Source organism: Bacillus sp. CH140a_4T (assembly GCF_008923725.1).
Classification (GTDB): Bacteria; Bacillota; Bacilli; order Bacillales; family Bacillaceae_G; genus Bacillus_A.
On record NZ_WBPF01000013.1, the window covers coordinates 690,100 to 747,770 of the forward strand.

The window sequence follows — 57,671 nt, forward strand, 5'->3', positions numbered from 1 at the left end:
TTGGCGCGCTGTTTTCTTTCCGACGCCCGGGAACTTTACTAAAAACTTCTCGTCTTCATGTTCAATCGCTTGAACGACCTGTCCTGTTTGACCAGAAGCTAAAATTGCAAGAGCGCCTTTTGGTCCAATACCAGACACACCTAACAACTTTGTAAATAATAAACGCTCTTCACGGGTTTTAAACCCGTAAAGTGCCATAATATCTTCTCTCACATAATGATATGTATAGACACGGATTTCTTGCTTACTTCTTTGAAATACATACGGATTTGGTGTGAAAATTTGATAACCAATTCCATTATGGTCAATTACGACATATTCCGGCCCTACATACTCCACGTAACCTGTAACATATTCAAACAAAATACGATCTCTCCCTCTTAAATCATGTATTCCATTTTAACATATTTAATGATAGAAAAGCGAGACTACCCCAACAAATGTTCTCCGTTTAAAACTTCTGTTATTTTCCATTGACAGAAAGTATAAAGCACCTTAATATACAGAAGTCGATAATGATTATCAATACTAATTAAAGGGGTTACATCAGGATGAAACAGAAGCTATTTATCTTATTTACTATTATGCTAGTTGTTCTTTCTATCGTTGGCTGCTCTTCTCAAAAAGAAGAATCAAAAGCGAAAGAACAACCGAAAACAAAAGTTGTAAAACATGCTAAAGGGGAAGCTACAATTCCAGTAAATCCGAAGAGAATTGTTGACTTATCTGGATCAACAGAAGAGTTATTACTTCTTGGACACAAACCTGTTGGTACAGCAAACACATATAAAGATAAAATCCAAAATCACTTAACAGAAAAATTAGATGGGGTAAAAGCAGTAGGTTGGTACTGGGCACCTAAAGTTGATTTAGAAGCTGTTACTGCTTTAAAACCAGACTTAATTATTTTAAATAATCGTCAATTGAAGATTTATGATCAGTTAGAAAAGGTTGCACCGACAGTTGTTTTAGAAACAAACTTAGAAGACTGGCGCGGTAAGTTTAAAGAAGTAGGTAAACTATTTGACGAAGAGAAGAAAGCAGACAAATGGATTGCAGACTACGATAAAAAGGCAGACTCTTTATCTAAAAAGATAAAAGAGAAAACAAAAGATGAGAACTTTATGTTCGTCGCAGTTACACCACAAAACTTCCGTGTATACGGTAGCTTCGGATACGGTGACATCATCTTTAACGACTTAAAACTCCCTGCAACAAAAGGGACAGATTTAAAACAAACGATGGCGCAGGTATCACTAGAAGGTCTTGTTGCATTCCAGCCGGATCAAATGTTTATTGTAAACTTCGGCGGCGAAGCTGATAAAGTGTACGAAGACTATAAAAATAGTGCCGTTTGGAAAGACAATAAAGCGGTAAAAAATAATCACGTATATGAAGTGTCAAATGAAGTCTTCAATACGAAAGCATTCAATCCAATCGGAAAAGACATGCTAATTGATGAAATCGCAAAACAAATTTTGGAAAAGAATAAGTAATAAAAAAGCAGCTCACCATGAGCTGCTTTTTTTCTTATTTTGCACTGCGTATTGCTTCATTTTTTCAATTGTCTTCACGAATCCTTCTTTTGACTTAATACGGATACCACGCTTCAACTTCGCCCGTTCATAACTCTCTAGCTTTTTCATATCAATTTGAAAGAAGGAATGAATCGCATTATCACTTTTCGGTACACCTTTAAAAATTTGTAATATCCCTTCCTCTGACACACCAAAATAGCCGCTTGTCTTTAATAACGGAGAAATATCATCAACTTTCTTTTGTAATACGATTTGTACATCATCACGATCAACAAGCTGCCATTCTTTATATTGCTGTAAAAACTTTTCTAAGTCCGCCACTTTTTCTGTAAATATTTCCTCGCTTACTTCTCCATCAACATACATTCGCTCTAATAAAATTGTAACTTCCGGCTCTTTTTCTGTTACTTCTGGTACTGGTCCTTCCGCCTTCACATTCGTTTCATAAACGAAACAAAACATCATAACGAAAGCTTGCATCGCAATCAGTATCCATTTCATTTCCGTTCACCTCTTTTAGGCAAAATCAAACTTTCATTAGTAGCTTTTCCGGAAATGGGGGTTTTATCCATATAAATGACCATATTACATTTCTCTCGAAAATAAAAAAATGCAGATAAAGTTTTATACTTATCTGCATTAGCATTTGTTTTTATATAAAATGAAAGACGCCTGCAAAGCAGGCGTCTTGATGCGTTTACGGCGAGAGACCAGGCGACCACATTCGCGTGTTTAGCACTTAAGCATATCTCTCGTCTTACGTAAATTAGCTCATCGCTTTTCTAATATAACATTAATAAAGTATAAGTGCAACATGTTTATAAAAATAATTCATTTCCTCTTTCATCCAAATGAACCGTATGTAAATTATAAATTGATAAATGCAATATATATGTTACAATTGATGTAACAGCGAAATCATAATAAACAGGAGATGGATATTATGAAAAAAATAAAGGATGAACGCCTCATTCTGCAAACGTTAAAAAACGTACGTATTGCCTTTCTTTTTCAATCACTTGGTATAATTGGAATTTTAGGCTATATCGGATTCACTGAAGGAATGGATCAAATTACGAAATCTCCATTGTGGCTATTATTTATTCTTACGAGTATCGTACTTAGTTATTTACAGTTAAGTGTTTCAATTGATGTAGAAGAAAGTGAAAAGGAAATAAAATTAACTCCTTATTACAAAATTGTTTTACGTTCTCTTATTGTAGGAATCGTTATGGCTATTATTTATATTATTTTCAGTCCAGAAAGACCTCTCTTTGAAGCTATTTTAACAGGTGGTATTCTCTTCATATGCTTTTTAGGTTCTTATTCCGTTAGTTATTTCATTAAAAAACGTCGTTTACAAGATGACGATGAATAAAGAGAAAGGGCTAGCCCTTCCTCTTTTGTTTTACTATCGCATAGTACCAGTTAAACCGTAACGGATGTCTCGGAACATATTTGTTATGTCACGGTTGAAATCGTTTGTAACTGTACCGTTACGCAGTCGTGTACTCATTGCATCGACACGTGTAAACATGTCATTTCTTACAGAAACATATACGTTTCTGTTTCCAACTTCATTTGCAACAGCTTGACGAACTTCATTTGCCATCGCTGTTTCATTTGTTACTGGATTACGCGGTTTTACCGCAATCGCTACATCGTTTCCATATACAACTGTAGACACACGGTCTACGTTATTCATACGTTTCACACGATTTGTAATTTTTTCTGCTGTTTTACCATCATTGTTAATGTATGAATTGTTCATTGTAATATTACGAGTTGGATGCGGATTCGCAATTTGCCCGTTGTAATTTACATCACGGTAATAATTGTTATATCCTGTACCGTTACGACCATTTCTATATGTTACATAATCTGTATAACGATCATTACGCGTTACATTATCACGATACTGGTGTGTATCATTATAAGATGTACGGTCGTAATTGTAGTTACGTCCATCCATTGCATTGTTATCTTTCGGTGTACCACATGCAGCTAATGCACTGGTAACTAACAAAGAAGCAGCAATCACTTTTACTTTCGTATTCAATACAAAAACCCCCTCTGTTAGAATGAGCTTCTCCTCTGAAAAGCTCCCTCTTATGATGAGTAACAGAGAAGGTTTTTACACTGTTAATATTTCACTGGGGATTTTCTAACATTTGATGTAAATCTTCCGTTTCCAGAACGACTCTACATACAAAAAAGGCGGGAATACTCCCACCTTTTTTAAACTTCCTCTTCGTCCTCTTCTTCTGAAACTGGATCTCCAAATACATTTGCTGGATCTGGTTGGTAATACATCGTTCCTGGCTGCGGTGCATATGCCGATTGAGTTGGTTGATAATATAAAGGATTTGCATATTGCGGACCGCCTGGTTGTGGACTATATAGTCTACTTTCTCCTCCGCATCCACAATCTTCCTCACCTTGTACGAGCGGCGGCATATTATTATCCATTGGCATCATATTTGGATTTGGCATAGATGTATATTGCGGTCCAAACGGCGCTCCTTGCTGATACGGCATTTGATATGGATTTTGTTGTTGATAATACGGATTTGGCGGCATCATAGGTTGGTGGTATGGCATTTGATATGGCAGCATATTCGGTGGTTGATTGTTATCCATGATTGGCATCATATTTGGCATTTGATTGTTATCCATGATTGGCATCATATTTGGTATTTGATTATTATCCATGATTGGCATTATATTCGGTGGTTGATTGTTATCCATGATTGGCATTATATTTGGCATTTGGTTATTATCCATTATCGGCATGATGTTTGGTATTGGGTTATTATCCATGATTGGCATTATGTTTGGTGGTTGATTGTTATCCATGATTGGCATTATATTCGGTGGTTGATTGTTATCCATGATTGGCATTATATTCGGTGGTTGATTGTTATCCATTATCGGCATGATGTTTGGTGGTTGATTGTTATCCATGATTGGCATTATATTCGGTGGTTGATTGTTATCCATGATTGGCATTATGTTTGGTGGTTGATTGTTATCCATGATTGGCATTATATTCGGTGGTTGATTGTTATCCATTATCGGCATTATGTTTGGTGGTTGATTGTTATCCATGATTGGCATGATGTTTGGTACTTGAATATTTGGCGGTATAACTTGTGGAATCACTACATTTTCTTTCGATACATTTGGTGACACAATATTTCCTACATTTTCTTTCTTCACTTGCGGTGACACGATGTTTCCTACATTTTCTTTCTTCACTTGCGGTGATACGATGTTTCCTACATTTTCTTTCTTTACTTGCGGTGATACGATGTTTCCTACATTTTCTTTCTTTACTTGCGGTGATACGATGTTATTTTTTTTCGTTTGCGGAGAAATGACGTTATTAGGTTTCATCTTATTAATTTGAGGAGCAATTAACTCGCTTCCTTTTTTAATTACATCTGAAATTTTATATTCTTTTTTCGCTTTTATTGGTGGTTGCGGCGGCTGTGGTAAAACATTTACTGAGAACTTCGTGTTTTCTTTCTCTGCTGGTTTTTGTTTTTCTATAACAGGCGGTTTTTGAATAACAGACGGTTTTTCAACTGGTTTTTCTATTTGAATTGGCTTTTCTTTTTGCACTTCTTTTTGCGGCTTCACTTGCATTTCCTTTTGTGGTTTTACCTGTACTTCTTTTTGCGGTTTTACTTGCACTTCTTTTTGTGTTTGTTGCATAGCAGGCTGTTGTGTAATTGGTGCTGATTGATACGTAACTTCTTCTTCATCTTCTATTCCAAGCGGAGTTGGCGTTGCTGCAAATTCTTTTTGTTGCACTTCTTTTACATATTGTTTTGGAGGTGCTGAACCTGCTCCAGCCTGCTGTTTTACATGAACACTGTTTGATGGCACTTTAATTTTCATACCTGGCATAATTAAATCTGGATTACTAAGTTGTGTATTTGTTTTTTTCAACGTATCAAAATCCACTCCGTACTTTTTCGCAATTTTCCAAAGGGTATCCCCTTTTTGCACGATATGAATTTTCAAATTTTCCCCCTCCTGTATAACTTATCTATAAGTAACAAACCTCATGAAGTAACACCTTCTAAATAACATGAACTTCTTTTCACTTTTAACACTTCTTCTATTTCCAATTTAGTTCGAAGTGAAATAAGCATCAAAAAAATCGCAATGATTTCTTCAAAACAATGTATGCCCATTTCGTTCTCGTTATGATTATATGTATGAAAAAAGCAACGGGAATCCCGCTGCTTTACACACGCTCTAACATACGATTTAATGCAAGAACCGCTTCTTCGGTCACTTGTTTATCAACGCTAATAACGTTAATTTCTTCTCCTCTTTCTACCGTTTCAAGCGCCCATAATAAGTGCGGCAGATCAATTCGGTTCATCGTTAAACACGGACACATAAATGGATTAAGTGAAACAATTTCTTTATCTGGATGTTGCTGAATAATTCGGTTCACTAAATTCATCTCTGTACCAATTGCCCATTTACTTCCAGGTAGCGCCGCTTCAATCATATCAATAATATATTTCGTTGATCCTGCGTAATCCGAAGCAGCTACAACTTCATAGCAACATTCCGGATGTACGATAATATTCATATCTGGATGATTTTTCCTTACATTCTCAATATTTTTCACTGTAAAGTTTTGATGTACTGAACAATGCCCTTTCCATAAAATGACTTGAATTTCTTCTATGTCTCCATCGTACTCTAATGAATCTATATGCGGGTCCCATACTGCCATTTTATCTAACGGGATACCTAAATCGTAAGCTGTATTTCTTCCTAAATGTTGGTCCGGTAAAAAGACAAGGCGCTCTTTTTGTGTAAATGCCCAAGATACCATTTGTTTTGCATTAGAGGAAGTTACTGTCGCTCCGCCATTACGACCGCAAAACGCTTTAATTGCAGCTGTAGAGTTAACATACGTTAACGGAATCATCGTATCTCCAAATAATTTTGTGAGCTCTTTCCACGCTCTTTCTGTTTGTTCGATATCTGCCATATCTGCCATCGAACAACCTGCACGCATATCTGGCAAAATAACGATTTGATCATCTGTCGTTAACATATCTGCTGTTTCTGCCATAAAGTGTACACCGCAAAATACAATATATTTTGCTTCTTTATTACTCGCTGCAACTTGTGCAAGCTGAAGTGAATCTCCTGTGGCATCAGAAAATTGTACCACTTCATCTTTTTGGTAATGATGTCCTGGAATAAATAGTGTTTTCCCCATTTTTTCTTTAATTTCACGAACGCGCTTTTCCATATCTTCTATTGTCATCGTGTAATAACGCTCTGGTAACATCGTTTCAATCGGTTGAACTTTTTCTAAAATACTCATATCCCTTTCTCCCCCTCTAAGCCACTTTCCTTACACCTCTATGTTGAAACTAATATCAAGTGCTTTCACTGAATGTGTTAACGCTCCAAGTGAAATATAATCTACCCCTGTTTTTCCGTATTTCGATAAATCTTCAATTGTAATGCCTCCTGATGCTTCCGTAACGATGGCACTTGGTACAAGTTTTGAAAACTCTCGAATCTCATCTGGTGTACGGTTATCAAACATAATAATATCTGCACCAGCAGCTACAGCTTCTCTCACTTGCTCCTCTGTTTCTGTTTCCACTTCCACTTTCACCATATGCCCTAATTTTTCTTTCACCGATGTAACAGCTTTCGTAATAGAACCAGCAAAAGCAATATGATTGTCTTTAATCATGACACCGTCATATAAACCGAAACGGTGATTAAATCCGCCTCCGCACACGACTGCATACTTATCAAACATACGTAGACCCGGCATTGTTTTTCGCGTATCGCAAATACGTGTATGGCTGCTATTTAAAGCAAGAACAACTTTATGTGTCATCGTAGCTATCCCGCTCATACGCTGGATAACGTTTAATATAACGCGCTCTGCCGTTAATAACGAAGCAATTGGCCCTTGCGCAGTTGCTATTATTTCGCCCTTTTCTACAAGATCTCCATCTTTTTTATGGAGCTCTACTTCAATTCTTTCATCAATCAATTTAAATCCTTCTTCAATTACTAAACGCCCCACAAAGACACCTGTATCCTTCGCAAGAAACGTTCCTTTTGAAAGTAAATTGTCTGGAAAAATAAGCTGAGATGTTACATCTCTTTCTCCTATATCTTCTAGAAAAAATCGATTTAATGCTTCTTTAACTTTAATCGTGTTCATAAAGCCCCTCTTCCCTTCATCACACAAGTTGTAGTTTTCTTTTCATTCGAACGATCTCTTTTTTCACGCTATTTCTATCTGGATAATCACTTCGGTAATGACCACCAATACTCTCTTCTCTTTGCAAAGCTGATACGACTATAAGCTCACAGACTGTTACCATATTAATAAGCGTTATCTCTTCATTTGTAAGAGCATCATGTTGTAATATCATATTTCGAACACCGTACTTACTAAGCCATCTCTTTGCATAAGATAAACTTTGCTCTGTTCGCACAATCCCAACATATTTCATCATGCATTCTTGTATTTCTTCTTTCGCCGGCAAATGATTCAGAACAATAAATTTCTTTTCCTTCTCAGCGAAGTTGTTCAATCCGTCTTTTGCCGCTTTCGTTAAAATATGTTTTCCTATTCTTTTTCCAAACACAAGACCTTCTAATAATGAATTACTGGCTAACCTATTTGCTCCATGAACACCGTTACAAGCTACTTCACCGACCGCATATAAATTTGGAATGGACGTCTCCCCATCACAATTCGTTTTCACGCCGCCCATATGAAAATGAGCACCGGGTACGACCGGAATACGTTTTGTATTTATATCGACACCATTCTTTTTACACAATGATGATACAGTCGGAAAACGTTCTTCAAAATTTTGGATAGACTCGATGTTCAAATACACTTTTTCACCCGCCAAAAGCTGTTCATGAATCGCTCTTGCCACTACATCACGCGGAGCGAGATCGTGATCATGGTGTATATCCATCATAAAACGCTGCCCTTTTCCATTTATAAGGACAGCTCCTTCACCACGGACAGCTTCAGAGACGAGGCCGCAGCATCGCCCGTTCGCGTATAACATCGTTGGATGAAATTGTACAAACTCTAAATCTACGAGCTCCCCGCCTGCGCGGTATACCATCGCAAGTCCATCACCCGTAATTGTCTTATCGTTAGAAGTAAAAGCGTATAAACCGCCAATCCCACCTGTTGCTAACACTGTATAATCTGCAACGTAACGCTTCAGTTTCCCTTCACTATTTCGTGTCAAAACTCCAACACATTTATCATTTTCTATAATAAAATCGAGCACCATTTCCTGTTCCACTACCGTAACGTGCGGAGCTACTTCTTGAATGAAATGCTCTAATAAATTCTTTCCTGTTGCATCGCCACCTGCATGTAAAATGCGACGCTTTCGATGTGCACCTTCTTTTCCAAGATGAGGACCCGTTTCATCTCCATCAAATTTCATTCCATTTTCAATGAGATTATTTATTTCTTTTGGTCCTTCCTTAACTAAATAAAGAACCACTTCTTCATTGTTATAATGACACCCTGCTACTAACGTATCTTCAAAATGATCATTTGGATTGTCATATGTAGCAACCGCTGCGGCAATTCCGCCTTGCGCTAAATATGTATTATTATTACGGTTCGTTTCCTTTGTGATAATAATCACATTCTTTTCGTGACAAATCTCTTTCGCAATACGAAGTGCCGCAACGCCACTTCCAATAATTAAGACATCTGCACTTGGCATAATTGTTGCCTCCTACTTTACACTTTTCAACTGTCTTGACACCTATATTTACATAGTTTTAAAATAATGACAAGAGTTTTTTTATAATTCTTATTTTCACTACCATTTAAAAAATAAAAGAAATGTAACTCTTACTAGAGAGAGGACCTTACATGATGATATATCTTGACTATGCAGCTACTACACCTATGAGCGTGGAAGCATTACAAACATATATGAAAGCAGCATCGCAATACTTCGGAAATGAGCAAAGTTTACATGATATTGGAGGAACAGCTTCTTCTTTATTACAAGTTTGCAGAAAAACATTTGCTGATATGATTGGAGGAAAAGAACAAGGGGTATTCTTCACGAGCGGCGGCTCGGAATCTAACTATCTTGCGATTCAATCTCTTCTAAATGCCCGAAATAAGAAGCATATTATTACGACACCTATGGAACACGCATCCATTCGAAGTTATTTTCAATCCTTACAATTAGAAGGGTATACAATTACTGAAATTCCTGTTGATAAAGATGGGCGAATTCATTTAGATGATTTAGAAACAGCAATTACAGAGAATACTGTTCTAGCAAGTATACAGCACGGAAACTCTGAAATCGGAACCGTCCAAAACATCCTAGAAATCGGGGCACTTTTAAAAAAATATAACGTTTTATTTCATTCCGATTGTGTGCAAACATTTGGTAAGCTTCCTATCAATGTTTTTGAGATGGGGATTGATAGTCTTTCTGTTTCAGCACATAAAATTTACGGACCAAAAGGTGTTGGCGCTTGCTATATAAACCCGCAAGTTCGCTGGGCACAAATATTTCCGGGAACTTCTCACGAAAAGGGGTTTCGCCCAGGTACAGTGAACGTTCCTGGCATCGCATCTTTTTTAACAGCTGCTGAGAATATATTAAAAAGTCAGCAGGAAGAAAGCTTACGTTTTAAAGAGTTACGATCCTACTTTTTAGAACGATTACAAGCACTTCCTCTAGAAATTCAAGTAGAAGGACATTCTACTTCTTGTTTACCACATATTATTGGGGTTACAATAAAAGGAATAGAAGGTCAATATACAATGCTAGAATGTAATCGCCACGGTATTGCCATTTCTACCGGAAGTGCTTGCCAAGTCGGTAAACAAGAACCTTCGAAAACAATGCTTGCAATTGGAAAAACGTATGAAGAGGCAAAACAATATGTCCGCTTCTCTTTCGGACAACAAACAACGAAAGATCAAATTGATACTACTATTCATGCACTACACACAATTGGAAATCAATTTTATAGAGGTGTTAAATCATAATGAAACAAAATGACCAAAAAAAGATTTTAGGTGAAGAAAGACGACAACTTATCCTTCAGTGGCTTCTCACTGCAAATGAACCGTTATCTGGGAATGAACTATCGAAAAAAACAAATGTAAGCCGACAAGTTATCGTGCAAGATATTTCCTTGCTTAAAGCACGAAACGAACCAATTATTGCAACTGCTCAAGGATATTTATATTTAAAACCACAAGAGAAACAACAAGCTTTCGAACGCGTAATTGTATGCCAACATAAACCAGCGGAAGTACGTCAAGAACTTACAATGCTTGTTGATCACGGCGTTACGATCAAAGATGTAAAAGTTGAGCACCCTGTATACGGTGACTTAACAGCATCCATCATGGTAAGTAATCGCTTTGATGTAGAGCAATATTTACAAAAAATCGAAAACACAAATGCTTCCTATCTTTCGCAACTAACAGATGGTATTCACTTACATACAATTGAGGCAGATTCAAAAGAAAAGTTAGACGCTGCTTGTGAGGCACTAGATAAAGCAGGATTTCTCGTTTACTAATTCATGTAAAGCACAGATTTTTTTATCATTCTCTGTGCTTTTTTAATGCTATAATATTGTAATCAATTGTAAAGGGGATCAAAAATGGGAATTGAACTCGTTCACTTTAGCATTGGCAAACCGAAACAAATGAAATATAGCGAAGATAAAGAAATGATTACTGGTATATGTAAAGAACTTACAGAAGAAGCTTTTCTCTCAAAAGATGGATTTCGTGGTGATGATGTAGCGGATTTAAAACACCACGGGGGACCTGACCGCGCAGTTTGTGTGTACCCACACGAGCATTACGCACTATGGGAAGAAGAATTTCAAACTACGCTTCCAGCTTCCACATTTGGCGAAAACATTACCGTAACAAATATGTTAGAGCGTGATGTTAGCATTGGAGATACATATCAACTAGGTGAAGCAATCATTCAGGTCACACAAGCAAGAGTACCTTGTAGCACTATTTCAAAACGCCTTGGTATTCCTGGCATACTTCCGCGCATTGTAGCAACTGGATTTACTGGTTACCTATGCCGCGTTCTTCAAGAAGGTATTGTACGTAAAGATTCTAAAATTACATTACTAGAACGTCAACCGAGCAATGTATCTGTTTTGTTCTCTAACGAAATTTATTTTCATAATAGAAAAGATAAAGATGGCATTGAAAAGATTCTTGCTGTTCCAGAACTAGCTGATGTTTGGCGTGGTCAGCTAGAAGATCGTCTTGCGAAGTTAAAATAAAGAATCCCACCATTTATAGGTGGGATTTTATTTATCTATCACAAGGTATAACCTAACTCCCCCTTACAACCAATAAGAAGAATAACTCCCCAGCACAGTAACAGAAAAGCCGAGTGCTTCAAGTTCCATCGTTACGCCTGGCAATAATACATCATCGTATGCTTTATCGACATCGATTAAGAAAAAGTAATTTCCAAGACCTGTTTTCATCGGACGCGATTCGATTTTTGATAAATTTAATTTTCTCCATGCGAAAGCTGATAACACTTGATATAGTGCCCCTGCATAATCAGCAGGTAACGTTATCATAAGCGTCGTTTTCTCTCCTCGGTTTTCTCCGTTATTTGGGAGTATTGCTTTCTTTTTCTTATGGAGCACTAGGAAGCGTGTATGATTATTTTTATGTGTATGAATGCTACGTCTTACGATCGTTAATCCATATTTTTCTGCGGCTGCTTCATTTGCAATAGCAGCGATTTTTTCTTCAGGATGTTCTTTCACATATTGCGCAGCGGCACTGGTTGATGTCATATCTCGGACGGTTATCCCTTTTAATTCTTCATTTAAAAATTTATGACATTGCGCAATAGCGTGTGGATGAGAATGCACTGCATATACTTCTTCCCACACTTCTGCATACTGCGGATGTACAAGTAAATGTTGCTGAATTGGTACTGTAATTTCTCCTACAATAGAAAGTGGTTGCTCATGTACGAGATAATCAACTGTTATATTCACTGAACCTTCTATGGCGTTTTCTAGTGGTACCACTGCATAATCTACATTTCCATTTGCAGCTGCATCAATGCAGTCTGGAATCGTTCGATACGGTACATGCTCTGCTTCCGGAAAAAAACGACTCACCGCCATATTTGTAAATGTTGCTTCCGGTCCTAAATATCCTACTCGAATCATCGTCTTTTCCCCTCTTTTTCGTTTTCTTACTGTTATACCATACTTTTTTATATTCTTCTATGTAAATTTAGAATATTTAAAAAAGACTAGCATTCGCTAGTCTAAATGTTTCCTATATTCTCTTTGAGCGAAAAAGAAATAAACGATGCATGCAGCGATATAATACAGAATAAACAAGCCTACTTTTCTTAATGAACCATCCATAAAGATCGTATTATGAAACGTATATAACGCAACTGCACTATGCATACTCCCAACTAGAATTGGCGCAAAAAATAGCATACACAATTGCCAGCGAGAAATCTTCCAAACTTCTTCCTTCGTCATTCCCAGTTTAGAGAGTGCACCGTACTGCTTTCTATCCGATGAAATGTTATGAAACCATTTAAAATATACGATGCTACATGAAGTAAGAAAGAATAATATACTAATGAATGAGCCTACAAATAGAGTAATATCGCCGCCTTCTTTCATATTTACATATAACTCCATATTACTTCGAAACGCATTATTATTATCTTGTTTCATATGTTTCCGTAAATCTTCATTTAATTTCTTCGTCTTTTCGATATTTGGTAATGTGTAGCCTCTATATATCATCTTTTCAGAATCAGGAACCTGATTTGCTATACTGTCAAAGTCTTCATCATTCATGACGAAGAACAGACCATTAATGTGCGAAGGGTGATGGTTAAATTGTACCCCTTCCTTCTGACCATTAAATACGGATGAATATGTTTGATTCATTACTTGCAATTGAATCTCTTTTTGATTATATACATTCGAATTATTGTATTTATTATAATAAACGAGTGTCACTGTACCTTTTTTAGGACGATATGTTTTCTGTTTTTGTTTCCTCGCTTCTTGGTTATATTCACTTTCTTTTATAAGCGGTGCTATTGTTGTTTCTCCTTTATTAGACTGAAAGGATGCATACACTCCAACAAAACTCATAGATTGAAAGTCATCATACCCATATTGATGCAATAATTGTTCAACCGTGCCTTCCGTAAAGACTTCATGAGAAGAAGTACCTTTTTCTATGTAAGAAAATGAGTGCACGCCCCCGCCCCGCCACATATCTTGCATACCAGAAAAATATAAAAACACCGTACCTGTTGCGGTAACTACAAACGTCGTTGCCATAGACATCAGAAAGAAAAAGCGACCATTTTCCTTCATTCGATGTGACAATTGATTCACTATAAATAAATACGGATATGTATACATAATCTTTTTATTTCGTTTTATCATTTCTAATATTTGAGCAGTGCCATGTGTAAAAGAAAAATACGTTCCGAAAAAGACAAGTATAGAAACAGGAAAAAAGTATAACGCTATCGTTGGCATCGTCGCTTGTAACGCTAATGCATATCCTATCCCTAAACAAATAAAGCCGAATATACAAAGCCACATCGATGTTTTCTTCTCTTTTTTATCTGTTCGAAATTCTTTCAATAACCGAATGATTTTTATATTCCATATACGTAAAGCACTTATAAAGGATAAGACAACAAATACGACCATATACGCAATAAACGTTCCCCCAATTGCTCTCACGTCAAATATGACAGGGAGTTCTTTCGGAAGCCCCAGTAACATACTAAACACCATGAAAAAGAGCTTTAAAAAGATCATACCAAGCCCAATACCGAAAATATTAGCAAATACCCCGCTCAATATTTGCTCGGTCATAATCACTCCTATTACGTTAGATTTCGTTGCTCCCATTAACATATATAATCCTAATTCTTTCTTACGTGCCTCTATGAAAATAGAAGTGGAGTACAAAATAAATATGACGAAAAAAGAAATAATTATAACATTACATACGATAAGTCCCCAGCGTACATTTTGATACCACATCGTCTCCTGCATATACGGATGTACAATGACAGACATGTATGCAAAAGACGCAAATATCGCAAAACAACTACTTAAGAAAAACACTTTATAATTACGCCAATTTCCTTTTATATTTTGCAGCGCTAGTTGCCGAATGTTCATTTATCGTCCCCCTATAACTTACTACATAGGCAAAAAGCTAGAGGTTTCTCTAGCTTTGCACGTGTTTCAAATATCCCCTTTGCGCGATCATAAAGTAAATCGCAGAAGCTACAATGTATGCCCCAATTACAATCGCACCTGATTTCCATAAATCGATATACAGCATTTTCCCTAACGTATGAAGAGCAAATCCACTATGAATTGCACCGATTAAAATTGGGATAAAGAAGATAACACCCATTTGTCGAATTGCAATTTTACGAATTTCTTTATCTGTCATACCAATTCTCTTTAATGATTTAAATTGAATACGATCTTGTTCTTTATCGTTAAACCATTTAAAGTATGTCATACTACAAGCGAAGAAGAAGAACAGTACAGCTACAAAGAAACCGATAAACATTGTAATTGCTCCCGATTCCCTTATATTTTTATAAGTGAGCACCGAGTTATTTAATTCCGCTTGCTTATCTGGTGCAATTTCCTTTTTCAAATCTAACACAAGGTCTTCCGTACTTTTCCAGTCTTCTATATAATAACCGTAATATTTCGTCTTTTCTTCATCTGGTACGAGCTTTGCATATTTCTCAAAATCTTGATTATTCACAATGAGATATTCACTATCATTAAAAACAGAAAATGAAGTTGGCTTATTCAGTTGAACAGACTGCGTTTGTCCGTTAATTTTAATTTCATACGGTTTTGCAAGATCTATCTTCATCATATCGTTCGCCATATCCATTATGACCATCGTTGCACTACCTGGTGCATTATGAACTTCTCTAACTTGCTCTCTCTTTTGTTTACGTACTTCAGCGTTATATTCTTTTTCTGAAACAATCGCCATCGGCACTTCATGTTCACTGTTAAACATCGTGATTTTTTGAGTTCCAGGAAGTTTTACGTACGTTACTTCTCGCGCATCTTCAAACCCGTGTTTTTTTATTAATTCTTTTGTTTTTCCTTCTTTGATGACATTATGTGTATGAATGCCTTTTTCCTCATACGAAATAGCATGCGGGGTACTAGTTACTGCCTTATAACTCATATCCTCAAAAAATACGTACAGTGTACCAACTGCTGAAGATACAACGGCCGTAATGATAGAAATTACAAATAGAAAACGAGCATTATCTTTCATTTTATAAATAAGATTGCTAAGTACGAACATATTTGGATATGTATAAAAAGATTTTTTTCGTTTTTGTAACGCCTTTAATACGACTGTACTACCTTGTGTAAACAGCAAATAAGTTCCGCCTATCGTCAGCCCTACAATCGGTAAAAACAGAATGATAAAATTCATAAATGTCACTTGGAAGCTAAGTACATATGCAACAATAATACATCCTATCCCCGCTACACATAACCATGTAAATGCAAAAGGTTCTACTTTTTGTTTTCTTGCTTCTCTTAATAAATCAATAATTTGCAAGCGTCCTACTGTCCAAACGCTAAACAATGATAGGATTAAAAATAGAATAAAGTATACACCCGCTGTAATCAAAACTGCTTTACTATTCCATACGAGTGGAAGTGTTTTATCTATTTTCAATATAACGCTTAATGCTTGGAAAAATAATTTTGAACAAAGCATACCAAGCCCAATGCCTACTACAATTGCAATGCTACCTAACATAAGCTGTTCTAATATAATCATTCGGCCAAGTTGAGATTTCGTTCCGCCTATTAATGTTAATAAACCAAACTCTTTTTTCCTTGCTCGTAAAAATGTTGAATTTGCATATAAAATAAAGAGTGCTGAGAAGATGACTACAATATAATTCATCGATTCTAACCCTGTTGAAATCATCTCCCTCATACTAATATTGCCGCTTACGACATCCGGATGATAAATGAAGGAAGCATACATAAAAAATACGACTATCGATAAACAACTACTTATAAGAAAAGCTTTATAATTACGCCAATTTCCTTTTACATTACTAAGCGCGAGCTGGCGAAAGTTCATGATATTCTCCTCCTAGCATCGCAAGTACGTCCAGAATTTCTTGGAAAAAGGCTTGTTTCGTTCTTCCTTTATGTATTTCTGAGAAAATTTCTCCGTCGCGAATGAAAAGAATACGTTCGCAATAACTCGCCGCTACTGGATCATGCGTTACCATTGCAATTGTCACTTTCTTTTGTTCATGTAAGTCTTGCAACGCACTCATTAATGATTTTGCTGACTTCGAATCTAAGTTTCCAGTTGGCTCATCCGCTAAAATTAACGTCGGTTCATGAATGATCGCTCTCGCTGCTGCTGCACGTTGTTGTTGTCCGCCTGATACTTCATATACTTTTTTATTTAATATTTCTTCGATATTTAAAAACTTTGCAATCTCAAGCACTTTTGCATCGATTTCATTTACAGATTTCTTCGCCATTACAAGTGGCAAAATAATATTTTCTTTAATCGATAACGTATCAAGTAAGTTAAAATCTTGGAAAATGAACCCTAAATGTGTACGGCGAAACTCTGCTAATTTTGCAGCACGCATTTGATTAATTTCTTCGCCATTTACAAGCACATGACCTGAAGTTTGCTTATCAATTGTTGCTAATAAATTTAAAAGCGTTGTTTTTCCGCTTCCTGAAGGACCCATAATCCCTACAAATTCGCCTTCTTCTATTTTAAAATTTATATCATTTAAAGCAGTCGTCGCTACCGAACCTTTTGATTGGTACACCTTTGTTAATCCTTTTACTTCAAGAACACTCATTTCTAATCCCCCTATGTGTTTGCTTCTTACATTTACTATAAGAAAAATAAGAAAAAGAAACGAGTGATTTCCCTTACAAAATGTTTTGTTATCTTACAGTTTTGTCATTTTTCTCATTAATGTATGATATTCTTCATCTTTTGCAAATTGGAACGTGAATGTTGTCCCTTCTGCTTCAGCCGATTGCACATAAATACTGTGATGTAAATTATCACAAATTTCCTTTGTAATATATAAACCCATTCCAGTTGCTTCTCTCGTTTTACGGCCATTTATTCCCGTAAAGAATGGATCAAATATACGCTTTACATCTTGCTCCGGAATACCGATTCCATTGTCCTTAATATGTAATAACACTTTTTGATCTTTCTCTTCAATTTGAAATTGAATTTCCTTTTTCTCTGCTTCTGAAATTTTCGTATACTTAATTGCATTTACAACAATTTGACCTATAGCAATGCTCAGCCATTTTCTATCAGATGCAACCATACAAGTATCTTCTTCAAACATTACTTTCGGAAATACAGACGATTGAATGAAGGATTTTCGATTTTCATTAATAATACCTCGAATGATATCTATCACATTTACTACTTCTACTTTATAATCTTTCGCAAATTGCTCTAACCTTGCCATATGTAGCGCTAAATCTAAACCATTTAATATACGATTATTTTCTTCACGAATACTTTCAATTGTTGCTCTTGCTTCACGATGCTCTTTACCAAACTTTTGTAATAGCAATTCTATAACCGATACTGGTGTTTTCATTTGATGAATCCATTGGTTCATAAATATCATTTGCTGTTGTTCTTTCGCATGTTGTTTATGAACTTCATTCATATATTGCTGTCTTAATAGCGTAAACGATTCAACGACCATCTCTTGCTCTGACGTATAAGAAGTATCAATAAGTAAAGAGTCGTGTAATGTATTTCCGCTGGCAACATATTTTTCAATTCTTTTTAAAAATACACTTCGTTTTCGATAATCGTAAATGAGGTATACGATAAATACAACTGTTCCTAATAAAAGTCCATATAACCACGTACTCCAATCAATGGATCTTTTTTCTAAAAGACTTTGCAACTGCAGTACAAGCCCAAATAAACAAAGGCTAACAATATAAGAAAGAAGTAGAGAAAAGCGGTCCAAGAGGTAATTTTTAACCTTCATGCCCTTCGCCCCACTCTGTAAGAAGCGCATAACCATATCCACGTTTCGTCACAATGGCATTTTTAATGCCTAGCTCCTCTAGTTTCTTCCTTACGCGTTTTACATTTACGGTTAATGTATTATCATCAACAAAAGCTACCTCATCCCACAGGGCTTCTAACAGTTCTTCACGCGTTACATATTGATTTGCTTGTTTCATTAAACACTCTAATAAGTAAAATTCATTTTTTGTCAGCTCCGTTTGTTGCCCTTGCCACTCAACAATGTGCTGAGACGGAAATAACAACAGTCCATTTACACCTAAACAATCACTCTCAGCAACAGAGGCGTACTCACCATAGCCACGGCGAAGTGCACTTTTCACCTTTGCCATTACGATATCTAAATGGAATGGTTTTGTAATGTAATCATCTCCGCCATTCTCGATTGCCATTACTTGATCCATTTCCCCTGTTCTTGCAGAAACAAAAATAATCGGTGCATTCGATACAGTACGAATTTGACGACACCAATAAAAACCATCAAAATATGGTAAATTAATATCCAGTAATACGAGATGAGGATTTATTTTCACGAACTCATCTTTTATATGACGTAAATCACTTACTCTAAATGATTGATAGCCATACCTTTCTAAATGCTCCTCTAATATTCCTGCTATTTTTTCATCGTCTTCTACGATTAATATTTTATACATGTTCGTTTTCTCCCCATAAAAAATTCTTCCAAAACCACTCCTTGTTCTATTATAAATTGAAAATTTAATTAGTGGGTATTTTTTCCTATATGAATCAGACATTTGCAATAAAAAAAGACTGCCATATTTCGGCAGTCTTAATCGATAAATTCAAATTGATATTCAAGAATTTTTACAATATCTCCGTCTACTGCACCACGTGCACGAAGGGCTTCATCAATACCCATTCCACGCATTTGACGAGCAAATCGGCGTACAGATTCATCACGTGAGAAGTCTGTCATTTTGAATGTTTTCTCAATATCATAACCAGAAATAACAAATGTGCCATCACTTTCGCGTGTAATTTCAAAATTAGATTCAGATTCAAATTTGTACATTACACTTGCTTCAGATTCTTCCACATCATCATACATTGGGAATTCTGGTGTTGTTTCTAATAAGTTCGCTACTTCAAATAGTAAGTCACGAACACCTTGTTTCGTTACAGCTGAGACTGGGAAGATTTTTACTTCGTCTCCCAATTTTTCTTTAAATGCTTGTAAGTTTTCTTCTGCACCTGGCATATCCATTTTGTTTGCAACAACAACTTGCGGACGCTCAGTTAAACGCATATTGTATTCTTTTAGCTCACTATTAATTGTTACATAATCTTCATATGGCTCACGGCCTTCTAAACCAGACATATCGATAACGTGCACGATTACACGTGTACGCTCAATATGACGTAAGAATTGGTGTCCAAGTCCGACGCCGGCATGTGCGCCTTCAATTAGTCCAGGAAGGTCAGCCATAACGAAGCTGCGGTTATCACCAGTTTCAACAACACCAAGATTTGGAACAATTGTTGTAAAGTGATACTCTGCAATTTTCGGACGCGCTGATGATACAACAGATAATAATGTAGATTTACCTACACTTGGGAATCCAACAAGTCCAACATCTGCTAGCACTTTAAGTTCTAGCGTGACATCACGTTCTTGACCTGGTTCCCCGTTCTCAGCGATTTCTGGCGCTGGGTTCGTCGGTGTTGCGAAACGTGAGTTACCACGGCCACCGCGGCCACCTTTTGCGATTACAGCTGTTTGTTCATGCGTTACTAAATCGGCAAGAATTTCACCTGTTTTTTCATCTTTTACTATTGTTCCCGGTGGAACCTTTACGATTAAATCTTCAGATTTACGACCGTGCTGACCTTTACTCATTCCGTGCTGACCACGATCAGCTTTGAAATGACGTTGGTAGCGGAAGTCCATTAATGTACGTAAGCCTTCCTCAACAACAAAAACAACATCTGCACCTTTACCACCGTCGCCACCTGCTGGGCCACCTTTAGGTACATACTTCTCACGACGATACGCAACCATTCCGTTACCACCGTCGCCGCCTTTTACATATATCTTGACCTGATCTACAAACATTATTTCACCACACTTTTTTCAATTGGTTGTAATATAACTGAGACTTCTTCGTCTCGTACTGTATAAGAAATGGAATACCATTTATTGTTTTGGTTCGCAAGCCAATTCTGTAGTTCTTCTACACTCGTTAGCTTACCACGAAAATCAAAAAAGAAACGAGCATTCTCCGCGTCACATTCAATTGTGATACAAACATAATTTTCAACATATACGTCTAAACTATGCTGAAGTATTGAGAAAAATTGATTCGTCCATATACATACAGTCTCATCTAAGTGAGATAAGTTATGTAACTTTCCTAATACTTCGTACTCCAATAAGCACGGCTGCTGTTTCCAATTATATGTTAAAATCCACTCTGAAAATAAAGGCATTGATAGCCCTATCAGATTGGATTCTTGTCTCGCTTCTTGGACAAAACGATCGATGAGACTATGAATCTCTTCCACTTTTCCAAGGGAAAGGTTTCCTTTCACCATCTGCATACGATTGAGCCAATCATGTCTTGAATGACGCAATGCATCTATAATTGTCCATTTTTCATTCATTTAGATACCCCTTAATATAGAAAAACTCTAACCTGCACTCAGGTTAGAGTTTTCCGTGAGTTCTTATGCTTCTTGAGCAACAGGATATACGCTCACTTGTTTGCGGTCACGGCCAAGACGCTCAAAGCGTACTACGCCGTCAACTTTCGCGTATAAAGTGTCATCGCCACCACGACCAACGTTAACACCTGGATAAATTTTTGTACCGCGTTGACGGTAAAGAATTGAACCACCTGAAACCGTTTGACCATCTGCGCGTTTAGCACCAAGACGTTTTGACTGAGAGTCACGACCGTTCTTTGTACTACCTACACCTTTCTTAGATGCGAAAAACTGAAGATCTAATCTTAACATACGTTACACCTCCTGCACTTTTTCTATTAAACGGATATACTTTCCGTAATCAAGTTCGATCGTCTTAAGCGAAACAACCAATCCTTCTAAAAGTATCTGTGCTTTTTCTGCTGTATGAACGTCTAAATCATTAGGCAATTCATACGTTAAGAATCCGCCATCACTTCCGAGTTCAATAGTTGCCTGCACATTACAAAGTTCTTCCACTGCATTTATAGAACCAAACACAACCGCTGTAGTTCCAGCACAGACAAGATCTTGTCCATGTGGCGCATAATTGGCATGTCCAGTCATCTTAAATGATTGGATACTTCCTAATTTCGTGCGACTTATCGTAATTTTAATCATGTTAACCTGAATTAAGCGTTGATAGCTTCAACAACTAGCTTAGTGTAAGGTTGACGATGACCTTGTTTCTTACGATTGTTCTTTTTCGCTTTGTATTTGAAAACGATGATTTTCTTAGCGCGACCTTGTTTTTCAACTTTCGCAGTAACTGTTGCACCTTCTACAACTGGGCTACCAACTTTAACGTTTTCGCCACCAACGAAAAGAACTTTGTCAAAAGTAACAGTTTCACCAGCTTCAACATCTAATTTTTCAATGTAGATTGCTTGACCAGCTTCAACTTTAATTTGTTTTCCACCTGTTTCGATAATTGCGTACATACTTGCACCTCCTCTTAATTACTAAGACTCGCCAAAAACGAGGTAGACATAAATGCCTTTAGGGAACCTGTCTTGTGCGGTTGTAGCATATAGCCGTTTAGGTGCTATAAACTATAACATAAAGATGTTATCATGAATCATAGACGGTTGTCAATAAATGTTCTACTAACTATTTTTTCCGTTCTACAATTTCTTTTTTACTTCCAAAACGGACAATTGCATACTTTTCGATCATATCATCTTTGAAATAAATTTCAAATGGAATATTTTTTTGTAATTCTTTTTGCAAAAATTGTTTTTGTAATTCTTTAGGTGCAGCGATTAATACTGCCTCATCCTCTATATCGCCATATGTAATTAGCTCTCTCTCTAACTCATACGCAATTGTCTCATATGACATCACATACCCCGTCGCTTTGCAAGGTACACATTCTTCTAGTAATACGTCGCGTAAAGAATGTTTTTTACGTTTACGTGTCATCTCTAAAATCCCTAACTCTGTGAATCCGAGTACCCTTGTATATGTGCGATCATTTTGTATAGCAGCCATGAGACATTCTCTTACCTTTTCTTTATCTTCTCTTCTTTTCATATTAATAAAATCAATTAATATCATACCGCCAATATCGCGCAGTCTTAATTGTCGTGCAATCTCTTCAGCTGCCGCCTCATTTGTACGAAGGACTGTGTCTTGTAAATTCTGTTTTCCAGTAAACTTGCCCGTATTCACGTCAATTACAGTCATCGTCTCCATTTGTTCCACAATTAAATACGCACCATTCGGGAGCCACACTATTTTTTGAAGTGCTTTCTCGATCTCACGCTCTATTCCAAAATGGTTAAACATTGAAGATTTTTCATTATAAAAAGATACTTTTTCTTTTCCGACTTTTTCTTCTAATTCTTTTACAATACTTCTTGTATCTACAACTACTTTTTCAATCGTTTCAATTGGATTCTCTTGAAATACACGATCTAAAAAGGTCGCCGGTCGATGAAGTAGTAACGGTGCCTTTCCTTGGCCCTCTTTTCTTTTTAACTCTTCATATAGCTGCTGTAATCTTTGCATTTCAGCCTGTATTTCTTCAATTTCTCCTTTTTCAGAAGCAGAACGGAAAATGTACCCACCTGTCCCTTCTACTTCAATTTGGAGTAATTGCTGCCTTCTTTTATTGTTTTTTATTTTCCGAGAAACGGCACGCATTTCATCATATGGCATATAAACGACATATTTCCCGGTAAATTCTATGTTCGCTGTCAATTTCGGCCCTTTCGTATCAATTGCCTCTTTCACAACTTGTACGAGTACTGCCTGCCCTTCATGTATACGATAAGAAGACGGCACATCATCGTATGAAAGATACGCATGTTTTTCTAAACCGATGTTTACAAATGCTGCGTTCATTCCAGCAATCGTTCTTACGACACGTCCAATATAAATATGCCCAACAATCTCTTGTTCTTCATTTCGTTTCCATAAAAACTCAACAATTTTTTTCTTCTCTTCAATTGCAACGCGTTTTTCCGATCCTGCGTAGTTCATATATAACGTTTTCAAAATTCTTTCCTCACTTTATAATCTTCTTTGCTTTTACAATAATAAAAGGTTAGTGCTATCGTCAACACTAACCGATTAATTCTTCAACAGATGAAGTTGTTCGTTTTTCAGTAAAATACGCATAAAGCAATTCATTTTCATCCAATGTATAATGTTCTTTATATTTTCCATGGACGATAATAGAGTGCTTATACCCTCTACGAAATTTTGTGAATATCTTATATAAATGATCTTCTGATTGCACTTCAATGGGTGCAATCTTTTCAATTCCTCTTTTGTTCCCATAATATCGTTCTAATAAAAAACGCATAAAGGCATAACGTCTTTGTTTCCATTCTTGATATAACGACACCGCTAAAAATAGGAGTAGTACCCACATCATAATATTATTACTATTCCAAAGTAACTGCCACACTAGTATTACACTAAAAAAAACACATGATAATTTCATCATCTTTTCATGTGCTTGTAAATAAGGAAAACGATATGATAATACGTTAAACAATACTTTCCCGCCATCAAGCGGCCAAATAGGAAGTAAATTAAATGCTAAAATAATTATATTATTCCATATAAAGAAATAATATAAATCCGCACCTAGCCAACCAGTTTCAAACAATATATAACCTACCGCCATCATCCAAATATGCTGAATAGGTCCTGCAATTACAACAACAAGTTCCTCTTTCAATGACTTATTCCCATGTTCCTCAAGCTCAGCCACACCACCAAATGGTAACAGTTGAATCTTTTTAATACGCCAATTGTAGTGTGCCGCCGCAAACGCATGCCCAAGTTCATGGATGAGAACGATACAAAATAACAGTAGTAACTCCTTAAAACGTGCCGTAAAAATACCAATGACTATAATAACCCAAAACAACGGATGCACTGAAATCTTCGTTAAAACTTCTCTATATTTAATCAAATGAAATCACCTGAATCGGGTCAATAAATTTTTCATTCTTTTTTATCGCGAAATAAAACTTACCATTTTTATTATTTGCATCATTATTCACCGTTCCAATTTTTTGTTTCTTTGAAACGTAATCATATAATTTCACTGACATGTCATTTAAATTCGCATACCATGATTCTGTTCCATCTGCATGCTGAATTTGAACTGTATTACCAAGTTCCTCTTTCTTGCCTGCAAAAACAACAAGCCCTTCATTCACTGACTCAACAGTTGCATTTGTAGCTGTTTGGACAAATACACCTTGGCCATTTTTTTGAAACCCTTGCATCACCTTTCCAGAAGCAGGAATTGCATAATCTTTTTGCTGAATCGTTCCTTCTTTTTTCTCAGTAGGCGAATAAAATACGAGCGGTTTTCCAAACTGCTTTTCGTACCATTTCGCTACAGTAGCAAACTGAAATTCTTCTTTCATCACTTTTTCTGTAACTGCTTTCGCACCGCCAAACGAAGAGGGTGCATTCTTATATAAAATAGCGACAGAAAGAACTAATATTGCTGATAACAAAACTTTGAAGAAAAATACTTCTTTTCGAAATAAAGGATGAATCTCCTTTTCTCCATCCTCAATAAATACTGTTTCACTATCAAAATTCCCTCCAGCAAAATACTGCTCTTCCTCCATCCTTTCTTGCTCTGCCTTCCTTTTCGCAATCCGTTTTTTAATTTCTTCTACACGTCTATTCTTCATACTGTCTCCTTTCTTTCGTTAAGCTAATTTAAATAGAAACAGTTGTATACAGTTTGTACATATGTATGAGCTAAGAAAGGAAGATATTCGTGCGAAGAAAAAAGAAAGCACTTCGCATATGTGCGAAGTGCTTTTAACGGATTCCAAAGAAGTTTTTCACCTTTGTAAATACCGATACCTTTTCTTGTCCAAATGCTTGCAATGGTACATTCTCACCCAACAAGCGTCTTGCAATATTACGATAAGCTAACGCTGCTTTTCCGCTCGGTTGCAACGCTACAGGTTCACCTGTATTTGTAGCACGAATAACTTCATCATCATCCTCGACAACACCAAGAAGCTCGATTGACAATGTACGTACGATTTCATCAACATCTAACATATCCTGCTCATGAAGCATATGACTACGCACACGATTAATAACAAGTTTTGGTGGTTCAATATCCTCTTTTTCTAAAAGCCCGATAATACGATCCGCATCGCGCATTGAGGATACTTCTGGCGTCGTAACAACGATTGCTTTATCCGCACCAGCTACCGCGTTTTTAAATCCCTGCTCAATCCCCGCAGGACAATCAATTAATATGTAATCATAATCTTGACGTAATACTTGTATTAATTCATCCATTTGTTCAGGTGTTACCGCTGATTTATCACTCGTTTGTGCTGCAGGTAATAAATAAAGATCATCAAAACGCTTATCTTTAATAAGAGCCTGAGGTAAACGGCAACGCCCTTCAACGACATCAACAAGATCAAATACAATACGATTTTCCAGCCCCATTACTACGTCTAAGTTTCGAAGACCGATATCTGTGTCAATTAAGCACACTTTCTTTCCAGATAACGCTAGGGCTGTACCAATGTTCGCAGACGTTGTAGTTTTACCTACTCCGCCTTTTCCAGATGTAATTACTATTGCCTCTCCCACAGCTATACAATTCCCCTTTCTAACTTTGTTAAATTAGGTCTAAGATGAGTGAGAAGTTGCAGTCGATCGACAACAATGTGATTGTTCTCATTAATATACGCACATTCTGCCGCCTCCGCTCCGTCTTCTTTCTCTTCCGGAGCCCGCATTGCCACATCACTAATTCGAAGTTGCATCGGGTTCATATCAGATGCAGCGATTACAGCATCCGAATCCCCATAATACCCAGCGTGTGCAATTCCTCTTAATGATCCTACGACAAAAATATTCCCTCCAGCGATAACCGTTCCGCCTGGATTAACATCTCCAATTAACAATAAATTTCCTTTTACATGTAAAACTTGTCCAGAGCGAACAATTTTGGAAATAGGGACAATTTCTGTTTCTTCTTTCCAAGCTATTGCTTCTGCTTTCGTTATAACATCACTTTCAATTGAATCCACAACAAGATTCTTTTTATTACGAATTAACGTACGAATCTCTTCTTGTTGGACTTCTGTTAAATAACGATTTCCCACTTTCACATGCACTTCAATTAAAGAGCGCCCATCACCTTCATAGTAATGAGTAGAAAGCTTTTCATCCAATTCCTTTAACAGTTCAGAGAATGAACAACAATCATCTAAATGAAGCGTTATTCCGTCTTTTGTCCCTTTTATTGTTACATTTTGTTGCTTTTTTTCTTCCACTAAAGTTCACCCCACCGATTCAATTCGACATAAAATTAGAAAATCCTTTTTTCTTTTTCTTCCATCGCTTTTGAAAGACGCACTAAATATCGTCTCAGTGGGAAACAAACTATCAATAAGAAAATTGCATTTAGCAATACAGTAGACAGGAGACGATCTGTGAAAAAGACATACGCTGACATATGAGTACGTCCTAACAAAGTTAAAAATCCATACACATAATACTCTAGTGCTACTATGCTAGCTAGTACGATAGAAGCAACAATAAATAAATTCAATTGTAGTACTTTCATCACACTATAAACTAAATAAGCTAAAATCGGATACGCAAAAATATATATACCGACAAGTTCTGTGTATACGGTATCAAATAAGAAACCAAATAATAGTCCGTAATAAATCCCTTGGACCGGACTATAGTACACAGTAATAAAACATAACGCAATTATAAAGAAATGAGGTGCTGCTATACTGTTTTTCCAAAAAACCTCTGTTGGAACAATAGTAGCAAACATATTTTCAAATAGAAAAACAAAAAGGAGCAAAAGAGGAAGAGCTGCTCTTTTTAGAATCTTCATCATCTCTTCTCCCCCTCCTATTCTAATGGCGCTGAAGGCGTTGCACGTTTAGCAACCATAATATGCTCTACGTCATTCAAATCAGCGGCCGGTTTTACATAAGCTGTTTTTGTTAAGCCGTATGGATCCGGCTGAACATCAACGATCGTTCCAATTACAAGACCTTTCGGGAAAATATCACCAAGTCCAGATGTTACAACTAGTTGATCTTTATCTACCTTAGCTTCAGAGCCGATCTTTGTGAAAAGAAGTAAGTGCTTTTCTTTGTCATAACCTTCAATTAATCCAAAGATTTTCTCATTACCTTGTACGATAGCAGAAACACGATTTGTTCGGCTCATAGAGCTTAGCAATTCTACTGATGATGTAAACTGAGATACACTTTTCACTCGTCCAACTAAACCTTGTGAAGTTACTACAGCCATATCTTTTTTAATTCCTTGCTGTGCCCCTTTATCAATTCCAACTAAATCGTACCATTTATCCGGGTTACGAGAAACGACAGTAGCTGGAATTTCAGTATAATCACTAGGCAACTCTTTTTTACCAGTTAACTCTTGTAACTTCTTTTTATCATCTTCTAATTGTTTTACTTGACTTGATAACTTTCCGTAATTATCTAATTTTGCTTTTAATTCTTTATTCTCTTCATACGTGCGCTTTACATCCTCTACATTTTCGAAGAATCCAGCTACGTATTTCGCTGGCTTTTGGAATACACGTTCTACAACACCGACAGTGTCTTTAACAAACTGCTCTGGCCATGTTAAACTGTTCCGTTCTTTCAATGAGATTCCAATCAATGCCACGAGAAGAATAATACTAACTAACAAAACAATTAATCTTTTGTTTAAGAAAAACTGTGGCACGTTCACACCCTCTTAATTTCATTGATTTTTATTTTGCAATATTATCGAGCAGCAGTTTTGAAAAGATCGATATTGTCTAATGCTTTACCCGTTCCAATCGCTACGCAATCTAATGGGTCTTCTGCAACAAGAACTGGCATATTTGTTTCTTCACTAATCACTTTATCTAAGTTACGTAGTAATGCTCCGCCACCTGTTAATACGATACCACGGTCCATAATATCTGCCGCTAATTCAGGTGGAGTTTTCTCTAACGTATTTTTAACAGATTCTACAATTGCATCTACTGTATCTTTTAATGCATCTGCAATTTCTTCTGGCTGAATTAGTACTGTTTTTGGTAAACCACTTACTAAATCACGACCGCGAATTTCCATAGGCTCAATACCTTCTGGCTCGCCTGCAGAACCGATTTCTAATTTTAATGCTTCAGCTGTTCTTTCACCAATCATTAAGTTGTAGCTTTTCTTAATGTACTGAATGATTGAATCGTCCATATCATCACCAGCAACACGAACTGATTGACTTGTTACAATACCACCTAAAGAAATGATTGCAACTTCTGTTGTACCACCACCGATATCAACAACCATGCTACCAGTTGGTTCCCAAACAGGTAAGTTTGCACCAATTGCTGCTGCAAATGGTTCTTCAATTGGATAAGCGTCACGAGCACCAGCTTGACGAGTCGCATCAATTACTGCACGTCTTTCTACAGCTGTAATACCAGATGGTACACATACCATTACGTAAGGCTTACGTGAGAAGAATCCATTTGATTTTTGAGCTTGTTGAATGTAATATTTCATCATTGTTGCTGTCGTTTCGTAATCAGCAATTACACCGTCTTTCATTGGGCGAAGTGCCACAACGTTTCCTGGTGTACGACCAATCATTTGTTTTGCATCGCTACCTACAGCAACGATTTGTTTCGTATCAGTTTGTAACGCTACTACTGAAGGTTCACGTAATACGACACCTTTTCCTTTTACATATACAAGCGTGTTCGCAGTTCCTAAATCTATTCCAAGATCGCGAGTAAAGCCACCAAATCCAAACATATTATTTATCTTCCTTTCTTGTTTTCACGGACTCATTTTTTCTTACTTTATATTATAAAAACAGTACGTTTTTTATATCTTTATCCTTCTTGTAGATAAATTTCTACAAAAAACTCATAAATCACATTATAAAACAAAATAAGTAAAAAGCATAGTCTTAAATATGACCTTTTTCCTTTAAACTCACGAATTTATGGTCACCTATTATAATATGGTCAAGCACATATCCCAACAAAAAAGAGCGAGTTATAGAACCCTATCATTTCTTTAAAGAATCCCTTCTAGAGGCAATCTGTATAGTGGATTCTTTTTACGCCCCTTTTGTAAGAATTGTGCTAAAATTAATGCAACGTACTCTTAAAATTAAATCATCCTTAGAATAGGGGCAAATTCTTTTAAAACATTTAACTATATAATAGGATGTGGTGAACATATGGATTTATGGTCTAATGGAGACACAATAAAATTCGTTAAAAGGGAAGTGCCCATATACCGAAAGAAAGGCAATGAATACATTTCAGATAGTCGATATATAATTGGCCTTTTGATAGAAGAAGAGATTGTAGTCCCTCACCCAGTCACAGACTTCCTTGATAAAAAGTACTATAATGAATCAGGTTCAATAAACAGCGAAAAAGCCGTTGCAGATACCTTGGTACAATTTCTTAACTATATACTCCATCAAAAGAGGAGCGGTCATTCAATATTTAAAGAAATTAGAGGTATTGCTGATTTACAATTATGCCATATGGAATCTTTTCTCGAGTATTGTGGAGAAAAAGGAAATCTAAGAGATACTGTTAAACGAAAAGAACATTACCTTCTACATTTTTATTACTTTTTTGGAATCCAAAAAAAAGTTTTAAAGAATACACCTCCAATAAATAAACCAAACCATTCCAACAGTTTAAGTCATAACAAATCATACAGAAAAACAAGTACCTTCAATGTAAATCTCTATTATAAGAAACCCAAACAACAAGACTATGACCTTGAAGTAATTAAGAAAAAAGATTTCCTAACCCAAAAGTGGACAACACCACAAGAAAAACAAGCCATACGTTTAAAAATAATAAGAGAATTTTTAATGATAGCGAAAATAGAGTTTCCTCATATAGCATTTGCAGTTTGCTTACAGATATTCGGTGGTTTACGTGCAGCCGAATGTATGAACCTTGATATAAATTCTGTATTATCTCAAAATAACTCACAATATGGGGAGAAAGGATTAATTTTAAATATTAGAGATAGACAACCAAATCTATTTCCTTTATATTCTCCTCAAAGTAACAACCAAGTGAAACGTCCACGGGATCAAGCTGTTTTACTAGATCCACTTGTTCCTTACTTATACAAAAAACATTTAGATTGGTTGAATAAAAAGCATCATTCAATGAAAAGGAAAAGTAATTTTAAAAGTAATTTAGCTTTATTTGTTAATAGCCGTGGGGAAGCAATGCAGACTCATACTTACCGAAATATATTCAATAATTTGAAACGTTTTTACTTAGGAATGTTAAAAAATACAAATGGGAGATATGAAGATTTTAAAGAGTTTCGTGAAACAAAATGGAGTACACACATCGGACGTGGTGCCTTTACTAACCTTTGCTTAGATGCTGGTTATAGTGCTGTACAAACTGCTATCTTAAGAGGAGATAGATCACCTCAAGCAATGTTAGACTACACCGATATTTTAACTGCAACAAGTAGCATTATACATGCAATTGATACTATATCTCCTAAATCTATTTATTCATCCTATGAATTTGAAGAAATCGAATTAAATAAAACATGGAAGGATGTCATGCACTTTGCTAATACAGATAACAGATACACAGGACTTACAGATTAAAGAAGCTTTAATTAGCAGTGAACAATTTGCAGAAAGAATTGGCTTAAACCCATCCGCACCTTTTTTTTCAAAATACCTGTATACACAAACACTAAGACATTTAGCCACTGCAAATATTCTAGATGTTTGGGAGACAAATGATACAAAACTTTTTCTGAATCAACATGAAGACTCTGCCTACCTAGCGAAACACATGTCTGGTAAACAAATAATGGATAACTGTAATATTTCTCCTCAAACATTAAGAAAACTATGTAAAACACATAATATTCCTCTACATAAATTCAACACAATATACAAAGATATTTTTATTCCACTAGAATTCATTGAAAAGTATATAACCGACGATAAATACATTACTGGATATGATTTATTAAGAATAAGCTCTATAGATAAAAAATCAAAAAAAAACTTTCCACGCCGGGCATTACTAAGTGTGATTAACAACATTCAAAAACACAATTTGAATAGCTTATTGGGTTACAAGGAACTTACAATACCTTTATATTTCAAAAATACACCTCAGCCTCAACACCATGTTTTTCTTCGTGAGAAAGTCATTAATTTTTTTGAGCAACATGTGAGTATCAACAAAGTATTAAATGAATTATCTATGAGGCGAAGCAACTTAGTCACCCTCTTGCCTAACATTAATATAGAAATATATACGCTTCATGGCAGTAGCCACGATGGCAAATTTATTTCAAAAAACGATTACCAATACTTACAGACATATAGAAAAGGAATTACCAGCGGAGGAAATGGCAGTTACGCTCAGCGCAATGACAAATATATTGAGTATAGGGAAAAGTATTATACAAAGAAGCAAGTAATGGATTACCTTTCACTCAGCGGTGATTACATAAATATTGTATTAGATAGCTATGACATTAAACCCGTAGAAATATTAGAATACAAATTCAATACAGATAAAATAAGTTTTATTTACTTCTTTTCAAAAGATGAAATCCATAACTTAATCGAAAAACAAACGCTTCTAAAACGTCAATATAAGCAAGAATATTACACAATCCAGGAGATTAAATTACTTATGGACAAAGATGGTTCTACTACAAATTTTTTGTATTCCTATATACCCAGAAACAATATTCAACCTACTGAATGTCCCTCTTTATTAATGGGTGTATTAAAAAGATACAATGGCAGTAAGAATTTATTTCGAAAAGAAGATGTTCACCAATATTTATTAGATCGTAAAAACTGCAAAAACCTAATTAGTATCGAAATGGACGACCCTTTTAAAGAGTTCATTTACAAAACAGAAACACTTTTACAAATTTCTTTTTCAAAAAAGTTAATACGAACTAAAGATCTGTGGCTTCAATATGTTCGAAAACAATTACACGCTACCAGAAGTTCAAATATTAGCATTTACATTAACCAACTCTCAAAAACAAGTTTCCATTTAACAGATTTATTAACTAAAGAAATCTATAGTTATTCTGCGTCATCCTTAAACAAATTATTTTTTGAAGAAAACTCAAACATACCTCGTACTTACCAGCGCATCCTATATCATTTTTGCCGAGAAGTTTATGCTTCTATTTATGAGGTTACACAAAAACCACCTTACACACTGGACAAACTTACTAATCCTAACCATTTTTTAAATCAACGTGATGTAGATTTATCTAGATATACCTATGAGGAGTACAAAGATTTATATCGATTTGTCAATGACTTATCAATACACAAACTTACTGCAATTCAAAATGTCGAATCTTTTCTTAAGGGAAACAAATACTGTAATTATGACAGTTATTGGTTATACATATTAATACAACTTACAAATAATTGGCGCCATGCAACAGTCATAACTCAAATTCCAGAAGTAGACTTATCGAATACTTCGATTACAGACCTAGATTGGTTAAAACAAAATAACCCTTCAATAGATGATGCTAACTCTATAATCTTCCAGGTAGGTCGTTATGTAAAAAAGATCCACAAAACTGGCGCATACAGCATTTTTCGGATTGCTGATCCTTTAAAAATCGCTTTTGCAACCGCCATAAGTATTTGTCAATTACGCGCAAATGCTTATCATATCGTTACTCCAAGTTCAAATCAAAAAAACACTGTACCTAAAGATGTAGGTGCTTTAATATGGCTTAAAACTCGTCATATAGTTCAACCAAGACATACAGCGCATAAAGTCTTTTTTAAACATTTCAAACATGAATTTAAATTTTCTAACCGAAAAATGAATCGTACGCTTACTACTTTGATTTGGTCAGTATTAAGATCTTTAAACGCCGCTAGGGTCTCAAGGTCTCACTTTAATGAAAATTCAACGATGCACTACATTAAATTAGATGAAAAGCAACTTACTCATTTAATAGAGCAAATCTTTGAAAGGAATTCCTTCGGCTATATAACTCAGCTATTAACCAACAAATTATTTGATGGATTAAATATTGAAAAAAATGTAGAAACACAAAAAATGCTAGAGTTAACAAAGAGGTTTGGTGATGTTCAAAAAATAGAGGTTTCTTCTGGTCTTATAGATCGTCTAGCAACTGAACAATGGGAAGTTATAGATTTAATAAACAGCTTAAAAAAAGAGGAAATTCAACATCTACTTTCTCAAGCAACGGCCAATACATTATATTCTAAACAAGAATATTACCAATGTGTCTTTTCCCGCTGTAAATATGACGATATAACCAGTAATAGAGACTGCACCTGTTGTCCATTTTCTATTGTTAATGTATATGCCTTATCAAATTTAATGGACACGTATCTAAAAGGAATTCATCATATAATTTCTCATTTTAATAGTGCTAAAGAAGGAGAAAAGAAAAAAATGGCCAATCATTTCTACTTACTCTGGCTACAAGTTCAATCAGCTAAACTACAGTTTGGTGATTTAATATATGATTTTGTTGAAGGTGGCAAAGAGAAATTCTCGCTCCTTTCTCAACAATTACCAAAGACTAAAGAATATTTGACAGACGGTGTCTATTAAATACAATTGCATAGCGGAGGAGGATTGGCTTGTTAAAAATTAATCATAAAGTTTTAGAAGACCTTTCAACCCTTGATAATGCATTTGATATTAATAAAAATATTATAGAGGCTCAACAATTATTTAACGAGTATTTCGATATAAAATCTTTTAACCAAACAAAAGATTTCGAAAGTAACATCTGGTCATTCGCTGAATTAGTCAATGGTCAAACTTATTATTTCAACTTTGAATCTTTTCAACCATTGCTTAAGTTCAATAGTAATTTAGTAATTAGTGAATGTATACTAGCTTTAAAATGTTGGATTATTTTACATCTAAATTCTAAGTCCCCCTCAGTAACATATAAACTTTTTAGCAATCTATATTCTATTTGTCGACTAACAAAAGGGTTTCAAACGAACTACGAAAAGTTAATCCAATTAATTAACTCTGGTAAAGTCTATAGTAGAAAAAACTCTAAAAGCAATGACTATGTAACCAAAACTGTCGCTCCAGAAACCATACTACGGTTTATAAATAGTTTTCTTAGCTTTTCAAAATTTTATACAGATCTCCCTATAGATCCGCATTACATTCAGATACTAGAAGATGAAAGAGCTAAAATAAAATCATCTAACAGCAATCGTGATTTGCCTCCACCAAAAGATATCTTAGTCTTTAAAGACTGTATAGAATATTTTTTTATAACCCACCAAGACAAGATAACAGACAAATTAAAATTCAATAAACTGACTAAATTCTTTCCAGTCATCCTATGGTGGGATATAACATCCATTATACCAATGCGCCCTAGTGAATTTTGTTTAATTAAGAGAGATTGTCTCTCTCTTACAGAGAATACCCTAACCTTCCCTCGTCTTAAACAAAAACGAAATATAAAAAACAGAACTGAACTAACATACGACACATTACCAATTCCAAAAGAATTACATGGTAAAATTATACAATATTTACAACTAACATCAGAATATGAATCTTCCGAATACCTAATATCTTTCGCAGCCTTTAAGGAATTAACATTAAAGAACATAAAGAGCTCTATAAACTATGAACAAAAAATATTTACTCGAGAATATTTACAAAAATTAATTGAATGTTTTTATATGGAGGTTATTAAAGAGGAATATAACTTAGAGATTAGCAATCAACTTAAACCCGGTGACTTAAGACATATAGCCATCATATCACTAATGATGCAAGGATATGACCGAGTCGAGATTGAGAGGCTGGCAGGCCACTTTGACCTTAACACACAATATTCTTATGGAAACCATATGAAATTTTGGATCGACACAGATATACAAAGATTAACAAACCAATTTATATTACAAAATACAGAAAACTTCGTGTCACCACAAGGTGTTCAAGAATATGAAAAACTACTCGATGAAATTGCTTATAGTGAATTTAACACCTACAGTCATGATGCATCTAGTAATTTTATCGAATTAAACCTGGGTTATTGTAAAGATACAACAATGCCCTGTCCCTCATTCAATTGGAACTTTACAGGGTGTTATTTCTGCAAACATTGGGGTATATCACTACATGATTTGCAAGAAAAACGAGAATTGATTATTAAAGAAATTAGTGTAATTTATAACAATCTCCAAAAAAAGATTAATTACTTAGTAGGACTATATAATTTACACCATTTAGATGAATTCGGAAAAATTAATCCTGAATTAAAAACTGAGCTAAGGACAACATTTGACAAAATAGAATACGACAAAACTTCTCTCGCAAGATTACAATACCTATTAGGAGTGGAGATTGATGAACTCAAATAAAGGACCTGGCAGACCAAAAAAATATGAAATCAATGAAAAGCTTAAGCAAGAGATATTATATTTACTTAGAATTTATAACCAAAACCACAATCCTTACCCTCAAATAAAATATAAACATATTTGGGAATATGCCACTAATCTTTATGAACAAGGGGAATTCTCTATCAAAACGAGCTATGACTTTTGGAAAAAGAAAGATCGTATCGGCCGTCAGCTAGTCGATACAGTTAATACTATACAGTCACAAAAAGTTTCTATTTCTCAATCGATAGAACTAGACTTAATTGATATTAAAGAATTAATTGATAAGTATGGTGGAAAAAACAAAGAGTTACTGTGGGAATATTTAGAGCCTTATGATAAACACCTGTACAATATTGCTTCAAAAATTAAACAATTGGAAGATAAAAATAATAAATTACAAAATAAATTAAATAAACAAGAATCGGTCATTCAGACTCTGAAACAAAAAAATTATAGAATTCAAAAATCATTATTAGCCATGTTTACTTATAGTAACAAAGAAAACGAACTCGTAAATATGCTAAATACAGGTAACTCTAAATCACAAATCATAAACTTAGCATTACAAGACACCTTTGAAAATCCAACATCATTTATACAAGAATTAGAAAAGCATTTAGATTATCAAGCTATAAAACATTTAAATCCTTCTAAAGTAATTCCTTTACATTCAAACAACAAAAATCCAGACAATCCCCCAGAGTATGATCTATGAAATAGATATAATAAATTTGTTATATCTCACTGTTTGTAGTTTTTAAAGATTATTTTATAAAAGTGATAAACACAAATAACACCACCGGCATTCACGAAAAGTGTTATTTGTGTTTATAGTCTTCTAATCAAACAACGCTATTGCCTCTGCAAATTAGACTCTTCTTTATGAATAATATAATCATTGTCCCAAACGTTTGCTTCCCCCTTGAGATTGCCCATATCTTAACCAATCATATAAATGAGAGCTTCATTTCAAAATAATGTCCATAAAATAAAAAAGTCCCAAAAACATATGTTTTTGAGACTTAGACAAATTATACATACAAACGTTTCAATACTTGCTTCATTTCTGGTTTGATATTAATGATTGAACGTATTTCTTTTGCTTTTTCTTCCGCTTCTTCTACGTTAGATGCATGCCCTAATTCTACTAATAATCCGGTTGCAACCGTACCTGTACGATTTCGTCCACCAGAGCAATGGAAAAATACTTTTTCCCCTCGCTCTACAGCTTCTTTAACGGCTCCAATTGCATCTTTAACAGATTCATCTTCCCCTTCTACACCTTCTACAATTGGGTAAGCATGTCGCTTAGCTTCAACTGGGAATCCTTCTGGTTCTTGTCCTCCAGAACGTAAGTCAAACACTTCTGTAACTCCATGCTTTTTTACTGCGTCTTGTATAGCGTCTACTCCACCAATATATACTTTTCCTTTTACAAGTTCGTGATAGTTCGTCATGTTTGTTAGTCTCCTTTAATTTATAATTTAGCAGCAGTTAGATTCACCACTGATAACAAGACCTGCACCTTGTTGATCTTCTACATAGTCTAGTGTTAGTGTATTTACAATTTCAGCTACCTTTGGATCCATAGCAACTTGAATACCGTTTACTGTTTCTGTGACATCATTTTCTTGTGCTTCACCTAAATTAATACCGTAACTAGGGCCACAGCATCCAGCACCATCAAATGTAAAACGTAATGTTGAAACACCGTTTTCTTTCATAGCAGTCTCAATAAATTCTTTTGCTTTATCTGTAATATTCATTTTAACTTCCCCCGTTTTATAAAGATTGACTCCAATCATGCACAGCATGATTTTCTAAGAACCGTTCAGAATCCAATGCAGCCATACACCCAGTTCCTGCAGCCGTAATTGCCTGACGATACTTATGGTCTTGCACATCACCACATGCAAATACTCCTGGTATATTTGTTTCTGTCGTGCCTGGTTTTACAACAATATAACCAGCTTCATCTATCTCTACTTGACCATTTAAAAATTCTGTATTTGGACGATGGCCAATCGCAATGAAAATACCATCCGTTTCAATTATTTCTTCTTCACCGGTTTCGTTATCTTTCACTTTTAGACCTGTAACTTTTCCATCTGCTAGTACTTCTATCGGTGTCTTATTTAATCCCCAAGTAATTTTCTCGTTTGCTTTTGCACGATCTTGCATAATTTTAGATGCACGTAGTTCATCTCTACGATGTACAATATGAACTTCTGTTGCAAACTTTGTTAGGAAGTTTGCTTCTTCCATTGCAGAGTCTCCACCACCAACTACAATGACTTTTTTACCACGATAGAAGAATCCATCACATGTTGCACAAGTTCCTACTCCACGGCCCATCTGTTCTTTCTCACCTGGAATCCCTAGCAGTTTAGCAGAAGCACCTGTAGAAACAATAATAGCTTCCGCTTCTACCTCTCCCATTCCAGTTACAGTAATTTTAAATGGTCGCTTGGATACATCCACTTTTTCTACCCAACCATTTTTAAACTCTGCACCAAATCGCGCTGCTTGTTTCCTCATATTATCCATTAGATCTGGCCCCATAATACCATCAGGGAATCCTGGGAAATTCTCTACTTCTGTTGTCGTAGTTAATTGTCCACCTGGCTGAGTTCCTTCAATAATAAGTGGATTCATATTCGCCCGTGCTAAGTAAATAGCTGCTGTTAATCCGGCTGGTCCTGTTCCTAAAATAACGACTTTATGCATAGTGAATGCCTCCTAATGAACAATTATTGAACGGTCAATTCTTTTAGTTTCTCATATCCAATAACATCTTCTGATTGCCAGGGAATAATTACATAATTATGTTGTGATTCTTTTTGAACTTCTTGAATCCATGGCACTTCAGATTGTGATCGTCCCTTTAATACTGGGTCTATCGTATGCGTTGCATAAAAGCTTTGATTAATGACCCACCATTTCGGATGAATTTCTGCACGTTTTAAATCCTCTTGTAGACGACTTGCTTCATGGACTGGTGTCGCTTCTGCTAGCGTTACAATGACAACACTTGTTTCTTCTGGATTGCGAAGACGTGGTAATAAATTTTTCACAGATTGTGGTACTTCACCAGAAGACCTTGCGATTTCCTTATGGTACGTTTGTGCTGCATCTAGTAACAATAATGTGTGACCTGTTGGTGCGGTATCAATTACCACAATTTCATCATTTGCTTTTTCAACAATTTCAGCTAAAGCACGGAATACAGCAATCTCCTCTGTACAAGGCGAACGTAAATCTTCTTCTAAATACGCTAAACCTTCTTCATCTACCGTATCTTTAGCCTGTTCAATCACTTCTTTGCGATAGTTTTCTACTTCCAGCTTTGCATCAATACGACTTATCGTAATATTCCCTTGTTCCCCATGCATGACATAATCAATATGTGCTGCTGGATCCGTTGTAGTTAAATGTACACGATGCCCTTTTTCAGCAAGACCAACTGCAATGGCTGAAGCTACAGTGGTTTTTCCTACTCCACCTTTTCCCATTGTAAAAATAACTCTTTTTCCTGTCTCAGAAAGATCTGCAATCATGTTTTGCAGAGGAGATATAGCAATTTCTTCTTGTATCTCATCTAAAATTGAGATACTTTCAATTGGCCGAACCAACTTTCTCATATTCTCTATTCCGGTAACATTAAATGGCACTAATGGAAGTTCATAAGCTGGAAGACCTTTTAGCTCTTCTGACATGTTTTCTAATGCACGTACTTGTCTCGTAAACAAAGCTTTAGAAACAGCATCATTTTGCATATAATTCGTTAAAACACCATTTATAAGCAAATATTGATTGCTAACTCCAAGTTCTTTTAATTCTTTAGCTGCACGATCTGCTTCTTGCAACGGTGAACTATCAGGACGTGTCACAAGCAATAAAGAGGTTTGTTTCGGATTCGATAACGCTTCAACTGTTTGACTATATAATTCTTTTTTATCTCCAAGACCTGCTAATGGTCCCAAACAAGAAGCTCCATGAGTACTTTCTTCTAGGAAACCACTCCAAGCCGTAGGAAGTTGAAGAAGACGTAACGTATGACCTGTTGGCGCTGTATCAAATATAATGTGATCGAATTTCGATGTTAATTCTTTATTTGTAAGTAACGTAGAGAATTCATCAAATGCGGCCATTTCTACTGTACAAGCTCCAGATAATTGCTCTTCCATCGTCGCAATGACAGCATCAGGGAGCTTTCCACGGTATGGACCAACAACACGTTCTTTATATTCATGTGCTGCTGTTTCAGGATCTAAGTTTGCTACTTGTAGATTTGGTACACTGGGAATTTCTTTCGGTTTATTCGTAAGTTCTATTTCGAACACATCTTGTAAATTAGAAGCTGGGTCAGTACTTATTAATAAGACTTGTTTCCCCATATCAGCTAACGTAATAGCTGTTGCACATGCAGTAGATGTTTTTCCTACGCCGCCTTTACCAGTAAAGAATAAAAATGGTGTGAATGCTATTGCGTTTGGGTTATATAAGTTTGTCATTGCCTTTCACTTCTTTCTCTATTTTTTCACGTTTAACTTTAAACGTACGACTGGCTTTTGACTCAACTCTTCTTCTGTTACATCTGTTAATTGTGTAAGTTCTTCATTTGTCAGGTGACTTTTTTCTTTTACTACTTTTCCATCTACCAAAGTTACAGGCAATACATCTGGTCCTTTATCTGTTAATAGTTGACTGATAACAACATTATTGGCAAATGCATCTGGTTCACTTGCCAAATTATAACGAGTCACATCAATTCCTTTATTCTTCAAGTTGTTAACAGCAACTGATACACGAATTAACTCTGGATCAACACTTGGTCCGCAAACCCCAGTAGAACAACACATTGCAGGATCAAAAATTTCTATCTTCTTCATCTTTGATTTCTCCCCTTCTTTACAAAATAAGCCGAGAAAAAGATTCTCGGCTACAAATATTTAATTTTCAATTATTCTCCTGTTTCAGCGAATTTTTTAATACGTTCGCCAATCTCATCACGAACTTTTTGGAATACAGACCAATCTTGACCAGCTGGATCATCAAATCCCCAGTGGACTCGTTTTACGTGCGGTGGAGTTGTTGGACATACATCATTTGCGTGACCACAAAGTGTTACAACAAGATCCGCTTTATCTAAAATGTCACGGTCAATGGTATCAGATGTTTGATCTGTAATATCAATGTCTACTTCGTTCATTGCTTTAATTGCATTCGGATTTACTCCGTGCGCCTCAATACCTGCAGAAAGTACATTCCATTTGTCACCTAAATATTTTTTGCCCCAAGCTTCTGCCATTTGGCTACGACAAGAGTTTCCTGTGCATAAGAAGTAAATTGTTTTTTTGTTTTCCATGATAATTCCACCTTTTTTATGAATATTTATTTTGGTTGTGTTTGAAAGTATTTACGCTGGAACCAAAGTGCTACATTTACAAGTGCTATCATAACTGGTACCTCAACTAAAGGTCCGATTACTGCTGCAAACGCTGCACCAGACTGAATTCCAAATACCCCTACAGCTACAGCGATTGCTAATTCAAAATTATTACTACCAGCTGTAAATGCTAATGTTGTTGATACCCCATAACTTGCACCCACTTTTTTGCCCATATAGAAGGAGACAAAAAACATGATTACAAAATAAATGAGTAATGGAATTGCAATACGTACAACATCAAATGGTACGCTAACAATGACCTCTCCTTTTAATGAGAACATCACAACAATTGTAAATAACAATGCGATTAATGTGATTGGACTAATCTTTGGTATAAGTACTTTTTCATACCACTCTCGGCCTTTTGTTTTTACAAAGATAAAACGTGTTAACATTCCTGCAATAAACGGAATTCCTAAGTAAATAAAGACTGATTTTGCAACCTCTGCCATTGTAATATCTACAACAGCTCCTTCAATTCCTAGCCATTCTGGAATGACTGTTACAAACACATAAGCGTATACTGAGAAAAATAACATTTGGAATACAGAGTTAAAAGCAACTAATCCTGCCGCATACTCCGTATCACCTTTTGCTAGGTCGTTCCAAACGATAACCATTGCAATACAACGAGCTAGGCCAATCATGATTAATCCCACCATATATTCTGGCTTATCTGGCAGGAATATAACAGCCAAGGCGAACATTAATACAGGTCCAATAATCCAGTTTTGCACCAGTGATAATATCAATACTTTTACATCTTTAAAAACGCGCCCCATTTCTTCATAGCGAACTTTCGCAAGTGGTGGGTACATCATTAAAATTAATCCAATCGCAAGTGGGATAGAAGTTGTTCCTACTTGTAAGCTATTCATTCCCTCAACAAATCCAGGGGATAGATAGCCAACTCCAATTCCTACTGCCATCGCAAGAAAAATCCAAAGGGTTAGATATCGATCTAGGAAAGACAGACGTTTTTTCCCCGTGTTGCTCATCCTTCTCACTTCCCTTTCTGACTATTTATTAACAACCACACCGGAGTGTAGGATTGCTCTTCTCAATTTGTTTAATTTTCTCTGTTTGGTCTGGTACATGCGCTAAAACATCTTCTAAAATTGTGTATAAATCACTTGCTTGATTTAAAGAATAATAAATCCACTGACCTCTCCGCTCTTCTTGTACTAAACCTAAATCCTTTAATTTCCTAAGATGCTGACTAATAGAAGGCTGACTCATATCAAATACTTCAAGTAATTCACATACACAACACTCACGTTGTTTGAGAATTGATACTATTGTTAGCCTTGTTTTGTCTCCTAGTAGCTTTAATAACTGTGACACTCTTGTTAATTCTATAACCGTTTTTTCCATATCTATACCTCCTTTTCATAATTGTATAAGCATATACTTATATGTTGAGTAAAAATTAAACGTAATATTCATTAAATGGATTCATATTTAATTTTCTCTCCCTCTTGAAATAAGTATATAATTAACCGCTTATATAATCAACTGAAAAGCTCATTTTTTACAAAACATTTACAATACTTCTTTACAGCGTATTCTTACAGACCGTTGTATCTCTTTCCACATAACAGGTATAAAAGGAAACCGAATAGTCCTGTTAAAAAAACAGCAACTAACCATACTACATAATGATTTCTACTCATTTTATGCTGTTGATACTCTAATGTGATATATGTACACATAAAAATGATTAGTAGGTATATCCCCACAATAAATAATTGATCAATCAAAAATATCCCCCCTTTTTATACATTAGCTCATCCCTTTTGCAACGATTATTTTGGGAATTCTTCCCTATAACAATAACATAAGTATATAGTTATATACCTAATAATTTATTTTTTCTATTCATGGCTTGATACTAAAATCCACACTAATATTGGGGTACAGCCGAGATACGTGTAAAAACAGATCACAAGGATACATTATTTACCAATGAGTGTTTTTTTAAGATATTTGTAACATAAACGTTCCGTTTTTTTTACAAGGGAGAGTACATTTTTATTTTGAAAACAAAAAAACCACCAAATAAAATGGTAGTTTAAAACACAATTATTAATTTTATAATAGTGATATTAGTGTACCACCAACAGCACCTGCCACTACAATAACCCAAGGTGGTAATTTCCAATACACTAACATACTAAATAATATGGCAGCGAAAGCAAAATCAACAGGTTGTAAGATTGCACTAGTCCAAATCGGATGATAGAAAGCTGAGATTAAAATGCCTACTACTGCCGCATTTACTCCCATTAAAGCACCTTTGATCTTAGGATTTCGTCTTAGTTGATCCCAAAACGGTAATGTGCCTAAAGTAAGAAGAAATGCTGGTAAGAAAATAGCTACAGTTGCCAATAATCCACCTTGCCATCCACCAATAACAGCGCCAATATATGCTGCAAATGTAAATAACGGTCCAGGCACAGCTTGAGTAGCACCATAACCTGCTAAAAATGACGCCTCATCCATCAAGCCTGTAGGTACAAATTCACGTTCCAGTAACGGTAAAACAACATGACCTCCACCAAAAACTAAAGAACCTGAGCGATAAAAACTATCAAACATTGCAATCCAATTTAACGATGTAACCTCTCTTAGAATTGGAAGGAAAACAAGCAATCCAAAAAATAGTGATAAACAAATTACTCCTAACTTTCGAGAGATTGGGAAGCTTAGTTTTGCTTCATCATTATCTGCATGATTTTTGTAGATAAGATAGCCAACTAGACCTGCTAATAAAATGACACCAACTTGTGTGAAAGCTGTTTGCCATAATAAGGTTCCAACTAAAGCAAATAATGCGATTGATTTACGTTGTAAATCTGGTGTCAATTTTTGAGCCATTCCTAAAATCGCATGCGCTACTACTACTACCGCTACAATTTTTAGCCCGTGAATCCAACTAGCATCTCCAATGTTTAAACCTTGTAAAACTAATGCAAATATGATTAATGCTATAACAGAAGGAAGAGTGAAACCTATAAAAGCAAGAATTCCTCCTAATACACCTGCACGCATTACACCAATACCAATTCCAACTTGACTACTAGCAGGGCCAGGTAAAAACTGACATAACGCAACTAAATCAGCATAACTTTTTTCATCCATCCATTTTCTTTTGCGAACATACTCTTCGTGAAAGTAACCGAGATGTGCTATCGGTCCCCCGAAAGATGTAAGTCCAAGTCGAGTAGAAACAAGCAGTACTTCTAATAAAATCTTAAATCTGCTTTGTTGTGTTGTATGATTCATTCTACACGTCCTTTCTTATTAGTCTTTAATTTCTTTAAAAAGTTCGTATGCTTTCTTTCGTGCTTCCACTAGAACATCTTGCCCTTTTTCGGTAGCTGTATAATATTTTCTAATTTTCCCAGCTACATTACGATCCTCTTTATTTAAAAGACCATCACTTTCCATTGCATGTAGAATAGGATATAAAGTACCAGGACTTATAGTATATCCATGTTCCCTCAGTTCTTCTAACATCCATGCACCAAAAATAGGATGTTCCTTAGCATGATGTAAAATGTGGATTTGGATAAATCCTAAAAATAACTTTCTTAATAATTTATCCTCCAAGTTTTCCCCCTCCTATAGCATCAAAATCGTAAAGCAATATCGAACTTCGTTATTAATTTATCATTGGCATATCACTTTTTCAATTGATTATAAAATAATTTACAAAGCCTTTACAAAGTAATGATTCCGTATTATTTGAACATTCATCCGTAATACGTTCAAAGATAATCAAAAAGTCACTTTCCTCAGCGTACAGGAAAGTGACTTTTTCATGATTAAAATTTCTTATTCAATTTTCTAAATATCTATATAAAGTTGATTTGCTGATTCCAGTTTCTTCTCGTATTTCAGCTAAACTATAGTCACCACTTTGATACATAACAATCGCACGTTTCACATTTTCATCAGGCTTTCTAGGACGCCCTGTTGTAACTCCCTTTTGTTTCGCTTCATACAATCCTTTCTTCGTTTTTTCACTAATTACATCACTTTGAAAATCTACAAGATGTTTTACAATATCTCCAAAATGATACCCATTTGCATTACTGGTATCAATATCTTCTTGAACAAAGTAAATGTAAGCACCTTTATTATCAATGACTTGTAATAACTCAACAAGATGACGTGTTGAATCAGCTAATGTGAAAAGTTTTGTAACAACAATTTTATCATCTTGTTTTAGGTTATCTATCATATTTTTAAGTTGTACTCTTTTTTTTGCCGATGAATGTTCCTCTGAGATAATCATCGTACAATTATATTTCTCTAAGCTTTTAAGTTGTTCTTCACATTTCAAGTCATCTTGATATGGTCTCATATATCCGATTAACATACATGCTCTCCTAACAATTTAGATGTTTCTTTTATCATACCATAACTTGGAGTTGTAATATTAGTATCAAAAAGGTTCCTTTTTGGGACGATAAGTGTTAGACTGTTTTTATTAAATCGTGAACGCGGCTTTTATGAGACTTAAAAGCCACAAAATAAATGATATGAGGTGTATAAAACAGTGGTAGAAAAATTAAAAGCAGAATGGTTCTCAAATGTTAGAGCTGATATCCTTGCGGGGATTGTAGTTGCACTAGCATTAATTCCAGAGGCAATCGCATTTTCCATTATTGCAGGTGTAGATCCGATGGTGGGATTATATGCATCCTTTTGTATTGCAGTTATTATTGCCTTTGTAGGTGGTCGTCCTGGAATGATTTCAGCAGCAACCGGTGCAATGGCATTACTTATGGTTCCTTTAGTAAAAGAGCACGGGCTAAATTATTTATTAGCAGCAACAATTTTAACTGGTGTTATACAAATTATTTTTGGTGTATGTAAAGTAGCACGATTAATGAAATTTATCCCACGTGCTGTCATGATTGGTTTTGTTAATGCTTTAGCAATTTTAATTTTTATGGCTCAAGTACCACATTTGATTGGCATTTCCAATCTGACATATGTATTTGTGGCAATTACATTAGCAATTGTCTATATCGTACCGCGATTTATTAAATCCATTCCAGCTCCATTGATAGCGATTGTATTATTAACAGCTGTTGCGATTTATATGCATTTAGACTTACGAACTGTCGGTGACTTGGGAGCAATTACAAGAACATTACCATCGTTCTTTATTCCAGACGTACCATTTACGTTTGAAACACTACAAATTATTTTCCCCTATTCAATTGCGTTAGCAATTGTAGGATTATTAGAATCTTTACTAACAGCATCTATCGTAGATGATATGACTGGAACCGATAGCAATAAAAATCAAGAATCAAGAGGACAAGGAATTGCCAATGTTATCAATGGTTTCTTTGGTGGTATGGCAGGTTGTGCAATGATTGGGCAATCTGTAATCAACGTAAAATCGGGTGGACGTGGTAGATTGTCTACGCTAATTGCAGGATTATTTTTAATGTTTCTCATCATCGTATTAGGAGATTTAGTTGTACAAATCCCAATGCCTGTTCTAGTAGGTATTATGATTATGGTTTCTATTGGTACATTTGATTGGTCTTCATTCTCATATTTAGTAAAAGCTCCAAGAAGTGATGCAGCAGTTATGTTAGTAACAGTTATTATTGTCGTTGCAACACACGATTTATCAAAAGGTGTAATTGCTGGTGTATTACTAAGTGCTATATTCTTTGTTGCTAAAATCTCAAAAATAAAAGTTACAAAACAACCAGATGGCTCAAATATGATATTTGATGTGGATGGTCAATTATTCTTTGCATCTGTAGAAGGATTCGTAGAATCCTTTGATTTCAATATTAAAAATAGAAGCATTGTCATTGACTTCTCAAATACCCATATTTGGGATGATTCAGCAGTCGGAGCTATCGACAAAGTGGTTATTAAGTACCAAGAAAATCAAAATATTGTTACCATTAAAAACTTAAATTCTTCTAGTAAGAAACTCGTAGAAAAATTAGCAGTATATAATAACCCAAATAGAAAAGCTTCTTCACATTAATTCATGATTAGGAGTGGAAAATATGTATAAAAAAATCCTATTAGCTGTAGATGGCTCTGAACATTCCTTATGTGCTACTCAAGAAGCAATGAAAATTGCATCCTTATCTAGCGGATGCACAGTTGAAATTGTATTTGTAGTCGATTATGCAAAAGCAAAGAATGAAGTTATTCATGCACAAGGGAAAGAAGAATTAGAGTTATCCCGTCGTAAGAGACTTTTACCAATTGAGGAAAAATTAAAAGCAAATCGTATTTCTTATGAAGTTAAAATATTACATGGTGAACCAGGTCCAACCATTGTAGACCATGCGAATAAAGGTCATTTCGAATTAGTGGTACTTGGTAGTCGGGGACTCAATGCGTTGCAAGAAATGGTACTTGGTAGTGTGAGCCATAAAGTAGCTAAAAGAGTTCAATGCCCTGTGCTGATTGTAAAATAATATATTTTTTGTATGATTCCTGATTTTGAAATTTCTTATTCAAAATCAGGAATTTTTATCATAAAGGAAGCTTGAAATATTTTAATATATAAGGAGTTGGCACATGAAAACACTACAAAGTGGAAAAACAAAGATTTTTGCTTTAGGTGGCCTTGGAGAAATTGGGAAAAACATGTATGTCATTGAGTATGAAGATGAAATCATCATTGTAGATGCTGGATTTAAATTTCCTGAATCTGAACTATTAGGTATTGATTATGTTATACCTGATTATACGTATCTAGAAAGAAATAAAGACAAAATAAAAGGATTATTCATCACACACGGACATGAAGATCACATTGGCGGGGTTCCCTTTCTATTTAAACGCATACAAGTACCGATATATGCTGGGAAACTAGCTGCAGCATTAATTAAAAGTAAATTTGAAGAACATAGTATCCGCCATGTTGAAATAAGAAATATATTGGATGAAACAGAAGTTGAATTTCAACACACGAAAGTACGATTTTACCGAACAACACATAGTATTCCTGACGCATTTGGTATAGTAGTCACCACTCCAAATGGAAATGTTGTACATACTGGTGATTTCAAATTCGATTTTACACCCGTTGGTACAGAGGCGAACCTACACAAAATTGCTGAAATCGGAAAAGAAGGTGTATTGTGTTTACTATCCGACAGTACAAATAGTGAAGTTCCTGGCTTTTCAATGTCAGAAAAAAAGGTTGGGCAGTCTGTAAAGGAAATCTTTTCAGGGGCTCAGGGACGTATCTTATTTGCCACTTTTGCATCTAACGTTCACAGATTACAACAGGTTGTAGAGGCTTCTATTTTGTATAATCGTAAAATTGCAGTTGTAGGAAGAAGTATGGAAAAAACAATTCAAATAGGAAGAAACTTAGGATATATCCAAGCTCCAGAGGACATATTCGTTGGTGTACATGAAATCAATCATATTCCCAGTCATCAAGTAACTATCATATGTACAGGAAGCCAAGGGGAACCACTGGCTGCATTATCAAGGATTGCATATAGTAATCACCGACAAATTCAAATTATTCCAGGGGATACGGTTGTCCTTTCTTCCTCTCCGATTCCAGGGAATGTGTTAAGCGTTAACAGAAATATTAATCAACTATATCGAGTAGGTGCAAATGTAATTCATCACAAAATAAGTGATATTCATACATCTGGCCATGGAGCACAAGAAGAACAAAAATTGATGCTCTCACTTTTAAAGCCAAAATATTTCATGCCTATTCATGGAGAATACCGTATGTTAAAAAAGCATGTAGAATTAGCTGTAGAATGTGGTGTACCTATAGAAAATTGCTTTGTTATGGACAATGGGCAAGTACTAGAAATCTCCAAAGGAGAAGCTAGAATTAGTAATAAAACCATCCCTTCTCAAGCTGTGTATGTTGATGGGAGTGGTATAGGTGATATTGGAAACATTGTTTTACGTGACCGTAGAATTCTATCTGAAGAAGGAATCATTATTATAAGCCTGAATTTAGATTGTAAACAAAAGCGATTAGTATCTCAGCCAGCAATTGTTACAAGAGGATTCGTATATATGCGTGGATCAGAAGAACTCATGAAGAAAATAGAAGAGATTGTAGAAGAGTGTATATGTAATTTACTAAATGAAGGGATAATAAATTGGGCACAAATAAAACAAACACTTGTAGACGTATTAAGTCCATTCTTATATTCCAAAACCGGACGTCGTCCAATGCTTCTTCCTATCATTATGGAAGTTTAGAAAGAAAACATTCATTAATACTTTATTTTTAAGAATGCCAACAATTCCGGTTCTAAACTATTAAGATACTAAATTAATAAAAATCAAAAGCCAGTGATTAAGTGACATCACTGGTTTTTGATCTTGGATTTGAAATCATTGCAATATTAGCCTAATAATTTTTCCATAATCATAACATCGACATGCTCTCCGTCCATGATCCCCTGTTTTTCAAACACTCCTACTTCCCGATAACCCATTTTACGATATAACCCTTGACCAAGATTATTAAAAGAAAAAGTGAATAAAACAAATTTATAAAATTCATTTTGCTGTCCATTTTTTTCTAAAGCTAAAAGTAAATTCTGTCCCAAACCTTTCCCTCTATATTCTCTTTTTATGTATATAGATAATTCTCCTACTCCACGGTAGGCGCATCGATGACTATATGGATTAATGGAAGCCCAGCCAACGATATGAGAATTCTCTTCCATGACAATTACTGAATATCTTTTTTCTCGTTGAAATAGCCATTCCATCACATATTTATCTGTTTTTATTTCTGTCTCTAAAGTTGCAATACGATCCTCGATACCCTCATTATAAATAGTCGTAATTTCTCGTACATCTTTTTCGGTTGCTTTTCTAATCTTCATACTTACCTCCTCCTAAATCTCCCTTACCCTACTTTTGATTTTGGACTTAAGTTACGGAATTTAAAAGGAATATTAACCAAATCCCCAGTAAGTCATGGTGTTACTTTCATTCTCTAATACATTCATTTTTCTAAGTAGCTTATTAGCTTTCTCACAACAAATTTAGCATCCGCCCCAACTCCCCTTAATGTTGCAGAAGAAAACGAACGTTGACCTTCCAAACCAACATAATATACCCCTTGAACTTCTGTACTTACACCACCTATTTGTAGTGGTCTTCCTTCTGAGTCCAGTGCGCCAATAGCATTGAAGTAAGAGAGATTAGGATGATAGCCCGTTGCAAAAATGACCGTATCGATTGGCTCCTTCTTCCCATCAGGCCAAACTACACCATCAGTGTAAAAAGATGTAAACATAGGCCTTTGATCTGGATTCCCCCTAGCTAATCGTTCCTTGTAATCACCTAAATCGATGACTCCACCTGAACTCGGTGCTGTTTTTCCAAATCGCCAAAACGGAAAGGTATCTATGCCTAATACCTTAAGCCAAAAATGTAAGTCCTTCCCCCACACTTTTTGTTTCATAAGTTGAACAGGCTTTCGTACAGCTAAAGATACTTTACTTACATCGGCCAGTTCGAGCGCAATTTGGACAGCTGAATTTCTCCGCCCCACCACCACTACTCTTTGATTAATATAATGATTCGGACTCCGATACATAGCCGAATGTATAATATTCCCCTTGAATTTCTCTTGATCCGTTATTATCGGATTAGACGGACTGTGAAAAGAACCAGTTGCATTTATAATAGTTCTAGCCTGAAATATCTCTCCAGACCCTGTTAGAACTTTAAATATTTCGTCTTCTTTTTCTACAGATTCTACTCGCTGATTTAACATAACTGGTAGCTGAAAATTGTCCACATAATTTTGCAAGTAACCAATTACTTCGTTCCTCGTGGGATAATCATCAGGATGACCTGGGAATTGCATACCAGGTAACGATGAAAAACGTGCGGGAGAAAACAATTTAAGACTGTCATAATAGTAAGGCCAAGACCCAGCTATTCTCTCACTCGCTTCTAATATTAAATACTGTAATCCTTTTTTTTGAAGGTGATAACCAGACGCAAGACCAGCTTGCCCGCCTCCAATTACAATGGAATCTAATATTTCTTTCATCTTTATCCCACCTCTGATTTACTTATTTAATTAGATTGTTTCAATTCTTGATACGCTTCAAGGAAACTCTGATAAGTTTTCTTTCCTAAACTGTTTTTTTTGAGTCTGAACATACTTTGAAAAACATAATCCTTTGCATCTTCAACATTACATTGGTGGGCATTCATTATTAACCTTATATAGGATAAAAAATAGTCTTTTTTTAAATTACCCGCATGATTAATAATCATTTTATTGTGTTCTCCTTTCAAACTTAATTCTTCTGTAAGGAGGCGTAATATAAAATTACTACTCCTTACAGTCAGTCTCCTTAACAACAAGGTTCTGTACCACAACATGAATCATCTACTTTATTAGGCTTTACATTCACACTACAAACACCAGTCTCTGGCAAATCTAGTTCTACTTTTCCAGCTGCCTCATAATCACCAGTAAGGTAAGCAACTATAGATCTAACTTGTTCATAGCCTGTCGCCATAAGGAATGTAGGCGCTCTTCCATAACTTTTTGAACCTACAATATAGAAATCTTTCTCTGGATGTCGAAGCTCTTTTTCACCATGGGGGCGAACAGTGCCACAACTATGAAGGTTAGGATCGATTAGCGGTGCTAAAGCACCTACACTTTCAGTAGCAGTATCAATAGAAGTACGTATTTCACTTATCATAGATAAGTTAGGGCGATTTCCTGTATTTACAATCATCTCTTGGATATCTGTAATTTTTATTTCTTCCTCATCCTGATGACCTACAATGTCCATTCCATTTTTTGTACTAACTACGTATTGAATTTTATATGGTGTCATTACTTCCACGATTCCCTCATCAACCAATTGATGAATGCGGCTACCTAAGGTTCCGCGTGCTTCAAGAGCATCTTTTTCCTCTCCCCCGTATGCTTCTTCCACACGTTGCTTTCTCATAATCCATACAATCTTAGTTCCTGGATAAGATTCTTTTAATTTTGCCAACTCCAATAGAGCATTGATTGCAGAATGACCACTTCCAACAACAGCTACATGTTTATTGGCATATCGCTTTTGTTCGTTTCCTAATATATCTGGAATACCATAAAAAATATGCTCGTTAAGGGATTGCTCTTCTTTCAACCAGATACCATTAGAATTTGCCGGATTTGGATTTCCCCACGTACCTGAAGCATCTAATATTGCTCTAGCTTCATAAACTTGAAGTACACCTTCTTTTTCTGTATAGATCATGAATGGCATTTTTTCACGATTCGTTGTTTTCATTTTATCTGTATCTTTCTTACCTATAGATAGTACTTTAGTATTCAAATGGATAAATGGTTTAATTTCTGGAAGGTTCGCAAGCGGTTGTAAGTATTGTTCTACAATTTCTCTTCCTGTTGGTAATGCGTTTATGTCTGGTGATTCCCAGCCATGTTGTTCAAGAAGAGCTAGAGCTGCTTTATCTATGTTATATTGCCAAGGTGAGAATAACCGTACATGGCCCCATGTACGAATGTTTGACCCTATTTTTTCTCCAGCTTCTAATAAGATAAATGATTCACCATGTTTTGCTAAATGTGCTGCCGCTGCCAACCCTACGGGTCCGCCCCCAATAATGGCTATTGGTAACTGTTTTAATCTCTGCATACCAATATTGTTTTGTAATGTTTGATTTTCCGTTCCGCAACACTCTTGTACTTTGAATGAAAGTTGAATAGGTTTCATAAAAAATCCTCCTTATTTTAGCTGAAATTGTAAGTATAGTCCCTTAATTGGATTATTTAAATCAAAAAAAATTGATTTAAAATCCAGAATGATTATTCAAGTTTAATCACTTATCAAAATGTTATATTGATCAAGAAAAATTGATTAAATATATATTAATACACTATTTCGTCCCAATCAAAGTTATGACATGGGACGAAATATACAGCATAATTGCTCAGATAATAGTGCGTCTACTTCTTTTTTATTAATGTTATAGTAACTCCATGTTCCTTTTGTCTCTTTTGTAATGAGATTTGCATCAAGTAAAAGTTTTAAATGATATGAAAGCTTTGATTGTGGTAAACCGAGAACACCTGTTAAATCACAGACACAAGTTTCCCCACGTTGGCACAATTCGTATAAGATGTGTAGCCTTCTTTGATCTGCCAATGCTTTGAACTTTTTTTCGTATGTCTCAAATGATTGGTTAGTTAATTGATTATACATTGCTAGTTCTTTCATAGGTCTTCTCCTTAAATCAAATTTTCTTGATGTTTTTATTATATGCTGATGTTTACAGTTTTACAATTGTTAAATCAAAAAAAATTGATTAAATTACTTTCTAAAAACGATGCGTTTGTAAAGGTATACTTTAAAGTACTTACAACAAATTTTAAAATAGCATAGGGCAAAAATTAGATACATGAGTATTTTCAGCTCCAATATAATTTTGCCCTATATTTTTTATTAAGATAATAAAACTTCAATTCCGATAATCTGGCCGCATTCTACTAACCGTTTTGTCACTTCAATATCTTCTCGGCTCGGCGTGGGGTCTCCTGAGGGATGGTTATGAAGGCATATGATAGAGGCTGCTGCACGGCGGAATGCTTCTTTAAAAACTTCCCTTGGATGTACAATTGATGTGTTTAAACTTCCAATGAAAATCGTTTGCCTATGTATAACTTGATTTTTTGTGTTCAAATATAAACATACAAAATGCTCCTGCTGTAGGAAGCGCATTTCTTCCATTATATATCTCGCGCAATCTTCTGGGCTTCGAATGCTGTATCTATTTTGATATTCTAAACGTACCATTCTTCTACCGAGTTCAAAAGCAGCTATAAGCTGGGTTGCCTTCGCAATGCCAACACCATGTATACTGACAAGCTCTTCTAACGTTGCATCTTTCAACATACGCAAACCATCAAAGTGATGTAAAATTTTATCTGATAACTTTAAAACTGTTTCTTCTTTAGAACCTGTTCTGAGTAACACTGCAAGAAGCTCCCGATTCGATAAACTTCCAGCTCCTTCTAACAATAAACGCTCCCGTGGCTGTTCTTCTTTGGCAACATCACGAATACCGTTCATTTCTCCACCCCTTTATTTGTTCTCTCAAAGAAAATCCCATGCAATTTTACGCATGGGTTATATCATTATTAAATTGTTTTAATTCCCGAACAAGACGTGAAATTGGTAAACCGACTACACTATAGTAATCCCCTTGAATATGTTGAACAAAAATAGATCCTTTACCTTGAATTCCATAACTTCCTGCTTTATCAAGAGGCTCTTTTGATGCAACGTATGCGTCAATTTCCTCTTCTGTTAATTCCCAAAACGTAACTTCTGTACGCTCATAAAAAGTGACTGTTTTATCTTTTGCTATAATTGCTACACCAGTATACACTTCATGTGTTTTCCCTGATAATAATTGTAACATCTCTTTCGCCTCAGCCTCATTAGAAGGCTTTCCAAGAACACGCGAATCATACGTAACAATTGTGTCTGCACCTAACACAACGTGATCACTATTCGTTTCTGCTACCGCAGATGCTTTTTGCAGGGCAAGGGACATAACGATATCCGAAGGTGATGAGTACGCACCAATCGTCTCTTCTACTTCACTTACAACGATTTTAAATGGTACACCAGCTAACTCAAGCAATTCCTTCCTGCGAGGTGATCCTGAAGCTAAAATAATTTTTCTCATATTTTCTCCTTCCTTTCTCACATGAAGCAGAACAATTTATATCAATCGTATCAAAGGAATAGTTTGTCCACAAATGATAGAAATATTATTTTCTCTAAGCAAAATAATACTTCTTTACTAAAATACGATTATAGTCCTGCCATAGAGAAAGCACTTTGCTCTAAATTCATAAGAAAAGGAAGAAGTACCTATACTTCTTCCTTCGTCATTTCATTATCCTATTAATTCACCTTTTGGGAAACAATTTTTTCATATGAAAGTATACCATCAATAATAACTTGATTTAATTTCGCCAAAGATTCCTTATCACCTTTTCCATCCTTCACTGTTTGTACAGCTACTGACGTATACATATACAATTTCTTTGCTTCTTCCTGCTTCATACTTTTCCCTTCTTTTTCAATTGCTTTCCACTCTTTTTCAATCCCACCTATATCTTTTGCATTACTTTTTGCACTAGCTTGTACGCTAGAAGCATATTTTGCTAAATGAGTATATAATGGCTGTACTTTTGTTAAGAACGCACCAACTTCTTTATCCTCTTTAAGTAACGCTTTATCTGTTATATCCCAGTTCTTTTTCAATACGGAGACATTATCATTTTTATACTGCGTCATTAATTGATTTATGCCCTGTTCATCGCCAGCAATACCAACAACTAATGCATACTTATCACCGCTCGGTTTTAAAGCTGCAACGCCTCCATTACCTTTCCACTCTTCAAGAGCGGCCTGTCCCTTTTCTTCGGAAGAATAAACCCCTCCTTGAACATAAAATAATTTCATTGGATCTAATGACGTTCCTGTTTGTGCTTTTTGTTTTTCCTCATTCGGTGCTGGTGTTTGTTCCGCCGTTCCACCCACCTTTGATTCTTCATTTTGTATCTGCTTCGAAGCTGTTACTCCGCTTCCTCCTGTCGCCCCCTGCCCTGTAAGTAACTGTAGCATTCCCATCCCAAACGCCGTACCGATAACAATCGCAGTTGCAACGATTGCAATTAACGTATTGCTCCACTTCTTTCGTTTTTTTTCCGTAGACATTAATTTCGCTTTTTGAAACGGAACAACGTTTTTCGGTCTTTCACTTTCTACTACCATCCATTCAAATTCATCTTTCTTCTTCTCCTCATACTTCGCTTCTGTTCCATTCACTTTCACTGAGATCGTTCGTGATTGCTTGTCCATACACTCACACCTCACCTCTTATCGTTGTCCGCATCATATCATATTCACTTCGCAAAAAAACGAGATATTTGTCAGAGGAATTCGCCAAATAACCCTATATATTTATCTTATATGTATGCATTTGACTTCATTTGTAGAACAAAAAAACTAGATAGCAAAGACTATCTAGTTTTTCTCGCGAATATATTTTCGAACTTCCGAAATGAAATAAAGAGAACCAGTTATGATAAAAACATCATTTTCTCCAATCATTTCAACCTTCGTATCAATTGCCTCTTTCCAATTTTCAAAAACTAATTTTGACTCTTTCTTTGAATACGATGCAAGCTGAACTGCTGAAATAGCACGATCAAATGCGAATGTTGTAAAAATAATTTCATCGGCGACGGTTTCTAATTGACCTACCATATTATGCAATTGTTTATCACCAAGGGCAGTAAATAAAACTATTACATTTTTATCTTTGTAATGTGATTCTACCGTTTTCACAAGACTTTCGATACCTTCTGGGTTATGAGCACCATCTATAATAATATCTGGCTTACTTTGCAGTTTTTCAAAGCGCCCAACCCAGTACGCTTCCTGTAATCCCGTTCTGATTTCTTCTTCCTCAATTAAAAATGATAAATATGTTTTCACATACATGACTGCCATAAGCGCAAGTGCTGCGTTTCCTACTTGATGACTGCCTTTCATCGAGATTCGCACATCTTCAAAAAAGGCGAAAGGACAAGTGAAATCGAACTGTTCTCCATCTTCGCTAGACTGTTTATGTAACGCTGTAAAGTGGTTCCCTATCTCGTATAAGTTTGCATGATTTTCCTTTGCAACCTTTTGAATGACTTGCAATACTTCCTCATCTTGTACACCAGTAATAACTGGAACACCAGACTTAA

57 protein-coding genes, 2 pseudogenes and 1 other annotated feature (2 of these 60 only partly in view) are annotated in these 57,671 nt (G+C 35.5%); of the genes and pseudogenes, 12 read left to right on the forward strand and 47 right to left on the reverse strand.

The window, feature by feature from the left end:
* Nucleotides 1–363: the 5' portion of a Holliday junction DNA helicase RuvA gene (gene ruvA, locus F8162_RS12360; RefSeq protein ID WP_000464511.1), read on the reverse strand. It extends 255 nt beyond the left edge of the window; 363 of the gene's 618 nt are visible here — the first part of the coding sequence; the start codon lies at nt 361–363; the stop codon falls past the left edge of the window.
* 188 nt (nt 364–551) lie between these two features.
* Between ruvA and F8162_RS12365 the strand changes: the two genes are divergently transcribed.
* A complete protein-coding gene (locus F8162_RS12365) occupies nt 552–1,496 on the forward strand; it encodes an iron-hydroxamate ABC transporter substrate-binding protein (RefSeq protein WP_151633558.1) in 945 nt (314 codons plus the stop codon).
* Nucleotides 1,497–1,508: 12 nt separating this feature from the next.
* On the opposite strand, the gene F8162_RS12370 is transcribed toward F8162_RS12365, so the two are convergent.
* Entirely contained in the window at nt 1,509–2,039 is a 531-nt protein-coding gene (locus F8162_RS12370) for a BofC C-terminal domain-containing protein (protein WP_000871171.1), read from the reverse strand.
* A 442-nt stretch (nt 2,040–2,481) separates the two neighbouring features.
* Between F8162_RS12370 and F8162_RS12375 the strand changes: the two genes are divergently transcribed.
* Nucleotides 2,482–2,916, forward strand: a complete 435-nt coding sequence (locus F8162_RS12375) for a branched-chain amino acid ABC transporter substrate-binding protein (protein ID WP_151633556.1) — start codon at nt 2,482–2,484, stop codon at nt 2,914–2,916.
* Between the two features lie 33 nt (nt 2,917–2,949).
* Here F8162_RS12375 and F8162_RS12380 read toward each other — a convergent pair whose 3' ends face one another.
* The 5 genes and pseudogenes from F8162_RS12380 to nadB all read right to left on the reverse strand — a co-directional run bounded on the left by F8162_RS12380 (nt 2,950) and on the right by nadB (nt 9,313).
* On the reverse strand, nt 2,950–3,597 hold the full coding sequence (locus tag F8162_RS12380; protein ID WP_151633554.1) for a YhcN/YlaJ family sporulation lipoprotein: 648 nt from the start codon (nt 3,595–3,597) through the stop codon (nt 2,950–2,952).
* 1,813 nt (nt 3,598–5,410) lie between these two features.
* Nucleotides 5,411–5,567, reverse strand: a pseudogene (gene safA, locus F8162_RS29440) (SafA/ExsA family spore coat assembly protein); the annotation flags it as partial.
* 226 nt (nt 5,568–5,793) lie between these two features.
* A complete protein-coding gene (nadA, locus tag F8162_RS12390; RefSeq protein ID WP_151633550.1) occupies nt 5,794–6,900 on the reverse strand; it encodes a quinolinate synthase NadA in 1,107 nt (368 codons plus the stop codon).
* A gap of 30 nt (nt 6,901–6,930) precedes the next feature.
* The gene (gene nadC, locus F8162_RS12395) at nt 6,931–7,764 is read right to left on the reverse strand and encodes a carboxylating nicotinate-nucleotide diphosphorylase (protein ID WP_151633548.1); all 834 of its coding nucleotides are present in this window, start codon (nt 7,762–7,764) and stop codon (nt 6,931–6,933) included.
* Between the two features lie 19 nt (nt 7,765–7,783).
* Nucleotides 7,784–9,313, reverse strand: coding sequence for an L-aspartate oxidase (gene nadB / locus F8162_RS12400; protein WP_151633546.1), 1,530 nt, complete (start codon nt 9,311–9,313; stop codon nt 7,784–7,786).
* Between the two features lie 152 nt (nt 9,314–9,465).
* Here nadB and F8162_RS12405 point away from each other — a divergent pair, with 152 nt between their 5' ends.
* From F8162_RS12405 to F8162_RS12415, 3 genes are all read left to right on the forward strand, one after another.
* Nucleotides 9,466–10,608, forward strand: a complete 1,143-nt coding sequence (locus F8162_RS12405; RefSeq protein WP_151633544.1) for an IscS subfamily cysteine desulfurase — start codon at nt 9,466–9,468, stop codon at nt 10,606–10,608.
* Nucleotides 10,608–11,150, forward strand: a complete 543-nt coding sequence (locus F8162_RS12410; protein WP_151633542.1) for a transcription repressor NadR — start codon at nt 10,608–10,610, stop codon at nt 11,148–11,150. Before F8162_RS12405 ends, F8162_RS12410 begins: the two co-directional genes overlap by 1 nt.
* A gap of 84 nt (nt 11,151–11,234) precedes the next feature.
* A complete protein-coding gene (locus tag F8162_RS12415) occupies nt 11,235–11,882 on the forward strand; it encodes an MOSC domain-containing protein (RefSeq protein WP_151633540.1) in 648 nt (215 codons plus the stop codon).
* Between the two features lie 63 nt (nt 11,883–11,945).
* Here F8162_RS12415 and pheA read toward each other — a convergent pair whose 3' ends face one another.
* The 20 genes and pseudogenes from pheA to F8162_RS29445 form a co-directional block, all read right to left on the reverse strand.
* Nucleotides 11,946–12,797: a prephenate dehydratase gene (pheA, locus tag F8162_RS12420; protein ID WP_151633538.1), complete on the reverse strand. Its 852-nt coding sequence runs from the start codon at nt 12,795–12,797 to the stop codon at nt 11,946–11,948.
* Nucleotides 12,798–12,893: 96 nt separating this feature from the next.
* On the reverse strand, nt 12,894–14,807 hold the full coding sequence (locus F8162_RS12425; protein WP_151633536.1) for an ABC transporter permease: 1,914 nt from the start codon (nt 14,805–14,807) through the stop codon (nt 12,894–12,896).
* 49 nt (nt 14,808–14,856) lie between these two features.
* Nucleotides 14,857–16,779, reverse strand: a complete 1,923-nt coding sequence (locus tag F8162_RS12430; protein WP_151633534.1) for an ABC transporter permease — start codon at nt 16,777–16,779, stop codon at nt 14,857–14,859.
* The gene (locus F8162_RS12435) at nt 16,754–17,530 is read right to left on the reverse strand and encodes an ABC transporter ATP-binding protein (protein WP_000114530.1); all 777 of its coding nucleotides are present in this window, start codon (nt 17,528–17,530) and stop codon (nt 16,754–16,756) included. The genes F8162_RS12430 and F8162_RS12435 overlap by 26 nt, the downstream gene beginning before the upstream one ends.
* A 93-nt stretch (nt 17,531–17,623) precedes the next feature.
* Nucleotides 17,624–18,706: a HAMP domain-containing histidine kinase gene (locus F8162_RS12440; RefSeq protein ID WP_151633532.1), complete on the reverse strand. Its 1,083-nt coding sequence runs from the start codon at nt 18,704–18,706 to the stop codon at nt 17,624–17,626.
* The gene (locus tag F8162_RS12445) at nt 18,696–19,403 is read right to left on the reverse strand and encodes a response regulator transcription factor (protein WP_151633530.1); all 708 of its coding nucleotides are present in this window, start codon (nt 19,401–19,403) and stop codon (nt 18,696–18,698) included. The genes F8162_RS12440 and F8162_RS12445 overlap by 11 nt, the downstream gene beginning before the upstream one ends.
* 137 nt (nt 19,404–19,540) lie before the next feature.
* Entirely contained in the window at nt 19,541–20,824 is a 1,284-nt protein-coding gene (obgE, locus tag F8162_RS12450) for a GTPase ObgE (RefSeq protein ID WP_000497118.1), read from the reverse strand.
* Complete coding sequence (locus F8162_RS12455; RefSeq protein ID WP_001003578.1) at nt 20,824–21,372, reverse strand: sporulation initiation phosphotransferase B; 549 nt, start codon at nt 21,370–21,372, stop codon at nt 20,824–20,826. Before F8162_RS12455 ends, obgE begins: the two co-directional genes overlap by 1 nt.
* A gap of 63 nt (nt 21,373–21,435) precedes the next feature.
* Nucleotides 21,436–21,726: a 50S ribosomal protein L27 gene (gene rpmA / locus F8162_RS12460; RefSeq protein ID WP_000944957.1), complete on the reverse strand. Its 291-nt coding sequence runs from the start codon at nt 21,724–21,726 to the stop codon at nt 21,436–21,438.
* Nucleotides 21,727–21,729: 3 nt separating this feature from the next.
* Nucleotides 21,730–22,074 (reverse strand): ribosomal-processing cysteine protease Prp, encoded by a 345-nt coding sequence (locus F8162_RS12465; protein ID WP_002008596.1) that lies wholly within the window; start codon nt 22,072–22,074, stop codon nt 21,730–21,732.
* An 11-nt stretch (nt 22,075–22,085) separates the two neighbouring features.
* Nucleotides 22,086–22,394 carry a 50S ribosomal protein L21 gene (gene rplU, locus F8162_RS12470; protein ID WP_000270907.1) on the reverse strand — a complete coding sequence of 103 codons (309 nt, stop codon included), beginning with the start codon at nt 22,392–22,394 and terminating at the stop codon, nt 22,086–22,088.
* A gap of 14 nt (nt 22,395–22,408) precedes the next feature.
* Nucleotides 22,409–22,486: a sequence feature (ribosomal protein L21 leader region), on the reverse strand.
* 77 nt (nt 22,487–22,563) lie between these two features.
* Nucleotides 22,564–23,952, reverse strand: a complete 1,389-nt coding sequence (locus F8162_RS12475; protein ID WP_151633528.1) for an Rne/Rng family ribonuclease — start codon at nt 23,950–23,952, stop codon at nt 22,564–22,566.
* Nucleotides 23,953–24,019: 67 nt separating this feature from the next.
* Nucleotides 24,020–24,880 carry a stage IV sporulation intramembrane metalloprotease SpoIVFB gene (spoIVFB, locus tag F8162_RS12480; RefSeq protein WP_151633526.1) on the reverse strand — a complete coding sequence of 287 codons (861 nt, stop codon included), beginning with the start codon at nt 24,878–24,880 and terminating at the stop codon, nt 24,020–24,022.
* On the reverse strand, nt 24,873–25,619 hold the full coding sequence (gene spoIVFA, locus F8162_RS12485; protein ID WP_151633524.1) for a stage IV sporulation protein SpoIVFA: 747 nt from the start codon (nt 25,617–25,619) through the stop codon (nt 24,873–24,875). Before spoIVFA ends, spoIVFB begins: the two co-directional genes overlap by 8 nt.
* Nucleotides 25,620–25,752: 133 nt before the next feature.
* Complete coding sequence (minD, locus tag F8162_RS12490) at nt 25,753–26,550, reverse strand: septum site-determining protein MinD (protein WP_064474693.1); 798 nt, start codon at nt 26,548–26,550, stop codon at nt 25,753–25,755.
* Between the two features lie 2 nt (nt 26,551–26,552).
* Nucleotides 26,553–27,239 (reverse strand): septum site-determining protein MinC, encoded by a 687-nt coding sequence (minC, locus tag F8162_RS12495; protein WP_151633522.1) that lies wholly within the window; start codon nt 27,237–27,239, stop codon nt 26,553–26,555.
* A 35-nt stretch (nt 27,240–27,274) separates the two neighbouring features.
* Nucleotides 27,275–27,820 (reverse strand): rod shape-determining protein MreD, encoded by a 546-nt coding sequence (gene mreD / locus F8162_RS12500; protein WP_151633520.1) that lies wholly within the window; start codon nt 27,818–27,820, stop codon nt 27,275–27,277.
* Between the two features lie 14 nt (nt 27,821–27,834).
* The gene (gene mreC / locus F8162_RS12505) at nt 27,835–28,686 is read right to left on the reverse strand and encodes a rod shape-determining protein MreC (RefSeq protein ID WP_151633518.1); all 852 of its coding nucleotides are present in this window, start codon (nt 28,684–28,686) and stop codon (nt 27,835–27,837) included.
* Nucleotides 28,687–28,727: 41 nt separating this feature from the next.
* Nucleotides 28,728–29,747 (reverse strand): cell shape-determining protein MreB, encoded by a 1,020-nt coding sequence (gene mreB, locus F8162_RS12510; RefSeq protein WP_000466737.1) that lies wholly within the window; start codon nt 29,745–29,747, stop codon nt 28,728–28,730.
* Nucleotides 29,748–29,904: 157 nt separating this feature from the next.
* A pseudogene (locus tag F8162_RS29445) lies at nt 29,905–29,970 on the reverse strand (DNA repair protein RadC); the annotation flags it as partial.
* Nucleotides 29,971–30,180: 210 nt separating this feature from the next.
* Between F8162_RS29445 and F8162_RS12515 the strand changes: the two are divergent.
* From F8162_RS12515 to F8162_RS12530, 4 genes are read left to right on the forward strand one after another with little or no spacing between them, the layout of a single operon-like run.
* On the forward strand, nt 30,181–31,602 hold the full coding sequence (locus F8162_RS12515; protein ID WP_151633516.1) for a hypothetical protein: 1,422 nt from the start codon (nt 30,181–30,183) through the stop codon (nt 31,600–31,602).
* Entirely contained in the window at nt 31,562–34,591 is a 3,030-nt protein-coding gene (locus tag F8162_RS12520) for a hypothetical protein (RefSeq protein WP_151633514.1), read from the forward strand. The genes F8162_RS12515 and F8162_RS12520 overlap by 41 nt, the downstream gene beginning before the upstream one ends.
* Before the next feature lie 29 nt (nt 34,592–34,620).
* Complete coding sequence (locus tag F8162_RS12525) at nt 34,621–36,384, forward strand: site-specific integrase (protein WP_151633512.1); 1,764 nt, start codon at nt 34,621–34,623, stop codon at nt 36,382–36,384.
* Nucleotides 36,371–37,123: a hypothetical protein gene (locus F8162_RS12530; protein WP_151633510.1), complete on the forward strand. Its 753-nt coding sequence runs from the start codon at nt 36,371–36,373 to the stop codon at nt 37,121–37,123. Before F8162_RS12525 ends, F8162_RS12530 begins: the two co-directional genes overlap by 14 nt.
* A 316-nt stretch (nt 37,124–37,439) precedes the next feature.
* Here the strand turns inward: F8162_RS12530 and F8162_RS12535 are convergent, their stop codons facing one another.
* The 11 genes from F8162_RS12535 to F8162_RS12590 form a co-directional block, all read right to left on the reverse strand.
* The gene (locus F8162_RS12535; protein WP_151633508.1) at nt 37,440–37,865 is read right to left on the reverse strand and encodes a tyrosine-protein phosphatase; all 426 of its coding nucleotides are present in this window, start codon (nt 37,863–37,865) and stop codon (nt 37,440–37,442) included.
* A 27-nt stretch (nt 37,866–37,892) separates the two neighbouring features.
* Nucleotides 37,893–38,174 (reverse strand): HesB/IscA family protein, encoded by a 282-nt coding sequence (locus tag F8162_RS12540; RefSeq protein WP_151633506.1) that lies wholly within the window; start codon nt 38,172–38,174, stop codon nt 37,893–37,895.
* A 16-nt stretch (nt 38,175–38,190) separates the two neighbouring features.
* Nucleotides 38,191–39,135 carry a thioredoxin-disulfide reductase gene (gene trxB / locus F8162_RS12545; RefSeq protein WP_151633504.1) on the reverse strand — a complete coding sequence of 315 codons (945 nt, stop codon included), beginning with the start codon at nt 39,133–39,135 and terminating at the stop codon, nt 38,191–38,193.
* A 23-nt stretch (nt 39,136–39,158) separates the two neighbouring features.
* Nucleotides 39,159–40,922 carry an arsenical pump-driving ATPase gene (gene arsA, locus F8162_RS12550; RefSeq protein ID WP_151633502.1) on the reverse strand — a complete coding sequence of 588 codons (1,764 nt, stop codon included), beginning with the start codon at nt 40,920–40,922 and terminating at the stop codon, nt 39,159–39,161.
* Between the two features lie 18 nt (nt 40,923–40,940).
* Nucleotides 40,941–41,300 carry an arsenite efflux transporter metallochaperone ArsD gene (arsD, locus tag F8162_RS12555; RefSeq protein ID WP_098063678.1) on the reverse strand — a complete coding sequence of 120 codons (360 nt, stop codon included), beginning with the start codon at nt 41,298–41,300 and terminating at the stop codon, nt 40,941–40,943.
* A 71-nt stretch (nt 41,301–41,371) separates the two neighbouring features.
* Entirely contained in the window at nt 41,372–41,776 is a 405-nt protein-coding gene (gene arsC / locus F8162_RS12560; protein WP_131370727.1) for an arsenate reductase (thioredoxin), read from the reverse strand.
* 26 nt (nt 41,777–41,802) lie between these two features.
* Nucleotides 41,803–42,858 (reverse strand): ACR3 family arsenite efflux transporter, encoded by a 1,056-nt coding sequence (arsB, locus tag F8162_RS12565; protein ID WP_097825975.1) that lies wholly within the window; start codon nt 42,856–42,858, stop codon nt 41,803–41,805.
* Between the two features lie 28 nt (nt 42,859–42,886).
* Nucleotides 42,887–43,234 (reverse strand): ArsR/SmtB family transcription factor, encoded by a 348-nt coding sequence (locus tag F8162_RS12570; protein WP_097825976.1) that lies wholly within the window; start codon nt 43,232–43,234, stop codon nt 42,887–42,889.
* A gap of 717 nt (nt 43,235–43,951) precedes the next feature.
* Nucleotides 43,952–45,145 carry a chromate transporter gene (locus F8162_RS12580; protein ID WP_151633498.1) on the reverse strand — a complete coding sequence of 398 codons (1,194 nt, stop codon included), beginning with the start codon at nt 45,143–45,145 and terminating at the stop codon, nt 43,952–43,954.
* A gap of 18 nt (nt 45,146–45,163) precedes the next feature.
* Nucleotides 45,164–45,472 (reverse strand): PadR family transcriptional regulator, encoded by a 309-nt coding sequence (locus F8162_RS12585; RefSeq protein ID WP_034642288.1) that lies wholly within the window; start codon nt 45,470–45,472, stop codon nt 45,164–45,166.
* A 229-nt stretch (nt 45,473–45,701) separates the two neighbouring features.
* Entirely contained in the window at nt 45,702–46,244 is a 543-nt protein-coding gene (locus F8162_RS12590; protein ID WP_000904934.1) for a recombinase family protein, read from the reverse strand.
* Between the two features lie 180 nt (nt 46,245–46,424).
* On the opposite strand from F8162_RS12590, the gene F8162_RS12595 reads away from it, so the two are divergent.
* The 3 genes from F8162_RS12595 to rnjA all read left to right on the forward strand — a co-directional run bounded on the left by F8162_RS12595 (nt 46,425) and on the right by rnjA (nt 50,101).
* Nucleotides 46,425–47,888, forward strand: a complete 1,464-nt coding sequence (locus tag F8162_RS12595; RefSeq protein WP_151633496.1) for a SulP family inorganic anion transporter — start codon at nt 46,425–46,427, stop codon at nt 47,886–47,888.
* A gap of 22 nt (nt 47,889–47,910) precedes the next feature.
* Nucleotides 47,911–48,330 (forward strand): universal stress protein, encoded by a 420-nt coding sequence (locus F8162_RS12600; RefSeq protein ID WP_151633494.1) that lies wholly within the window; start codon nt 47,911–47,913, stop codon nt 48,328–48,330.
* 103 nt (nt 48,331–48,433) lie between these two features.
* Entirely contained in the window at nt 48,434–50,101 is a 1,668-nt protein-coding gene (gene rnjA / locus F8162_RS12605; protein WP_151633492.1) for a ribonuclease J1, read from the forward strand.
* Nucleotides 50,102–50,247: 146 nt separating this feature from the next.
* Here rnjA and F8162_RS12610 read toward each other — a convergent pair whose 3' ends face one another.
* The 9 genes from F8162_RS12610 to F8162_RS12655 form a co-directional block, all read right to left on the reverse strand.
* Nucleotides 50,248–50,736 (reverse strand): arsinothricin resistance N-acetyltransferase ArsN1 family A, encoded by a 489-nt coding sequence (locus tag F8162_RS12610; protein ID WP_151633490.1) that lies wholly within the window; start codon nt 50,734–50,736, stop codon nt 50,248–50,250.
* 122 nt (nt 50,737–50,858) lie between these two features.
* Nucleotides 50,859–51,917 carry a flavin-containing monooxygenase gene (locus F8162_RS12615; RefSeq protein ID WP_151633488.1) on the reverse strand — a complete coding sequence of 353 codons (1,059 nt, stop codon included), beginning with the start codon at nt 51,915–51,917 and terminating at the stop codon, nt 50,859–50,861.
* A 26-nt stretch (nt 51,918–51,943) separates the two neighbouring features.
* The gene (locus tag F8162_RS12620) at nt 51,944–52,147 is read right to left on the reverse strand and encodes a hypothetical protein (RefSeq protein WP_151633486.1); all 204 of its coding nucleotides are present in this window, start codon (nt 52,145–52,147) and stop codon (nt 51,944–51,946) included.
* 80 nt (nt 52,148–52,227) lie between these two features.
* A complete protein-coding gene (locus F8162_RS12625; protein WP_151633484.1) occupies nt 52,228–53,613 on the reverse strand; it encodes an FAD-dependent oxidoreductase in 1,386 nt (461 codons plus the stop codon).
* A 183-nt stretch (nt 53,614–53,796) separates the two neighbouring features.
* On the reverse strand, nt 53,797–54,102 hold the full coding sequence (locus F8162_RS12630) for an ArsR/SmtB family transcription factor (RefSeq protein ID WP_371399460.1): 306 nt from the start codon (nt 54,100–54,102) through the stop codon (nt 53,797–53,799).
* Nucleotides 54,103–54,342: 240 nt separating this feature from the next.
* Nucleotides 54,343–54,969 (reverse strand): DNA repair protein RadC, encoded by a 627-nt coding sequence (gene radC, locus F8162_RS12635; RefSeq protein ID WP_151633480.1) that lies wholly within the window; start codon nt 54,967–54,969, stop codon nt 54,343–54,345.
* Between the two features lie 46 nt (nt 54,970–55,015).
* Nucleotides 55,016–55,591 carry a Maf family protein gene (locus tag F8162_RS12640; protein ID WP_151633478.1) on the reverse strand — a complete coding sequence of 192 codons (576 nt, stop codon included), beginning with the start codon at nt 55,589–55,591 and terminating at the stop codon, nt 55,016–55,018.
* Nucleotides 55,592–55,812: 221 nt separating this feature from the next.
* Nucleotides 55,813–56,775 carry a stage II sporulation protein B gene (locus F8162_RS12650; protein ID WP_151633476.1) on the reverse strand — a complete coding sequence of 321 codons (963 nt, stop codon included), beginning with the start codon at nt 56,773–56,775 and terminating at the stop codon, nt 55,813–55,815.
* Nucleotides 56,776–56,940: 165 nt separating this feature from the next.
* On the reverse strand, nt 56,941–57,671 hold the 3' portion of the coding sequence (locus tag F8162_RS12655; protein ID WP_151633474.1) for a bifunctional folylpolyglutamate synthase/dihydrofolate synthase. The gene runs 571 nt beyond the window's last position; the window shows 731 of its 1,302 coding nt (coding positions 572–1,302); its start codon lies beyond the right edge, outside the window; its stop codon occupies nt 56,941–56,943.

What these genes read in the sequence shown, in the direction of transcription:
- F8162_RS12365 (WP_151633558.1), top strand. Translation starts at nt 552, where the DNA reads ATGAAACAGAAGCTATTTATCTTATTTACTATTATGCTAGTTGTTCTT.
- F8162_RS12370 (WP_000871171.1), bottom strand. Translation starts at nt 2,039, where the DNA reads ATGAAATGGATACTGATTGCGATGCAAGCTTTCGTTATGATGTTTTGT.
- F8162_RS12375 (WP_151633556.1), top strand. Translation starts at nt 2,482, where the DNA reads ATGAAAAAAATAAAGGATGAACGCCTCATTCTGCAAACGTTAAAAAAC.
- nadA (WP_151633550.1), bottom strand. Translation starts at nt 6,900, where the DNA reads ATGAGTATTTTAGAAAAAGTTCAACCGATTGAAACGATGTTACCAGAG.
- nadC (WP_151633548.1), bottom strand. Translation starts at nt 7,764, where the DNA reads ATGAACACGATTAAAGTTAAAGAAGCATTAAATCGATTTTTTCTAGAA.
- nadB (WP_151633546.1), bottom strand. Translation starts at nt 9,313, where the DNA reads ATGCCAAGTGCAGATGTCTTAATTATTGGAAGTGGCGTTGCGGCACTT.
- F8162_RS12405 (WP_151633544.1), top strand. Translation starts at nt 9,466, where the DNA reads ATGATGATATATCTTGACTATGCAGCTACTACACCTATGAGCGTGGAA.
- F8162_RS12410 (WP_151633542.1), top strand. Translation starts at nt 10,608, where the DNA reads ATGAAACAAAATGACCAAAAAAAGATTTTAGGTGAAGAAAGACGACAA.
- F8162_RS12415 (WP_151633540.1), top strand. Translation starts at nt 11,235, where the DNA reads ATGGGAATTGAACTCGTTCACTTTAGCATTGGCAAACCGAAACAAATG.
- pheA (WP_151633538.1), bottom strand. Translation starts at nt 12,797, where the DNA reads ATGATTCGAGTAGGATATTTAGGACCGGAAGCAACATTTACAAATATG.
- F8162_RS12425 (WP_151633536.1), bottom strand. Translation starts at nt 14,807, where the DNA reads ATGAACATTCGGCAACTAGCGCTGCAAAATATAAAAGGAAATTGGCGT.
- F8162_RS12430 (WP_151633534.1), bottom strand. Translation starts at nt 16,779, where the DNA reads ATGAACTTTCGCCAGCTCGCGCTTAGTAATGTAAAAGGAAATTGGCGT.
- F8162_RS12435 (WP_000114530.1), bottom strand. Translation starts at nt 17,530, where the DNA reads ATGAGTGTTCTTGAAGTAAAAGGATTAACAAAGGTGTACCAATCAAAA.
- F8162_RS12440 (WP_151633532.1), bottom strand. Translation starts at nt 18,706, where the DNA reads ATGAAGGTTAAAAATTACCTCTTGGACCGCTTTTCTCTACTTCTTTCT.
- F8162_RS12445 (WP_151633530.1), bottom strand. Translation starts at nt 19,403, where the DNA reads ATGTATAAAATATTAATCGTAGAAGACGATGAAAAAATAGCAGGAATA.
- obgE (WP_000497118.1), bottom strand. Translation starts at nt 20,824, where the DNA reads ATGTTTGTAGATCAGGTCAAGATATATGTAAAAGGCGGCGACGGTGGT.
- F8162_RS12455 (WP_001003578.1), bottom strand. Translation starts at nt 21,372, where the DNA reads ATGAATGAAAAATGGACAATTATAGATGCATTGCGTCATTCAAGACAT.
- rpmA (WP_000944957.1), bottom strand. Translation starts at nt 21,726, where the DNA reads ATGTTAAGATTAGATCTTCAGTTTTTCGCATCTAAGAAAGGTGTAGGT.
- F8162_RS12465 (WP_002008596.1), bottom strand. Translation starts at nt 22,074, where the DNA reads ATGATTAAAATTACGATAAGTCGCACGAAATTAGGAAGTATCCAATCA.
- rplU (WP_000270907.1), bottom strand. Translation starts at nt 22,394, where the DNA reads ATGTACGCAATTATCGAAACAGGTGGAAAACAAATTAAAGTTGAAGCT.
- spoIVFA (WP_151633524.1), bottom strand. Translation starts at nt 25,619, where the DNA reads ATGAAGAATAGACGTGTAGAAGAAATTAAAAAACGGATTGCGAAAAGG.
- mreD (WP_151633520.1), bottom strand. Translation starts at nt 27,820, where the DNA reads ATGATGAAGATTCTAAAAAGAGCAGCTCTTCCTCTTTTGCTCCTTTTT.
- mreB (WP_000466737.1), bottom strand. Translation starts at nt 29,747, where the DNA reads ATGTTTGGATTTGGTGGCTTTACTCGCGATCTTGGAATAGATTTAGGA.
- F8162_RS12515 (WP_151633516.1), top strand. Translation starts at nt 30,181, where the DNA reads ATGGATTTATGGTCTAATGGAGACACAATAAAATTCGTTAAAAGGGAA.
- F8162_RS12530 (WP_151633510.1), top strand. Translation starts at nt 36,371, where the DNA reads ATGAACTCAAATAAAGGACCTGGCAGACCAAAAAAATATGAAATCAAT.
- F8162_RS12535 (WP_151633508.1), bottom strand. Translation starts at nt 37,865, where the DNA reads ATGACGAACTATCACGAACTTGTAAAAGGAAAAGTATATATTGGTGGA.
- F8162_RS12540 (WP_151633506.1), bottom strand. Translation starts at nt 38,174, where the DNA reads ATGAATATTACAGATAAAGCAAAAGAATTTATTGAGACTGCTATGAAA.
- trxB (WP_151633504.1), bottom strand. Translation starts at nt 39,135, where the DNA reads ATGCATAAAGTCGTTATTTTAGGAACAGGACCAGCCGGATTAACAGCA.
- arsA (WP_151633502.1), bottom strand. Translation starts at nt 40,922, where the DNA reads ATGACAAACTTATATAACCCAAACGCAATAGCATTCACACCATTTTTA.
- arsD (WP_098063678.1), bottom strand. Translation starts at nt 41,300, where the DNA reads ATGAAGAAGATAGAAATTTTTGATCCTGCAATGTGTTGTTCTACTGGG.
- arsC (WP_131370727.1), bottom strand. Translation starts at nt 41,776, where the DNA reads ATGGAAAACAAAAAAACAATTTACTTCTTATGCACAGGAAACTCTTGT.
- arsB (WP_097825975.1), bottom strand. Translation starts at nt 42,858, where the DNA reads ATGAGCAACACGGGGAAAAAACGTCTGTCTTTCCTAGATCGATATCTA.
- F8162_RS12570 (WP_097825976.1), bottom strand. Translation starts at nt 43,234, where the DNA reads ATGGAAAAAACGGTTATAGAATTAACAAGAGTGTCACAGTTATTAAAG.
- F8162_RS12580 (WP_151633498.1), bottom strand. Translation starts at nt 45,145, where the DNA reads ATGAATCATACAACACAACAAAGCAGATTTAAGATTTTATTAGAAGTA.
- F8162_RS12590 (WP_000904934.1), bottom strand. Translation starts at nt 46,244, where the DNA reads ATGTTAATCGGATATATGAGACCATATCAAGATGACTTGAAATGTGAA.
- F8162_RS12600 (WP_151633494.1), top strand. Translation starts at nt 47,911, where the DNA reads ATGTATAAAAAAATCCTATTAGCTGTAGATGGCTCTGAACATTCCTTA.
- rnjA (WP_151633492.1), top strand. Translation starts at nt 48,434, where the DNA reads ATGAAAACACTACAAAGTGGAAAAACAAAGATTTTTGCTTTAGGTGGC.
- F8162_RS12610 (WP_151633490.1), bottom strand. Translation starts at nt 50,736, where the DNA reads ATGAAGATTAGAAAAGCAACCGAAAAAGATGTACGAGAAATTACGACT.
- F8162_RS12615 (WP_151633488.1), bottom strand. Translation starts at nt 51,917, where the DNA reads ATGAAAGAAATATTAGATTCCATTGTAATTGGAGGCGGGCAAGCTGGT.
- F8162_RS12620 (WP_151633486.1), bottom strand. Translation starts at nt 52,147, where the DNA reads ATGATTATTAATCATGCGGGTAATTTAAAAAAAGACTATTTTTTATCC.
- F8162_RS12625 (WP_151633484.1), bottom strand. Translation starts at nt 53,613, where the DNA reads ATGAAACCTATTCAACTTTCATTCAAAGTACAAGAGTGTTGCGGAACG.
- F8162_RS12630 (WP_371399460.1), bottom strand. Translation starts at nt 54,102, where the DNA reads ATGTATAATCAATTAACTAACCAATCATTTGAGACATACGAAAAAAAG.
- radC (WP_151633480.1), bottom strand. Translation starts at nt 54,969, where the DNA reads ATGAACGGTATTCGTGATGTTGCCAAAGAAGAACAGCCACGGGAGCGT.
- F8162_RS12640 (WP_151633478.1), bottom strand. Translation starts at nt 55,591, where the DNA reads ATGAGAAAAATTATTTTAGCTTCAGGATCACCTCGCAGGAAGGAATTG.
- F8162_RS12650 (WP_151633476.1), bottom strand. Translation starts at nt 56,775, where the DNA reads ATGGACAAGCAATCACGAACGATCTCAGTGAAAGTGAATGGAACAGAA.